Source organism: Desulfolithobacter sp., assembly GCF_054025815.1.
On record NZ_JBPMMS010000003.1, the window covers coordinates 57,672 to 115,342 of the forward strand.

Annotated in this window: 40 protein-coding genes and 1 pseudogene (2 of these 41 cut by a window edge); 30 read left to right on the forward strand and 11 right to left on the reverse strand. The window is 55.7% G+C overall.

Annotated features, from left to right (window positions below):
- The 3 genes from ACXJJY_RS00560 to greA all read left to right on the forward strand — a co-directional run.
- Positions 1–620, forward strand: partial view of a DegT/DnrJ/EryC1/StrS family aminotransferase gene (locus ACXJJY_RS00560; RefSeq protein WP_456384618.1) — the 3' portion only. 565 nt of this gene lie to the left of the window's left edge; only the last 620 of its 1,185 coding nucleotides appear in the window; the start codon falls outside the window, past its left edge; it ends in the stop codon at positions 618–620.
- A 17-nt stretch (positions 621–637) separates the two neighbouring features.
- Positions 638–1,978: a tetratricopeptide repeat protein gene (locus tag ACXJJY_RS00565; protein ID WP_456384620.1), complete on the forward strand. Its 1,341-nt coding sequence runs from the start codon at positions 638–640 to the stop codon at positions 1,976–1,978.
- An 80-nt stretch (positions 1,979–2,058) separates the two neighbouring features.
- The gene (gene greA / locus ACXJJY_RS00570; protein WP_456384622.1) at positions 2,059–2,544 is read left to right on the forward strand and encodes a transcription elongation factor GreA; all 486 of its coding nucleotides are present in this window, start codon (positions 2,059–2,061) and stop codon (positions 2,542–2,544) included.
- Between the two features lie 6 nt (positions 2,545–2,550).
- Here the strand turns inward: greA and ACXJJY_RS00575 are convergent, their stop codons facing one another.
- Positions 2,551–3,162, reverse strand: a complete 612-nt coding sequence (locus tag ACXJJY_RS00575) for a TetR/AcrR family transcriptional regulator (RefSeq protein ID WP_456384624.1) — start codon at positions 3,160–3,162, stop codon at positions 2,551–2,553.
- A gap of 449 nt (positions 3,163–3,611) precedes the next feature.
- Here ACXJJY_RS00575 and purD point away from each other — a divergent pair, with 449 nt between their 5' ends.
- From purD to ACXJJY_RS00590, 3 genes are all read left to right on the forward strand, one after another.
- On the forward strand, positions 3,612–5,384 hold the full coding sequence (gene purD, locus ACXJJY_RS00580; RefSeq protein ID WP_456384626.1) for a phosphoribosylamine--glycine ligase: 1,773 nt from the start codon (positions 3,612–3,614) through the stop codon (positions 5,382–5,384).
- Positions 5,374–6,042, forward strand: a complete 669-nt coding sequence (locus ACXJJY_RS00585; protein WP_456384628.1) for an L-threonylcarbamoyladenylate synthase — start codon at positions 5,374–5,376, stop codon at positions 6,040–6,042. The genes purD and ACXJJY_RS00585 overlap by 11 nt, the downstream gene beginning before the upstream one ends.
- 148 nt (positions 6,043–6,190) lie before the next feature.
- Positions 6,191–6,514 (forward strand): Hpt domain-containing protein, encoded by a 324-nt coding sequence (locus ACXJJY_RS00590; protein ID WP_456384630.1) that lies wholly within the window; start codon positions 6,191–6,193, stop codon positions 6,512–6,514.
- A gap of 87 nt (positions 6,515–6,601) precedes the next feature.
- Here the strand turns inward: ACXJJY_RS00590 and ACXJJY_RS00595 are convergent, their stop codons facing one another.
- Both ACXJJY_RS00595 and ACXJJY_RS00600 read right to left on the reverse strand, forming a co-directional pair.
- Positions 6,602–7,342: a rhodanese-like domain-containing protein gene (locus tag ACXJJY_RS00595; RefSeq protein WP_456384632.1), complete on the reverse strand. Its 741-nt coding sequence runs from the start codon at positions 7,340–7,342 to the stop codon at positions 6,602–6,604.
- A 3-nt stretch (positions 7,343–7,345) separates the two neighbouring features.
- The gene (locus tag ACXJJY_RS00600) at positions 7,346–7,915 is read right to left on the reverse strand and encodes a rhodanese-like domain-containing protein (protein ID WP_456384634.1); all 570 of its coding nucleotides are present in this window, start codon (positions 7,913–7,915) and stop codon (positions 7,346–7,348) included.
- A 358-nt stretch (positions 7,916–8,273) separates the two neighbouring features.
- Here ACXJJY_RS00600 and ACXJJY_RS00605 point away from each other — a divergent pair, with 358 nt between their 5' ends.
- Entirely contained in the window at positions 8,274–8,534 is a 261-nt protein-coding gene (locus tag ACXJJY_RS00605; protein ID WP_456384636.1) for an AF1514 family protein, read from the forward strand.
- 20 nt (positions 8,535–8,554) lie between these two features.
- Here the strand turns inward: ACXJJY_RS00605 and hrpA are convergent, their stop codons facing one another.
- Positions 8,555–12,385 (reverse strand): ATP-dependent RNA helicase HrpA, encoded by a 3,831-nt coding sequence (hrpA, locus tag ACXJJY_RS00610; RefSeq protein WP_456384638.1) that lies wholly within the window; start codon positions 12,383–12,385, stop codon positions 8,555–8,557.
- Between the two features lie 210 nt (positions 12,386–12,595).
- Between hrpA and galU the strand changes: the two are divergent.
- From galU to ACXJJY_RS00625, 3 genes and pseudogenes are all read left to right on the forward strand, one after another.
- Positions 12,596–13,474 (forward strand): annotated as a pseudogene (galU, locus tag ACXJJY_RS00615) (UTP--glucose-1-phosphate uridylyltransferase GalU).
- A gap of 48 nt (positions 13,475–13,522) precedes the next feature.
- Positions 13,523–16,036 carry a replication restart helicase PriA gene (gene priA / locus ACXJJY_RS00620; protein WP_456384640.1) on the forward strand — a complete coding sequence of 838 codons (2,514 nt, stop codon included), beginning with the start codon at positions 13,523–13,525 and terminating at the stop codon, positions 16,034–16,036.
- 535 nt (positions 16,037–16,571) lie between these two features.
- The gene (locus ACXJJY_RS00625; protein WP_456384642.1) at positions 16,572–18,365 is read left to right on the forward strand and encodes a two-component system sensor histidine kinase NtrB; all 1,794 of its coding nucleotides are present in this window, start codon (positions 16,572–16,574) and stop codon (positions 18,363–18,365) included.
- A 5-nt stretch (positions 18,366–18,370) separates the two neighbouring features.
- Here the strand turns inward: ACXJJY_RS00625 and ACXJJY_RS00630 are convergent, their stop codons facing one another.
- Positions 18,371–18,568 carry a hypothetical protein gene (locus tag ACXJJY_RS00630; RefSeq protein ID WP_456384644.1) on the reverse strand — a complete coding sequence of 66 codons (198 nt, stop codon included), beginning with the start codon at positions 18,566–18,568 and terminating at the stop codon, positions 18,371–18,373.
- Positions 18,569–18,862: 294 nt separating this feature from the next.
- Here ACXJJY_RS00630 and ACXJJY_RS00635 point away from each other — a divergent pair, with 294 nt between their 5' ends.
- The 3 genes from ACXJJY_RS00635 to ACXJJY_RS00645 all read left to right on the forward strand — a co-directional run bounded on the left by ACXJJY_RS00635 (position 18,863) and on the right by ACXJJY_RS00645 (position 20,502).
- Positions 18,863–19,414 (forward strand): YqgE/AlgH family protein, encoded by a 552-nt coding sequence (locus ACXJJY_RS00635; RefSeq protein ID WP_456384646.1) that lies wholly within the window; start codon positions 18,863–18,865, stop codon positions 19,412–19,414.
- Between the two features lie 189 nt (positions 19,415–19,603).
- Positions 19,604–20,032 (forward strand): YkgJ family cysteine cluster protein, encoded by a 429-nt coding sequence (locus ACXJJY_RS00640; protein WP_456384648.1) that lies wholly within the window; start codon positions 19,604–19,606, stop codon positions 20,030–20,032.
- A 2-nt stretch (positions 20,033–20,034) separates the two neighbouring features.
- Positions 20,035–20,502 carry a 23S rRNA (pseudouridine(1915)-N(3))-methyltransferase RlmH gene (locus ACXJJY_RS00645; RefSeq protein WP_456384711.1) on the forward strand — a complete coding sequence of 156 codons (468 nt, stop codon included), beginning with the start codon at positions 20,035–20,037 and terminating at the stop codon, positions 20,500–20,502.
- 69 nt (positions 20,503–20,571) lie between these two features.
- Here the strand turns inward: ACXJJY_RS00645 and ACXJJY_RS00650 are convergent, their stop codons facing one another.
- Positions 20,572–20,940 (reverse strand): cell wall hydrolase, encoded by a 369-nt coding sequence (locus tag ACXJJY_RS00650; RefSeq protein ID WP_456384650.1) that lies wholly within the window; start codon positions 20,938–20,940, stop codon positions 20,572–20,574.
- Positions 20,941–21,236: 296 nt separating this feature from the next.
- Here ACXJJY_RS00650 and ACXJJY_RS00655 point away from each other — a divergent pair, with 296 nt between their 5' ends.
- The 11 genes from ACXJJY_RS00655 (at position 21,237) to ACXJJY_RS00705 (ending at position 44,294) form a co-directional block, all read left to right on the forward strand.
- Positions 21,237–23,228, forward strand: a complete 1,992-nt coding sequence (locus tag ACXJJY_RS00655) for a choice-of-anchor D domain-containing protein (protein ID WP_456384652.1) — start codon at positions 21,237–21,239, stop codon at positions 23,226–23,228.
- 4 nt (positions 23,229–23,232) lie between these two features.
- Positions 23,233–25,695, forward strand: a complete 2,463-nt coding sequence (recD2, locus tag ACXJJY_RS00660) for an SF1B family DNA helicase RecD2 (RefSeq protein ID WP_456384654.1) — start codon at positions 23,233–23,235, stop codon at positions 25,693–25,695.
- 359 nt (positions 25,696–26,054) lie between these two features.
- Positions 26,055–26,942, forward strand: coding sequence for a bifunctional methylenetetrahydrofolate dehydrogenase/methenyltetrahydrofolate cyclohydrolase FolD (folD, locus tag ACXJJY_RS00665; RefSeq protein ID WP_456384656.1), 888 nt, complete (start codon positions 26,055–26,057; stop codon positions 26,940–26,942).
- Between the two features lie 125 nt (positions 26,943–27,067).
- A complete protein-coding gene (gene cooS / locus ACXJJY_RS00670) occupies positions 27,068–29,056 on the forward strand; it encodes an anaerobic carbon-monoxide dehydrogenase catalytic subunit (protein ID WP_456384658.1) in 1,989 nt (662 codons plus the stop codon).
- A 118-nt stretch (positions 29,057–29,174) separates the two neighbouring features.
- Positions 29,175–31,868 carry an acetyl-CoA decarbonylase/synthase complex subunit delta gene (locus ACXJJY_RS00675; RefSeq protein WP_456384660.1) on the forward strand — a complete coding sequence of 898 codons (2,694 nt, stop codon included), beginning with the start codon at positions 29,175–29,177 and terminating at the stop codon, positions 31,866–31,868.
- A gap of 119 nt (positions 31,869–31,987) precedes the next feature.
- The gene (gene acsB / locus ACXJJY_RS00680) at positions 31,988–34,195 is read left to right on the forward strand and encodes an acetyl-CoA decarbonylase/synthase complex subunit alpha/beta (RefSeq protein ID WP_456384662.1); all 2,208 of its coding nucleotides are present in this window, start codon (positions 31,988–31,990) and stop codon (positions 34,193–34,195) included.
- 162 nt (positions 34,196–34,357) lie between these two features.
- Positions 34,358–35,713 carry an acetyl-CoA decarbonylase/synthase complex subunit gamma gene (acsC, locus tag ACXJJY_RS00685; protein ID WP_456384664.1) on the forward strand — a complete coding sequence of 452 codons (1,356 nt, stop codon included), beginning with the start codon at positions 34,358–34,360 and terminating at the stop codon, positions 35,711–35,713.
- Positions 35,714–35,859: 146 nt separating this feature from the next.
- Positions 35,860–40,104 (forward strand): formate dehydrogenase subunit alpha, encoded by a 4,245-nt coding sequence (gene fdhF, locus ACXJJY_RS00690; RefSeq protein ID WP_456384666.1) that lies wholly within the window; start codon positions 35,860–35,862, stop codon positions 40,102–40,104.
- A 108-nt stretch (positions 40,105–40,212) separates the two neighbouring features.
- On the forward strand, positions 40,213–43,284 hold the full coding sequence (locus ACXJJY_RS00695) for an FAD-dependent oxidoreductase (RefSeq protein WP_456384668.1): 3,072 nt from the start codon (positions 40,213–40,215) through the stop codon (positions 43,282–43,284).
- Positions 43,284–43,883: a hydrogenase iron-sulfur subunit gene (locus tag ACXJJY_RS00700; protein ID WP_456384670.1), complete on the forward strand. Its 600-nt coding sequence runs from the start codon at positions 43,284–43,286 to the stop codon at positions 43,881–43,883. Before ACXJJY_RS00695 ends, ACXJJY_RS00700 begins: the two co-directional genes overlap by 1 nt.
- 210 nt (positions 43,884–44,093) lie before the next feature.
- Complete coding sequence (locus ACXJJY_RS00705) at positions 44,094–44,294, forward strand: hypothetical protein (protein ID WP_456384672.1); 201 nt, start codon at positions 44,094–44,096, stop codon at positions 44,292–44,294.
- A 62-nt stretch (positions 44,295–44,356) separates the two neighbouring features.
- Here the strand turns inward: ACXJJY_RS00705 and ACXJJY_RS00710 are convergent, their stop codons facing one another.
- Positions 44,357–45,457, reverse strand: a complete 1,101-nt coding sequence (locus ACXJJY_RS00710; protein WP_456384674.1) for an inositol-3-phosphate synthase — start codon at positions 45,455–45,457, stop codon at positions 44,357–44,359.
- A 360-nt stretch (positions 45,458–45,817) separates the two neighbouring features.
- Between ACXJJY_RS00710 and ACXJJY_RS00715 the strand changes: the two genes are divergently transcribed.
- Positions 45,818–46,441, forward strand: coding sequence for a CDP-alcohol phosphatidyltransferase family protein (locus tag ACXJJY_RS00715; protein WP_456384676.1), 624 nt, complete (start codon positions 45,818–45,820; stop codon positions 46,439–46,441).
- Positions 46,442–46,467: 26 nt separating this feature from the next.
- Here the strand turns inward: ACXJJY_RS00715 and ACXJJY_RS00720 are convergent, their stop codons facing one another.
- Positions 46,468–48,087, reverse strand: coding sequence for a fumarate hydratase (locus ACXJJY_RS00720; protein WP_456384678.1), 1,620 nt, complete (start codon positions 48,085–48,087; stop codon positions 46,468–46,470).
- Between the two features lie 501 nt (positions 48,088–48,588).
- Here ACXJJY_RS00720 and ACXJJY_RS00725 point away from each other — a divergent pair.
- The 3 genes from ACXJJY_RS00725 to ACXJJY_RS00735 all read left to right on the forward strand — a co-directional run bounded on the left by ACXJJY_RS00725 (position 48,589) and on the right by ACXJJY_RS00735 (position 52,808).
- On the forward strand, positions 48,589–49,965 hold the full coding sequence (locus ACXJJY_RS00725) for an ATP-grasp domain-containing protein (RefSeq protein ID WP_456384680.1): 1,377 nt from the start codon (positions 48,589–48,591) through the stop codon (positions 49,963–49,965).
- Between the two features lie 123 nt (positions 49,966–50,088).
- Complete coding sequence (locus ACXJJY_RS00730) at positions 50,089–51,645, forward strand: KamA family radical SAM protein (protein ID WP_456384682.1); 1,557 nt, start codon at positions 50,089–50,091, stop codon at positions 51,643–51,645.
- The gene (locus ACXJJY_RS00735; protein ID WP_456384684.1) at positions 51,642–52,808 is read left to right on the forward strand and encodes a M20 family metallopeptidase; all 1,167 of its coding nucleotides are present in this window, start codon (positions 51,642–51,644) and stop codon (positions 52,806–52,808) included. The genes ACXJJY_RS00730 and ACXJJY_RS00735 overlap by 4 nt, the downstream gene beginning before the upstream one ends.
- A 17-nt stretch (positions 52,809–52,825) precedes the next feature.
- Here the strand turns inward: ACXJJY_RS00735 and ACXJJY_RS00740 are convergent, their stop codons facing one another.
- From ACXJJY_RS00740 to ACXJJY_RS00750, 3 genes are all read right to left on the reverse strand, one after another.
- The gene (locus ACXJJY_RS00740; RefSeq protein WP_456384686.1) at positions 52,826–53,335 is read right to left on the reverse strand and encodes a universal stress protein; all 510 of its coding nucleotides are present in this window, start codon (positions 53,333–53,335) and stop codon (positions 52,826–52,828) included.
- A 123-nt stretch (positions 53,336–53,458) separates the two neighbouring features.
- Complete coding sequence (locus ACXJJY_RS00745) at positions 53,459–55,543, reverse strand: TRAP transporter permease (RefSeq protein ID WP_456384688.1); 2,085 nt, start codon at positions 55,541–55,543, stop codon at positions 53,459–53,461.
- A 280-nt stretch (positions 55,544–55,823) separates the two neighbouring features.
- Complete coding sequence (locus tag ACXJJY_RS00750) at positions 55,824–56,795, reverse strand: TAXI family TRAP transporter solute-binding subunit (RefSeq protein WP_456384690.1); 972 nt, start codon at positions 56,793–56,795, stop codon at positions 55,824–55,826.
- Positions 56,796–57,047: 252 nt separating this feature from the next.
- Between ACXJJY_RS00750 and ACXJJY_RS00755 the strand changes: the two genes are divergently transcribed.
- Both ACXJJY_RS00755 and ACXJJY_RS00760 read left to right on the forward strand, forming a co-directional pair.
- Entirely contained in the window at positions 57,048–57,341 is a 294-nt protein-coding gene (locus ACXJJY_RS00755) for a 4Fe-4S dicluster domain-containing protein (protein ID WP_456384692.1), read from the forward strand.
- Positions 57,334–57,671 carry the 5' end (the start) of a 2-oxoacid:acceptor oxidoreductase subunit alpha gene (locus tag ACXJJY_RS00760; protein ID WP_456384694.1) on the forward strand. It continues 799 nt past the right edge of the window, so the window shows 338 of its 1,137 coding nt (coding positions 1–338); the start codon lies at positions 57,334–57,336; its stop codon lies off the right edge, out of view. Before ACXJJY_RS00755 ends, ACXJJY_RS00760 begins: the two co-directional genes overlap by 8 nt.

Sequence of the window (57,671 nt, forward strand, 5' to 3'; positions counted from 1 at the left end):
GTGACACCGGTTGTTTCTCGTTTTTCCCCAGTAAAAACCTGGGCGGCATCGGCGATGGCGGCATGGTCACCACCAACGATCCTGTCCTGGCCGACCGGCTGCACTCCCTGCGCAACCACGGGGCAGAGTCTAAATATTTCCATGCCAGTGTTGGCGGTAATTTCCGCCTTGATCCCGTCCAGGCAACGGTGCTGCGCATCAAGCTTGCACACCTGGAGTCCTGGCACCGGGGACGACGCCGCAACAGTGAAAAATACCGGCAGTACTTTTCCGATGCCGGCCTGAATGGAAATCCGGTCCAGCTGCCAGAGGCAGTGTACCGTGATTATCCTGGCGCTGCTGAACATAATTTTCACATCTACAATCAGTTCGTCATCCGGGTGCCGCGGCGTGATGAGTTGCGGACCTATCTCCAGGAGCACGAAATAGGGTGTGAGGTGTATTATCCCCTGTGTCTGCACCAGCAGGAATGCCTCAAGTCTCTCTCTACGGAAAGCGGGCGGTTTCCGGTGGCAGAGCAGGCGGCTAAAGAAAGCCTGGCCCTGCCCATCTATCCTGAGCTTTCCGATGCGCAGATCCAATATGTAGTTGAAACGGTACACTCCTTTTATCATCGCTAAGATGTGACCACATCGTGATGAAACCTCATCTGTATAAATATTTCAGCAGTACGGTCCTGCTGTTCTTTCTCCTTGGCCCGGTTCAGGCCGACGACGGAAAGTCCGGAGCCGTTCTCCCGTCAGAGGGTGCTCTTGGAGTTCCGGAGAGGGACATCGCTTATCCTGACCTGCTGGCTCCTGCCTGGAAACAGACCTGGGACCTGGCCCGACAGCTGGTTCGCGACCGCAAGCTGGACGAAGCGCGGATCCAGTACCAGCTCCTGCTTGGGAAGAAACCCGGGGTCGACGAGGCCCGGTGGGAATACACGACAATCCTGATTGAACAAAAACACTGGGACGAGGCTGGCCGCCAGCTCGAACAGTTGCTTGAGCATGACCCTGAAAACGGGAAGTATGTCCTGGCCTTGGCCAGGGTTTCGCTGATGACCGGTAATTATGACCGTGCACTTTCCCTGTACGGACAGTTCTATGAACGCAATCCGGACAGCCCCAGGGCGGTCAATGCCCTGCATGGACTGGTCACGGTACTGGAACGGCAAAAGCGTCCCGAGATGGTGCTGCCCCTGGTGGAACAGCTCATGTTACGCGAACCCCAAAACAGAGCCTTGCAACTCAAGGCGGCCCGGTTGGCCCTGGAGCTTGACAAGGTGGAGCGGGCCCGGAACCTCCTGCAGACTCTTCGTGTCAAAGAGCCGTACAACCCCGAGGTTATCGGCCTGCTGGCCAAGGCCGCGGACCGACTTGGCCTGGTCGGGGAAGCGGCTCTCTGGTACCAGGTCCTGGTCGGACTGGAGCCGGAAAACCAGGAGGCAAACAGGTGGCTGCTCAAGTATTACCATGCCCTGAACCAGCCGGCCATGGAACTGCGCCACGTGGAGGCCCTGCTCAAAGGTAACCCTGAGGACGTATCACTTCTTGAGAGGGCCGGCATGTTGAATATGGAGCTGGGCCAGACCGGGCGGGCCCTTGACTATTTCTATTTCAGCCAGATACTTGATCCGGATAATGAACTGCTTGCCGGGGAAAAGAAAAAAGCCGAGGAAAAACTGGCCCGGGAACTGGTAGCACTGGTGGAAAACCGCGGGGCCGACATGTTGTGGGACGATCTTGACCGGATCACTTCTGACCGGATCGGGGTCTACCGGGCCATGGCCAGGCTGCTTCAGGCCCAGGGCAAGCAGGAGGAACAGATCGCTGTTTTGCGGATACTTTTTCTTGAAAACGGTCTCACTGCGGATGAATGCTGCCTTCTGGCACGTCTGCTCCAGGATCGCGGTCAGGGGACGCCACCGGATTGCTGCCAGCCTGCAGCAAACAGCCCCGGGAAAGACCTGGAGAGAAAGGACAACACTCCTTGATCTCGGACGAAATCCTTGTTTTTGGATAGACACTAACTTGTAACTTATACTTGTTGTACGGTATTGGAGGAGGACTGACAATGGTAGAGCGAATTCCGATGTCAAAAACCGGGCATCAGCGTCTTCGTGAAGAGCTTGACCGGCTTGAGCGCGTGGACCGGCATGAGGTGGTCAAGGCCATCGAGATTGCCCGGGCCCATGGTGATCTCAGTGAAAACGCCGAGTATCATGCGGCCAAGGAACGACAGGGGATGATCGAGGGGCGGATCATGGAGCTCAAGGATAAGCTTGGCCGAGCCGAGGTTATCGACTGTTCGCAGGTCCGTTGCGACAAGGCGGTCTTCGGTACGGTGGTGACCCTGGTGGATATGGACACGGACGAGGAGGTTACCTACCAGCTTCTGGGTCCGGAAGAGGCTGATGTAAAAAAAGGTTCGATTTCGGTGCTTTCTCCCCTGGGGCGCTCCATCCTGGGCAAGGAGGTCGGTGACGAGGTGGTGACCAAGACGCCGGGCGGAGTGCGAGAATTCGAGGTGGTCGATATCAGGCCCGCACCGGTGGAATAAGACAGGTCAGGCTCGATCCTCAGGTTTTTTCTCTCCCGGGGTCAGGATACCGAGTTGAAAAATGTCGGTTACCTGCCTGGCTGTTTCCTCGACCGTATATTCTGTTTCCAGGTTGAGGTTCCATATCCTGGCTATTTCGTCCAGGGCCCCGAAAATCGCCCTTTTGGCGATACCGGGCAGGATGTCCTGGCGAAAGACGTTTTCTTCCTGCCCTTTTTTTATGATTGACGAGACTATATTGACGTATTCGCTGAACTTGTTGTTGCGGTAATCGCGGATCAGCTTGTTGGTCTGCCTGAGCTCGATCTGGATTACCTCGGCCAGGTTGCGATTTTTTTTCATCTCCGTCAGATGTTTGGTGATGAAGATCTCCAGCATCCGCCGCGGATCGTCTTCCTTGGCCAGCAGACCGGTCATCTGATCGACAAGGCGCCCTATTTCCTGTTCGAATACCGAAATCAGGATGTCAAATTTATTGTTGAAATAAAGATAGATCGTACCGTCTGCTACCTTGGCTTCCTTTGCAATATCGGAAATCCTGGCATTGAAAAAACCTTTTTTGGCGAAAACTTTAGTGGCGGCACGAATGATTTTTCCGTGTTTGTCTACTGATTTCATTATGTTATGCAGAGGAAATGTGAAGACGATAATGAATGAGTGTTCATTCTTTAAGGTAACAGAGTGTTTTGTCAGGTGTCAAGTAAAAGAGAAATTGGTGAAATCGCGAAGTGAATTTATCTCTTTTCAGGGCGATCCTGGATGTTCCGATGTTGAGTGTGTTCCCGGTTTCTGCTACATTGACCCGAAACAAAGATCAGAAAGAGGGTAGAAGGAATCAGGGAGGGCTTCTGGAAGCCTGCAGCGACAAGCGGTGTGTCGAAGGGACGACTGTGTAGAGCACGGTAAATATAGCAGGCTCCTGCGGGTTTGTTCCCAACCCTGAGTTAAGCCGTTTTTCCAGGCTGTCCGAGGGCGGGTTCCTCCTGATGTTCTTTTTTCTTCTGGTCCAAGCGCCCGCAAATTGAGATGGATGAGGCGGGTACCACAATGCATGGAGGGAATTTTTTATGAAAGTTCTGGTAATCGGCTCCGGAGGCCGGGAACACGCACTGGTGTGGAAACTGCGCCAGTCGGAAAAGGTTAAACAGATCTACTGCGCCCCGGGTAATGCCGGGATTCGGCGACAGGCGGAATGCGTCGATATCGCTGCCAATGATCTTCAGGGGCTGCTTGCGTTTGCCCTTAAGGAAAAGATAGATCTCACTGTGGTCGGCCCTGAGGATCCCCTGACCCTGGGTATCGTCGATTTGTTTGAGGAGAACGGCTTGCGCATATTTGGCCCCAGTAAACAGGCGGCCGAACTGGAAGGGTCCAAGGTGTTCACCAAGAACTTTCTGAAAAAATACGACATTCCCAGCGCTGCCTACAAGGTGTTCACCAAACCAGGGGCCGCCAAAAAATATATCGAAAAGATCGGCGCACCCTGCGTGGTGAAGGCCGACGGTCTGGCCGCCGGCAAGGGGGTTGTCGTGGCTTATACCAAGGCCGAGGCCAAGAAGGCCGTGGATCTGATTATGAAGGAGAAGGCTTTTGGTGAGGCTGGCAGCCAGGTGATCGTGGAGGAGTTTCTTGTCGGCGAAGAAGCCTCGTTCATCGCCTTCACCGATGGCAGGACGGTTCTTCCCCTGCCGTCCTCCCAGGACCACAAAGCCATTTTTGAGGGCGACCGGGGGCCGAACACCGGTGGCATGGGCGCTTATTCGCCTGCTCCTGTGGTTACCAGGGAACTCGAGATGCGAATCATGAACGAGGTGATGTTGCCGGTCATTCGCGGGATGGAGACCGAGGGACGTCCTTACAAGGGTATGCTGTACGCCGGGATGATGATCAATGGCGACCGTATGGATGTGCTGGAATTCAACTGCCGTTTTGGCGACCCTGAATGCCAGCCGCTGATGATGCGGCTCAAATCAGACCTGGTGGACATATTCGAGGCAGCCATTGATGAAAAGCTGGAAGAGATCGAGCTTGAGATCGATCCCCGCCCGGCAGTCTGTGTGGTCATGGCCTCCCAGGGTTATCCGGGAAAGTATGTTACGGGCAAACCCATCACCGGTTTTGTCAAGGCCTCGCACATGAAGAATGTCATGGTTTTCCATGCCGGGACCGCCATCAAGAACCGTCGCACCGTTACGGCCGGTGGTCGGGTCCTTGGCGTGACCGCCATTGGTCAGGACATCTCCGACGCGATCAAAACTGCCTACGAAGCCGTAGGAGTGATCCATTGGGACGGCTGTTACTACCGCCGCGATATCGGTCACAGGGCTCTGCAGAGACTGTGGAAAAAAGATGCACCGGCGGTGGCCATTGTCATGGGCAGTGATTCGGATCTGCCGGTCATGGAGGCGGCGGCAGATTTTCTTGACTCAGTGGGAATCAAACACAAGGTCATGATTTCTTCGGCTCACCGCACCCCGGAAGCGGCGGCAAGTTTTGCGAAAAACGCCAGGGACGAAGGAATCAAAGTGATCATCGCCGGTGCCGGCATGGCAGCTCACCTTGCCGGCGTGCTCGCTTCACACACCACGCTGCCGGTTATCGGCGTACCCATTGACGCCTCTCCCTTAAACGGACTGGACGCCCTGCTCTCAACGGTCCAGATGCCGCCGGGCATTCCAGTGGCAACCATGGGGATCGGCAAGGCAGGGGCCAAGAATGCCGCGGTTCTGGCGGCCCGCATCCTTGGGCTTGAAGACCAGAAAATCACTTCGGCCCTGGAGCAGTTCAGCCGCGAGATGGCCGAACAGGTGAGTCGGAAAAACGAAGCCCTTGGCAGGTGAAGAAAAGGCAATTGCCAAACAGGTTGAGCAGGCGGTTTCGATCCTGAGGCAGGGAGGGGTTGTTGCCTTTCCCACCGAGACCTACTATGGCCTGGCTGTGGATCCATTCAATGACCAGGCCCTGAAGAGTCTTTTTACCCTCAAGAAACGGGCCAGCGACAAGCCGGTGCTGGTTCTTGTCCGGGAGCCGGAGGAAATCAGATCTCTGGTGGCCTCGGTCCCTCCTGTTTATGAACAGCTGATCTCGATGTTCTGGCCCGGCCCCCTGACCCTGGTCTTTCCCGCCCGTCCGTCGCTGTCGCGCCGGCTGACGGGAGGGACAGGTACCATTGGTATCAGGCAGTCGCCACATCCGGTGGCCATGGCCCTGACCACAGCATTTGGTGGCCCGATCACTGCCACCAGTGCAAATATATCCGGTCAGCCGCCAGCCTGCTCGGCTGACATGGTTCGATCCGGGTGTCACATCAAGCCTGACTTTATCCTCAACGGCGGACGCACCACAGGCAGCTGCGGCTCCACACTGGTCTCCCTGGACAGGGAGGGACAATTGTGGTGCCTTCGCGAAGGAATGCTTCCTCTGGAATTGATCAACCGGCGGATTTACCCCCTTCGGGTCCGCCGTATGCTTCAGCAGGATGGTTCAGGTATAAGATGATGGCCGGTAAAAATTTGAGCCCAGGTAACGTGGCAGAGGGGTGTTGAACGTGCAATACGCTGCCAAAGCACTGTCCTGAAACAGTCACGAACTTTGACTTTCCGAAACCTGATGGTTTCCTGAATCAACGCGAGAAGGCAGGAGAGGGATGGCTGATCTACAATGGAACAGGGACTTTGCCCTGGAACAGACCGGAGGGGATGAGGAGCTGCTCAAAGAGCTTGTAGGGCTGTTCATGTCTTCATCGGCTGAAGATCTCGAAAAAATTAAAAACGGAGTGGCAACCGGGAACCCGGAAGAAGTGAGCAAAGCTGCCCACAGTATCAAAGGCGCATCGGCCAGCCTCGGGATCGACGCGATCCGGGAACTGGCCCTGGCCATGGAGGAGGATGCCCGGCAGGGTTCGATTTCCGTAGCCAGTAACCGCCTGGCCGAGCTTGAAGAATTGCTTTTGCAGGTGCAGGATATATAATCGTACCGATAAAAAACGGGCCAGCCTGTTTTGCATCAGGGAAACAGGCCGACCCGTTGTCGGGAGAATGTATTTGAAAGTACCTATTTACTCTTCGATGCCACAATCCGTCCCTTCGCATTCAACCTCGGCAACCAGGAAGCTGGCCTTGTAACCATGCTTTTTCAGCTCCTGGGCAGCCATGTCTGCCCGGGCGCCGGTGGTGCAGTGAACAAAAATCTCCTTGTCTTTGGGGAGTTCATCAAGTCTGCTTCCCAACTCGTCGAGCGGGATGTGGATGGCTTTTGCAAATTTCCCCTCGGCCGCCTCTTCGTGAGTCCTGACATCGAGGATCGTCACGTTTTCAAGCTCTCCTTCGAGCGCTTTTTCAAATCGTGCCAGAGTCACTTCTCCCTTGCCCGGCTTGCGCTTCCACTTTATCTCGGTAACCACCGGGCCCTGTTCAAGCGTGCCGCCTGATTTGAGCCACCCCTCAATGCCACCCGGTACCAGGGATACTTTCTTGAATCCTTCCTGGCGCAGAAGTTCCCAGGCCCTGACAGCTTCCTTCTCCCGGTCACTGTAGAGGATAACGGGTGCTTTGAGCGGGATTTCATCGATTGCATCGTCGAGTTCGGACGCCGGGATGGATACGGAACGTGGGATACGTCCGGCCTGATCCTTATCAGTATCACGCAGGTCGATGAGAACAATGTTTCCTTTACCGACAAACTCATAACTGGCATAGGTGGGATATCCCGCTTTTATCCACCCAGGCTCGCCAGCAAGCAGGACACGTACGTTGGTATAGCCCAGTTTTTTCGCCAGACCGGCGGATTTGGTGGACATACCTCAGGTAGGCCCTCCGCAGTAAAAGATGAGCAGGCGATCCTTGTCTGTCGGTAACAGGGAAGCCAGTTCCTTGAACTTGTCCACCGGGATTGAAACAGCCCCGGGAAGGTGTGATGCGTGATACCGTTTGGCCGGCCTTGAATCGATCAGAGCAAGGTTTTGCCTGTCATCAAGGAGGGCCTTGAGTTCGGCCGGTTTGATTTCAGTGACCCCGGCAGGCAGCTTGGCCAGCTTGGGCTTGATGGACAGAGCGTAGAGATCCTTACCGCGTTTTTCGCACTTGATGATGGCGGCGTGGCCTTTGACAGCGAAATCGAGGCCCTTTGTCCGGTCATCGAACTTGACCATGACCGTCTTGCTCTTGTCCCCTTTGCCCACCTTGATGGAAATGGTTCTGGCCTTGTTCGACCTGCCGACCACCTTGCCCTTCAGGACCTTGTCGCTTACTTTAGCCTTGGTTGCCGGGGCCAGGGTGGTGGTGTTCTGGCCGGGACCGGGTTGCACGCAGCCATAGGTGAACAACGAAATCATAATGCACAGGGGCGCCAGTCGGCGCAGTGACTTTTTCATCGGGAACCTCCGTTTTGATGATTCTGTGTTGGCGAATGGATCAATTGGATTATCATCATGGATTAGCAAAGAGGATGCCAGTTGTCTCTCAAGGTATGCACAGAGATAAATCCTAATCTTTTCATCATGTTGGTGTTTATTTTTCTTTTTCTGTCCGTGGATCTGCCGGTTGCTGTGTTAATGTTTTCGTTGTGTTGTGTTAATAGTAACAGTTAACAGTTAACTGATGTCTTGTCGGGCCGTCCGGCGGTATGTTTCCAGGGAGACCTGGGCTGGTGCGGCACAGTATGTCCCGGTCCTGTGGCAAGGTTTTGAGCGGTTTCAGGGTCAGGATGAAGAGACGAGCAAAGGAGGAAACATGGAACGGGTAGATGTAACCATAAATGGATATTCCGTGGATTTTGATACCGCCCGGCAGGTAGCCGCTTTGCTGGCCTCCCGGGACAACGAGTACACCACACTGGTAGCCTGGAGTGACCGGAAACGGAACACCCATTCACCCCAGTGCCTGAAGTGCGAGATCAAGGGTGAACCGGGCTGGGAGGTCTATGGACGCAACCATGCAGGGAGACTGCGGATCAGCTTCAACGACGATCTCTTTGTCTTTATCTACAGCTAAACTGCCAGGGGAGAAGAATTTTATTCCACCCGATGGCAGGTCTCTTCGAGTTTCTGCCACTTGCGAGCCAGCCTTTTCTCGGATACAGGCATGGCTGTGCCCAGCTCCGGCGCAAAGACCGCCACCTTGAACTCTTCAACCATTTGCCTGTATTCCCTGATGAGCTGCTCGCAGGCCCCGCTCCGGTGCCCGGCCGGAGGGAGATGGTCAAGCCTGTGCAGGGCCCTGGCCAGGTGCCGGGCTTTCTGCTCATCCTTGGCCGGGTCCTGTTCCGCCCTCTGGATCCGCAGCGACAGGGCGCGAAGATACCTGTTGGTATGGATTATATCGTTATAGACCAAGGTGTGGAGAAAATCCGGGGGCAACAGCCTGTCCACTTCCTGGAACCAGGCATCAAACCGCTCCTGGACAAAATGTCGCTGTCTTCGGGCACGCTCGCCCCAGGAATGTATTTCCGCCTGGACCTCCCTTCGTACCCGTATCAGCAAAAGCACCTCGTCCAGGAGCGGCTTCAGGCTGCGAAATAATCCTTTTTCCCTCACCCGGGTGACAGTACGCTCGAACTGCTCCCTGTCCGGCAGGTCCGAGGTGGTCACCCCAAAGACGCCATCCAGGAGAAATCCCTCCAGGGCCTCCCGGTTTTTCCTTTCCGTACCCTTGATACCCAATGCGATCCAGGAGCCGCTGTGGGTGGTGAAGGCTACCTTGCACTCCCGGCGCACAAGTTTCATTTCCCCTGGAAACTGCAGGCTGTAGAGGAAACGCAGGCCTGATCGGTTCTGCTCCCGGCTTTTTTCCCGGTCCTTTATGCAGCGGAGAGTAAGGCACTGCCTGGCTTCGTCGATGAACAGGGTCGGGAAATAGAGCTCAGCAAGTTTGCCCTGGCTGTCGTGGATGGGGATCTGTGCCGGAATACCATCAAAATCCCACGTCCGGATATTTTCGCGTTCGGGCAGGGATACCTTGCTCCCGGGTGTGGTCTTTGCGCTGTGTTGAGGCTGGCCATTCGCCGCGGCCAGGATTTCCTGGAAAGACCGGCTGGTGGTCATGGTTTTCCCCCGGCTGTCCAGGAGCCGGTATCGCATGCGCAGGTGGATCGGCAGGGAAGAGGTCTGCCAGTCGGTCCTTTTTACGGTAACGTGATACTGCTTGAGTAAAGCCTTTTCGATGGCCGGGTAGAGGGAGCCCCGGTAGAGCGTTACCCCGTCCAGTATGCGGTCCACTGCCTGGGGCAGCGGGACCAGCAGCCGGCGCAATCGTTTGGGTAATCCCTTGAGCAGATGAAGAATCTTATCAGGCAGCAGTCCGGGAACAAGCCATTCAAAAATTTCGGGCCTGAGCTGGGCCACGCATTGCACCGGGATGTCCACGGTCACGCCGTCCGCCTCATGGCCCGGTTCGAACCGGTAATGAAGGGTAAGGGGACCCTGCCCGGTCTGCATGGTTTCCGGAAAGAGATAGAGCTCCTGTTCTTCCGGTACTCCATGACAGATATCCTTTTCACACATACGGAGAAAACGATCATCTCTGTTTCGGTTCTGCCTGAGGAACCGGTTGAGCGTGAATCGGTCATGGACCCAGGCCGGCAGCCGCTGGTCGTAAAAGTCGTAGAGTACCTGCTCATCAACCATGATTCCGCGGCGGCGTACCCGCTCCTCCACTGCTGTTATCTGCTGGCAGAGGGCCAGGTTATGCTTTAGAAAAGAATAGTTGCCGCCAAGTCTGCCGCTGACCAGGGCCTCCTGGATAAATATCTGCCGGGCCTCCTCGCGTTTTTTTCTGCTGATTCGACCATAGGCTACCTTTCGTGCGGCGGTCAGAACCAGGCCAAAAAGGGTGACCTTTTCAAAGGCGATGACCTGGCCAGGTTTCTTTTCCCAATGTGGATCGGACCAGGAGCGGCGACAGAGTTCCCCGCCCAGGCGCTCCAGCCAGTCCACATTGATGTTGGCGGCGGTCCGGGCAAAGAGGCGGGAGGTAGCGACAAAATCAGCGGCCACGATCCATTCTCCACCCCGGTTGTACAGGGTTGAGCCTGGAAAAAGCATGACCTCCCGCCCTCCGGCAGCCTGATAGATATTTTTTGTTTTTGTTTTTGTTTTTGTTTTTACACGTGTTTTTGTCTCTGGTTTGTTGTTGTCGGAAGCATCCTCCCCATTATTTTTTTTTCTGGCAATATTTCTCAGAAATCCGGCCACCAGAGCCTGGTGAACGGCCTCGTAGGACGCGTCCTCCCTGTTTTCCCGGAAACCCTGCTGTTCCTTCAGGATACGACGGATCTGGGCGTGGACGTCCATCCATTCCCTCATCCGCTGCCAGGACAGGAAGTTTGCCTTGCAGAACTTGCGCAGTCGCGACATGGAGCCTGTCTTTTCACCGGTATGATGGAAACGGTCCCAGATGTTGAGCAGGGTGAGGAAGTCGGATTTCGGATGAAGAAACCGGAGGTGCGCAGCCTTGGCTTTGTCCAGTTGCTCCGCCGGCCTGATTCTGGGATCCATAATGGATAGCGCGGCGGCTATGACCTCGATCTCCCGAAGAGCACCCAGGGATTCTCCCTCGATAATTATACGGGAGATGCAGGGGTCAAGGGGCAGTTTGGCCATGAGTTTTCCGCGACTGGTCAGTTGATTTTTTGCGTCGAGTGCCCCGAGTTCACGGAGAATGGTATATCCCTCGTTGACAGCCCGGGGCGAGGGTGGATCGATAAAGGGGAATTTGCGGGGATCTCCGAGCCTTAAGCTTATCATCTGGAGAATGACTTCGGCCAGGTTGGAACGCTGTATCTCCGGCAGGGTGTACTCGCTGCGGGAAAGGTAATCTTCCTTGCTGTACAGCCGGACACAGATCCCTGGTCCGGTCCGTCCGCAGCGACCGGCGCGCTGGTCACAGCTGGCCCGGGATATTCGGGTGACATGCAGGCTGGTTGTTCGGGCCCGGACATTGTACCTGGCCAGCCGGGCCAGTCCGGTGTCCACCACGTAGCGGACGCCTGGTACGGTGATGGATGTTTCTGCCACATTGGTGGCGACAATGATCTTTCGCCTCGGGCTGGGCTTGAAAATTTTGCGCTGGTCCCGTCCCTGCAGTCGGCCAAAGAGAGGCATGATCTCGTGATTGTCCAGTTGGTGGTGCAGTCCATCCATGGTGTCATGGATGTCACGTTCCGTTGGCATGAAGACCAGGATATCTCCCGGCTCGGGCCGCCGGGCAAGGCGGATGGTTTCCCGCACAGCCAGGTCTACGCAGGACTGGGCGGTTTCATCCAGGACTTCATCCACGTACTCGATGGTCACCGGATGATTGCGGCCTGAAACCTTGATAACCGGTGCCTTGAAATGATCGCTGAATTTATCAGTGTCGATGGTGGCCGAGGAAATGATCAGCTTGAGTTCCGGCCGGCGGGAAAGAAGCTGTTTAAGGTATCCCAGGAGAAAGTCGATGTTGAGGCTGCGTTCGTGGGCCTCGTCGATGATCAGCACGTCATAGGCAGACAGCAGTCGGTCACCACGGCTTTCGGCCAGCAGGATACCGTCGGTCATGAACTTGATCCGGGTCGCGGGAGAGGTATGATCCTGAAAACGAATCTTATAGCCGGCAATCCCGGCTTCACCCAGTTCTTCTGCTACCCGTTCGGCCACAGCCACGGCGGCGATCCGCCGGGGCTGGGTGCAGCCGATGATACCCTTCTTGGCACCCAGACCGGCCTCAAGACACATTTTGGGCAGCTGGGTGGTCTTGCCTGAACCGGTGTCGCCGGCGATGACCAGAGCCTGGTGGTTGCGGATGGCCTGGACAATTTGTTCCCGTTTTGCGGAGATAGGGAGTTCGGGCGGATAGTGAAGACGCATGAAACTTTGTCGACAGGTTGTTCGAGGGGGTTTTTGGGTTTGGGCATTGATTGTCCCATTCAAAAAATATACACTGAATGGCAAAGAACAGACAGTCTTTTCATGCCCATACCCGAAACGCACCCCGGGTATGGAAAAACAGCGGCATCCTGATCGGGACCCGACAATGCTCGGTCCCGGGTTGAGCTGCCGCAGGGAGGGGAGAACATAATGAAAAAAATCCGTAAGGCCGTCATTCCGGTGGCCGGGCTTGGAACTCGCTTTCTGCCTGCCACAAAGGCCATTCCCAAGTAGATGCTGACCATCGTCGACCGGCCGACGATCCAGTATATCGTTGAAGAGGTGGTGGCCTCGGGGATTGATGAGGTGATTCTGATCACAAGTGCCGGTAAATCAGCGATTGAAAACCATTTTGATTACGATTTTCAGCTCGATACCGTTCTCAGGGAAAAGAACAAGACCAGCCTGCGCCGCGAACTGCAGGATATCTCCAATTTAATCGATATAGTTTCAGTTCGTCAGAAAGAACCCCTGGGCCTGGGCCATGCCATCTGGATGGCCAGGAACGTGGTCGGCGACGAACCGTTCCTGGTCTTGCTTGGTGACGACCTGGTCCGCAGTCAGGTTCCCTGTTGCAAACAGATGATTGACCTTTACTCTCAGGTTCAGGAATCCATTGTCGCCATTCAACGGGTTCCCATGGACCAGACATATCAGTATGGTATCGTCGAGGGCGAGGAGACCGACCTGGAACGGACCTTCAAGGTGCGCCGGATGGTGGAAAAACCCGCTCCCGGGACCTCGGACTCGAACATGGCCATTATCGGCCGTTATTTGCTCATGCCGGAAATATTTGAATTTCTAGAAAAAACAACACCGGGCCATGGGGGAGAGATCCAGCTTACCGATGCCCTGCTTGCCCTTTCCAACAGACGTGGTATGTATGCCTATGAATTCGAAGGCCGCCGATACGATGCCGGAGACAAACTGGGCTACCTGAAGGCCATAGTTGATTTTGCCCTCGAGCATCCAAGCCTCGGGGAACCGTTTAGAGATCATCTGCAAAAATGCTGTGAATCTGGCAGCTAATCGGCACCACCAGCAAACAAACCTGTTCATGACCTTACGGCCCTGTCCTTGTCCTCAAACATTCATTACGAGGTGGCGGTTACCGCCCCTGTCCGTCATACCCTGACATACGCCGGTCCACTCCGGTTGCCGGATCCAGTTCCTGTCGGCATGCGGGTCCTGGTTCCCATGGGACGACGGCTGGTGACCGGCTATGTCCTCGATCATCTCAGCCCGGATCCTGATGTTCCATACGAGATCAAACCCATAGCCCGGTTGCTGGACCCGGAGCCCCTGGTGCCCGAAAACCTGATTCCCTTCTGCCGCTGGGTGGCCGAATATTATCATCATCCCATAGGTGACGTCCTGCGAACCGCCCTTCCTGCAGGCTTGACCACCAGGAACACCCTGGAAATTATCCTGACCGACAGGGGCAGGGAAGTGCTGGGAGTCCCGGATGACAGTGAGAGTGAACTTCCCTGGCTCAGAGAGTTGCTGACCCGGGGACGGCTGTCTGATACATCCATCCGGAGCCATGCCATAAACAAGGATACCGGTTGCAAACGGATTCTCCGGCAGTGGGAAGAAAAAGGCCTTGTCATAAGGCGCCCTGGTATCCGTCAGGATGGGGTCCGGGGTCGACGGGAAACCGTGGTGATCGGCATGGGAATGGTGGATGGAAAACCAGAGGAAAAAGCGCTCTCCCGTTGGAGAAGCGCACTTGTCAAAGACCACACGGACCTGAAAAAATCAGAGCTTCGCACCCTGGATCTCTATCTTGCCTGCTGCCTGCGGCTTGGCAGCCTTGAGGTACCGAGGCCTGAGATGACCAGGGTCTATTCCGGTGCTGGAAAGGGGGTGCACTCACTGGTGGCGAGGGGAATTTTCGCCCTTGAAGAGCGGCGGGTCTACCGCGATCCCTTTGGCCGCGTTCCGGATTACCTGCCCAAGCCCGAGCATCTCACCCCGGAGCAGGAACAGGTTTTGGCCCGGCTCGAGCCTGTACTGACAGATAAAATTTTCCAGACCTTCCTTCTCCATGGCGTCACCGGCTGCGGCAAGACAGAAGTTTATCTGCAGTCTGCTACCAGGGTGCTTGATGCAGGGGCAGATGTTCTCGTCCTGGTCCCGGAGATCGCCCTGGCCTCCCAAATGGAGGCCCAGTTCCATGCCCGTTTCAAGGGGTTGCTGGCCGTACTCCACAGCGGGCTCTCAGCTGGAGAACGTTTTGACCAGTGGCAGCGGATCCGGCAGGGTACTGCCCGGGTGGTACTGGGAGCCCGTTCTGCAGTTTTTGCGCCTTTGCGAAATCCCGGTCTCATTATTGTTGATGAGGAACATGAGCCGGCCTACAAGCAGGAAGATAATCTGCGATACCATGGCCGGGATCTGGCTGTCATGCGTGGTAAGATGGCCGACTGCCCGGTACTTCTGGGCTCGGCGACCCCTTCGGTAACCAGTTACCACCATGCCAGGAAGGGTAAGTATATCCTGCTCACCATGAAAAATCGGGTCCAGGACCAGGAACTGCCCCGGGTAGAGGTGATCGATCTTGCCTCGGTGCAAAGGTCACGGCCGGATCTTTTTTTTTCCGATCGCCTGATTCAGGCGTTGCGGGAAAATCTGGAAAAACGCCAGCAGAGCCTGCTTTTTGTCAACAGGCGTGGCTTTTCGTCCTTCATGCTCTGCCAGGACTGCGGGCAGATACTCCAGTGCCGCCACTGTCGTGTTTCGTTGACAATGCATCGTGCACCACAAAAACTGGTGTGCCATTACTGCGGTTATACTCTGCGTCCTGATGTGATCTGTCCTTCCTGCGGAGCCGGAAAACTGATCGGTCTGGGGCTGGGATCCGAACGGATTGAACAGGAGGTTCTCCAGCTGCTGCCCCATGCCCGGGTGGCGCGGCTGGACAGCGACACGGCCGGTAGCGGTGGAAGAAAAAAGTATCTTTCCATACTGCAGGCTGTGCGTAATCGGGAAATCGATATACTGGTGGGAACCCAGATGATTGCCAAGGGGCTTCATTTTCCGGGCATGACCCTGGTGGGAGTGGTCTGGGCCGACAGCGGACTGGGAATGCCCGATTTCCGGGCCCCGGAGCGGACCTTTCAGCTTCTGGCCCAGGTCACCGGCCGCGCCGGACGGGGAGAGTACCCTGGACATGTGATCATCCAGACCCATCAGCCCGCCCATTATGCTATCGAATGCGCCCGGACCCACGACTATGACGGCTTTTTCAATCAGGAGCTGCTGCTTCGCCGTGAACTTGGATATCCTCCGTTCGCCCGCCTGGTCAATATCCGTCTCAGTGGCCGAAGTGATGGCCGGGTACAGCAGGCAGCCAGGACAATAGCCACCTTTCTTCGTCAGTGTCTGGCCGGGGACGATGTGGAGCTCCTCGGGCCGGCTCCGGCGCCACTGGCCAAACTGCGTGACCGCTATCGTTGGCAGATGCTGCTCAGAAGCCACCATCCAGCTCTCCTGCACAAGCTCTGTTGTCAGCTGCTTAAGGAACAGTCAAGCCTCTGTCCCGCCACAATACGGCTTGGCCTTGATGTTGACCCTGAAAATATGATGTGAAAACTGATAACCAGCTTTGGTTAACCGGTCGCGATCCGGAGAAACAAGACAAAATCTATGGCCGGCCGTCCATGAAGCGGAAAGCTGGTGCTGCCTCGTGTTGCCTGTTGCAATAATGGATGTGTGGTTGCGAGGGTTGAAAAGAGGCGACCCGGCAGGAAAAGGAGGGGAAACCTGCCGGGTCATTAAGGAGGAGACTATATGATAAAAAGCGGTATCGCTTGAATGGTCCCTGTCGCTATGGCGTTTGTCGTTTTTCTTTGTTGCTCTGGTTATAGCCAAAATCGTGCCAAAAAAAAGATTTATCGGTAACATATTGCTATTGCAGAACTTTTTTTATTGCGACAGCTATGGAGAAAAAAGAACTGAATCGGTGGAGGGAGTGGATGGGTAAAAAATATACATCCAGCCGGTCCGGCTGGGTAAAATTTACCCGTCCCGGGATGTTTATCCGGTACCTGGGTCGCACATGGACCGGTGAGCAATGGTCTTTTTCGTCGCCCTTTCATGTCACGACAACTGGAGACTATCTTGCATGAACGGACGACAGGAAAAACTGATGAAATTCTTTACCCGTCCACGTCTGCTCTATGTGTCTCCATGGCTGCTTGCCGCGGCTACTGGTCTGCTCGTTCTCATTGTTGTGACCTTTGCGCTCAGTAATATCCGGCGCGAAAAAGAGCTCATGACCACCTCCATGCTCCAGAAGGCCGCCACCCTCATGCGCGTGCTTCATTCCGGATCCCGGGCTGCCTATCTGTCCGATCTGCGCCGGGGCGGCTGGCTCTCGGACTCGTGGGAAGTGTACGTGCAACGGGTTATTGATCACGTTGCCGAGTCTCCGGATATCAAATTCCTGGGCGTGGTTGACGAACAGGGACGGGTCATCGCCTGGAGTGACAAGAAACTGACCGGCTCAACCATCTCCTTTGTTCGCCCCCCGTCCCCGACCAGGCAGTCGGAGAATCAGTCCTCCCTGGTGTTTGAAATTATCGGCACGGGAGAGGAAAGGGTCTTCGAGGCTGTCCGGCCTTTCACTCCCTACCGGCCTGTCATTCCACCCTCACCGTTTAAACAGCACCCGAACCAGGATTTCAGTCCTGATTCCAATCGGTATTACGTGGTAGTCGGGCTGGATATGCGCGACTATGATCAGACCTTAAGCAGGCTTCGCTTCCAGATTTTGATGATGTCACTGGCCATGCTCATGGTCGGTACCGGCGGATGGCTTTCCCTGGCTGCGGTCCAGGGATACCGGGTATCACAGCGTACCTTGCAGGAGATTCAAGCCTTTACCAGCCTGTTGATCGCCAGACTGCCGGTCGGCATCATCGCCACGGACAGCAAGGGCAGGATCTCTACCTGGAACCAGGCCGCTGCTGCCGTCATCGGACGGGAGGAGCGGGAAACCAAGGATAAGCGCCCCGATGAAGTCCTGCCAGTGGAGCTGGCCTCCTTTTTTTGCCGCGAGGTGCGCGACGGCCACTGTGCTTCCCAGGTTCGCCAGGACGGGGAGATCAGGCTGCGTATCAATGATAAGGATGTGGTCCTTTTTTGTAGCCGCATCATGATTTTTGATAATGAAAACAGATACACCGGCCAGGTGCTGCTGCTGACTGACCTGACCATGCTCAAGATGCTCGAACAGGAGATGCGGGAAAATGAACGCTTGGCTGCGGTGGGAAGGATGGCGGCCGGAGTGGCGCATGAGGTGCGCAATCCGTTGAGTTCGGTCAAGGGCCTGGCCTTGCTGCTCAAAGGGAAATTTGGGGAAGGAAGCCGGGAAAAGGAGACTGCTGACCTGCTGATCAAGGAGGTGGAGCGGATGAACAGGACCATCTCCGAGCTCCTCAGCTTCGCCCGGCCCATGCCACTGCAGACCAAGCCGGTGGACCTGCAGGAGCTGGTTGCCAAGGTCATGCGTCTCATGGAGCATGACATCAGGTCAAGCGGCATTGAGGCAACTTTTGAAGCACCGGACGGCCTGCAAGCCGTAGCCGGAGATCCGGACCGGCTGCAGCAGGTCTTTATCAATATTTTTCTCAATGCAGTTCAGGCCATGCCCGATGGTGGCAATCTCAGTGTCAGGGCCAGCACCGACGATGGAGCCACCGTCCTTGTAACAGTGCAGGATACGGGCTGCGGCATGGACAGCGCCACTCTGCAGCAGGTTTTCTATCCCTACTTTACCACCAAGGACCAGGGAAACGGTATCGGCCTGGCCATTTCCCAGAAAATCATCGCTGACCACGGCGGCACGATTCAGATACGCTCGGTCCCGGGTCAGGGGACAGAAGTGATCGTGGAGCTGCCTGCCTTTTCAGGTTGACCCGCTCAGTTGTTTCCAGGTTCCCGGCTGAAATTCTGATCGAGAAACTCGCATTCGACCGGAGTCAGGTCAAAACGGAGTTCCGCCTCGCGGATAAGTTGAGCCCTGTTTTTTTTGCAGTCGGACTGCACCATTTCACTGACCCAGCGAAGGGCTTTTTTCAGGTTGGCCGAAGGCGGCTGTGTACACTGTGCGTTACCCATGTTTCCTCCCGGCAGGCCGGTGAAGCCTTGCCTTGCCATGTACCATGGTTATAGTCTACCTGGAAGTCTCCGACAGGACACAATGCGTTCCTTCCCGGAGAGAACAATTTTCATGTTTTGCTGTGGCTGGCGAACCAGGCCCAGCCATACTGGTTCGTGGAAAAACCAAGTATACCCGCCTGACATGGGATTGCCCAATACTTTTCCCTCTGATCAGGAGGGCATCGGCTTGACTGGCACCAAACGCCAGTGCTACAATTGAGTTGGACCACAAGGCAACAGGGGATGGACACCATGGAAAGCCTGACAGGATATTTTCTCATCTCGACACCGCAGATGCCCGACCCGCGTTTTCAGGAGCAGGTTATCTATATCTGCGCCCATAACGAGGAAGGCGCCATGGGGCTGGTCATCAACAATCCGCACCCCGAGATCACGCTGCTTGATGTGCTGCATGGGGCCAATATGCCCATTCCTGAAGGAGTGCCGCCGCCGGTGTACTTGGGTGGACCAGTGGAAATGGAGGCCGGGTTCATACTCTACAGTGGATACGGAAAATCCCGCCTCTCTCTGGAGATAACCACAGACATCCACCTTTCCCGGGACGCCGCTCTGTTGCAGGATATTGCCCTTGGAAAAGGCCCCGATCATTTTCTCTTTTTGCTGGGATATGCCGGTTGGGCTCCAGGACAACTGGAAGCAGAGCTCATGGATAACGGCTGGCTGACCGTGCCTGGAGACTTTGACGTCTTGTTCAATACTCCTGATGAAGAAAAATGGAAGCTGGCCGCCGGCATCCATGGTATTGATATCGCCGTATTTGGTGATCTCACAGGTAATGCCTGACCAGTGACGGCACTTTGAGCGGTGAAAGAGAGTCCCGGCGTGAGCACGAGCAAGTGCAACCCGGCTGCGTGCAGGAGATGGGGACTCTATTCCGGTAAAACTACGAAACAGACAAGGAGCTGTGGGCCCGCCCGTGAGGGAGGAGATACGCTCTCTCATCAAGCCAAACCCCGGCGTCCGCAGATTGTCATGCAAAAAAATGATCCATCACCTCCCCGATTAACCGATATTTTCCGCTGTACCAGGTGCGGCTACTGCTGTCAGGGAGAAACCACGGTCTCCCTGGACAAGGAAGACCAGAAGCGCATGGTCGATAAACTGGGACTTCCCCGGGAAGAGGTCCGGGAGAAGTACTGGCGGGTCACCGGTAACGTGGTGCAGATGAAGACGGTGGACGGGCATTGTACCTTCTATGATGAGGAAGAAGGTTGTACCGTGCACGAGGGAAGGCCGTGGCGTTGTGGCCAGTGGCCCCTGCACCCGAGCATGCTTTCAGATCGCAATAATTATGAAACCATCAAGGCATCCTGCCCCGGCATTACCAGGGATCTCGACTACGAAGAATTCTGCCGCATTCTCAAGGCCCTGCTTGAGCGGCAGGGAACCATTATCTGTTGAACGTGAAATTCATCTTTCCCTTCCTGGGCAAGACCCGGGAAAAGTATCTTGACCAGGGAATCCGCGACTATGCCGGCCGGCTCGGACGATTTGTCACTGTGGATGTACAGGTCATCCGCGAACATCATGATAAGAACGGTCCGATAAAAACAGTACGGAAAAAGGAGGCCGAGCTCCTTCTTTCCCGATGTCCTGCAAGAGGTCTGGTGGTGGCTCTGGACCCGGGAGGCACGCAGCCGGTTTCGGAAAAGCTGGCCCGTATGATCCGCACCTGGCAGGATGGCGGGGTGCGCAATGTCTGTTTTCTTATCGGCGGTCATCTCGGGCTGGATAACTCTGTCCTGTCCCGGGCTGACGAGGTTATCTCCCTTTCCCGTCTTACTTTTACTCACGAAATGACGCGGCTCATCCTCATGGAACAGCTCTACCGGGCCTGTACCATAAATAGTGGACAAAAATACCATAAATAGTGTCTGTCCCAAAGTGGCGCCGCAAAAAGTCCGATCTACCTCTTTTTGGCGACAACATGAAAGACAGGGTCAGCGCTTGTAAAACTTATGGTCCCCCCACTGGGCGACATAGGTCAGGCTGTCCGCCCAGTCTGGATGAATATCCTTACGGTGATAAAAAGTGGCCCCATCGGTGAAATCCGAACTGATCATCGCCTTGAGGGCTGTACGGAAACATTCCTTGAGCGCCTCAGGTTCTCTGGGCAGATAGGAATTTTTGGTGAAGGTCCAGCTGAACTGGTAGGGCGCGGTAACCACCTCCTCGACACTCTGGTTCTTCTCCCGGGCCCGGTTCAGGGTCACATGGGCCACGGCCAGTTTGCCGATTTGCGGCTCACTGCGCGCTTCGTGGTAGATGTTGAGGGTAAGCCAGAGTACCCCTTCAATAAAACTCATCATGGAACATGCTGTCTCTTTTTCGTCGAGCTGAGAAACAACCTGGAAGCCGGGACCAGGGGAAAGGAGGGGGTCTGTTGATCATTGTGTTTCGTGCAGACTGCCTGTTTCTCGAGTTCGCCCCTGTTTGTGAAAAATTTTGTCAAAAAACCAGGTATCCATATAATATAGACATTCCGGGTGAAAATACAAGACAGGACAGGAGAGTCGTTTCTCAGGCTGTTTGGCCGGGAGGTGTTTTCTTTTCTGTATCATTTAAGTGAGGCGTTGGATGCGCGTCACGGATGAGGTGTGAAATCATGAATTTGAATCTTCGTGTACCCCTGGTTATGCTCTGCGGGGTCTTTGTCTTTCTGCTCTGTCCTCCCTGTACCGTTTCTGGCCTCGCCGGCCAACCCCAGCCACCAAGCCTGCTCAGGGAACTCAAATCACCGCAAAAGGCCGCCCGCAACGCTACCAGCGAAGCGCAAAAGAAACGGATGGGAGTCAACCTGAAGGTTCTCAGGCAGTTGCTCATTGGCAAGACCGATACCATACTCTTCCATGTGGCTGGAGAGGATGTCACCCTGAAGCGCAAGAGAATATCGCGGCGCAAAGACAGTTCAACCTGGGTCGGCACGGATGACACCGGCCGGATCCGGGTTCTGCTGACCATTGGCCGGGACCATTTTTTCGGCAGGGCTCTGGTGGATGGCCGGGAGTTTTATTATCAACCGGATCCGGCTACCGGCGAGTGCGTGATCAAGGAGCGTGACCCGGCGCGGAAAGTCCCGTATGGAGATGATGTCGTGACGCCGCCCACAGCGCCGGCGCCTCTGGTCGCACCTGGCGATCTTTCGTCCTCCCTTTCGCTACCGGCCACGGACGCCGCCGTGGCCGATGACGGTAGCGTGATCGATGTCATGGTTCTCTATACCAGTGGCCTGGCAACAGATTATGTGACCACCGATCTCATCGAGGGCCGTATCCAGTATCTCATTGATGTTGCCAACGACAGTTACATAAACAGTCATATCAACACTCGTTTACGTCTTGTATACAGCCAGGAGGTGAGCTATGGGGATGATGTCCCGACGAACGTTGCTCTGGATGACCTGACCGTCAACAAAGGGGTATTTGCGGATGTGGAGGCGCTCCGGACCCGGTACGGGGCTGACCAGGTGACCCTGCTCCGTTCTTTTGTCGGCGAACACTGCGGGCTTGCCTGGCTGATGACCGGAAATGATCCAGGCTACGCCTATGCTGTGGTCGCCGATGGCTCGTATCAGGGAAGCTACTGCGACGACCTGACCTATGTTCATGAGGTGGGACATAATCTTGGCTGTGCCCATGATCGGAACCATGCCGCCATCAGCGGTATCTATCCCTGGTCCTACGGCTACCAGTTCGAGGCCGGAGGAGTGGGCTACAGAACAATCATGGCCTATGACTGTACTGGTGGCTGTATACAGGTCAACTATTTTTCCAGTCCCGACATATTGTATGAGGGAGTACCCACCGGTGTTCCGGCCGGGGCTCCCGATGCGGCTGACAATGCAGCAACCATCGAACAGACCAGGCTGGTGGTGGCGGGCTACCGAAATTCAGTGCTCCCGGCCTTGGTCCCTTCGTCCAGGAGCTATGATTTTGGTTCCCTGGAAGTGGGAACCAGTGGCAGTTTTGCCCTCTACCTGAGCAATAACGGCACCGGCACCCTGGAAATCGGCCAGATCAGCAGTCCGGCCGCGCCTTTTTCTCTCCTTCAGGACAACTGCAGCAGCCAGAGTGTCGCCGCTGGTGATCACTGCATCGTATGGATCGAGTTTGTCCCGATTGCGCCCGGATTTTCTTCCGGTTCCTTCACCGTACCCTCCAACGATCCCGTGGAACCGGAGTTCACCATGGTGGTGAGCGGAACCGGTCAGTCCAGTGGTCCGTGGATCACGGTGAATCCTGCCTATCTTTCTTTTCCAACACTTCTGCCCGGTCAGACCAGGGATCAGAGTATCGCCATCGGAAATCTGGGTCTTACGGACCTGCGGATAGGAACCATAGGAACCGGTGATTCCCTGTCCCCTCCTTTTTCCATCCAGAAAGATACCTGCTCAGGCCAGATACTGGCAACCGGTGCCATCTGCAGTCTGACTGTCCGCTATGCCCCTCTTGCAGTGACCGATTCCAGACAGGACAGCTTTATTATCCCATCCACAGACCCTGATGACAGCCAGGTCACCGTTCGGCTCCAGGCCAGTAGTTTCCCATGGATACTTTTTCTGCCCGCCATGCTCAAAGGAGGATCAGGGGGGCCCTGACCACGTGGAAAAATACCGAATCGACGAGAGAGTGCGTGGCGTGGTCGAACGGGTCACCTTTCACAACCCGCAAAACGGCTGGTCCGTGCTCCGGGTACGTACCTTTGACAGACCCGGAGACCTGGTCACGGTCACGGTCCATCAGACCCGGGTCTTTGCCGGGGCCACCATGGAATTCAAAGGGGCCTGGACCGAGCATCCCAGGTTCGGCCGCCAGTTCAAGGCCGAACAGGCCACGGAACTTAAACCTTCCTCGGCCGCTGCCCTGGAAAAATACCTGGGTTCCGGCCTGATTAAGGGGGTTGGTCCCAAGACGGCCCGTCGCATTGTCCGCCATTTCGGCCGTGAGACCCTGGATGTTTTTGAACATCAGATTGAGCGACTGACCGAGGTGCAGGGCATTGCCGAGAAGAAGCTGCGCTCCATAACCCGGGCCTGGCAGGAGCACCGTGCCATCCGTGACGTGATGATATTTCTTCAGTCCCATGGAATATCCACCCTGTTCGCGGTCCGTATCTACAAGGAGTATGGCGACCGGGCCATTGCCATTGTTTCGGAAAATCCCTACCGGCTGGCCCGGGATTTTTATGGCATCGGTTTCTTTTCCGCAGACCGGGTGGCCCTGTCGCTTGGGTTTGACCAGGACAGCCCCCTGCGTATCCAGGCCGCCATTCGCCATGTCCTTTCGGCCAGCAGAGAACTGGGGCACTGTTACCTGACCCTGGATCAGATCACCTCCCAGGTGGGTGAGCTGCTGGGGCAGGACAAGAACCTTCAGATCGCCTCGCACCTGCAGGCCATGGAACAGGAAAAAAGACTCTGTGTCCGCTACCTGCCTGACAGCTTCGGACAAGTACGTCCCTGTTATTACTCCCGGACCCTTTATCATGAGGAGGAGTATGTCGCCACTCGGTTACGCCGGATGACAGGTGAAATTCCTGTGGAAAGACACAGGATCCGCGAATGGCTTGCAGCAAGGAGCCGGAAAACCGGAATCAAACTCAGCCCGGACCAGACCAGGGCCGTGGAGTCCATGGCCGGTTGTCGCTTAGCCATCCTGACCGGCGGGCCCGGGTGCGGCAAGACCACCACCACCAGGACCCTGGTAGAGCTCTGCCGGTTCCTGGGCCGCCGGGTCATGCTGGCTGCGCCTACTGGCCGGGCAGCCCAGCGCATGGGTGAGGTGATCGGTATGGAAGCGAAAACCATACATCGACTGCTGGAATACCATGGCACCGGGTTCAAGCGAAACGAGGACAATCCCCTGGACACCGATGTGTTGATTGTCGACGAGTGTTCCATGCTCGATATCAGCCTCATGGCCACGCTCCTGAAGGCGGTAGGCAAAGAGGCAAGTCTCTTGCTCGTCGGAGATGCGGACCAGCTGCCCTCGGTGGGGGCGGGAAATGTCTTGCGGGACCTGATTGGCTCGGACCGGATTCCCTGTTTCAGACTGACCACGATTTTCCGTCAGGCCAGGGAATCCCGGATTATCGAGTTTGCCCACGATATCAATAACGGCCGGTTACCACGGATTGATTCACCTTTTAAGAATCCGAATATCTGGCAGGAATCTGACTGTTTTTTCATAGATTCCGAGGAGGCGACCCAGCAGCAACTGCGCTTCATCTCAAGGATCCGTCAGCAATACCGGACCATCCGGGAACGCGAGGGTCTCAGTGACCAGGACATGTATGGTTTTGACATAACAGAGCCCCCCACAGGTCGCGAGTATGGGCTGCAGATACCGGAACAGTTCAGTCACGTCAGCCTGGAGCGACTGGTAACTGCCGACTCAGCGGCTGACCAGCTCCGGGCTGTGCTGAAAAAGGTTCATCCATGGTCTTCTCTCTACTACGGTCTGACCGCTGTTGACGTGGTACGTCGACTCTATGCCCAGTGGGTCCCCAAGTATCATCCAGGTTGCGAAGTACAAGTTCTCTGCCCGATGATCCGTGGCAGTCTGGGCGCAGCCAGCCTGAACAGGACCATCCAGCAAACGGTAAACCCGCCGGCCCCTGACAGGCCGGAGCTCCAGGTGGGGGAAAGGATGTTTCGTGTCGGAGACCGTGTGATTCACCGGCGCAATAATTATGAGCTTGGGGTGTTCAACGGTGATATCGGTGTCATCACAGGTATAGACAATGAAAACCTCTCCTGCACGGTCTGCTTTTTTCCGGATCAGCGGGAGGTGACCTACCAGCGGGAACAGATAGGCGAACTGGACCTGGCCTATGCCATAACCGTGCACAAGGCCCAGGGTTCCGAGTTTGATGTGGTCATTCTGCCGGTGGTCACCCAGCATTTCCGCATGCTCTTTCGCAACCTGCTCTATACAGGCCTCACCAGGGCGAAAAAACTGGCCATCTTTGTCGGTTCCCGCCGGGCCCTGGCCATGGCGGTGTCCAACAGGGAATCAAGCAGGCGGCAAACCGCGCTTGCTGAGTTGCTCACAGGAACAGTTTGAGACCGGAAACACACTGCCTGGACGGTTCCCTGGACTGGTTTTTTGCCTCTGAAAAACGAGTCAAATTTCAGGTCATTCCGGCCTGGTTCCTTCCCCCGGTTATCCAGCCCGACACCCACATGGTATGATCCTCCTTGAACGGTGATTCAGCCTCTTGTACAGGCATGTTCGTACTTTCTGCTTGATAAATATGTATTTTTCTGTTACCTTGAGAATCCTTACCATCCATTCCCGATCCAAAAAAACAGTTTAATATATTGGTTGCCGCCAGGATAACTATATCCTGACGGCGCTCTTTGTGCGCAGGCGGCACACCGCTATACCTGCAGAACAAACACAGGTAAACCGAAGGAGTTTATATGAGCGCGAAGATTATCAGTGGTACAGAAACAGCAAAAGAAATCCGGGAAGAGCTCAAGGCCGAAGTGGCTGAGCTCAGGGAAAAACATAATGTGGTTCCAGGTCTTGTAACCATACTGGTCGGCGAAGACCCAGCATCCCAATCCTATGTGGCTGCCAAGAACAAGACCGCCCATGCGCTCGGTATCCACTCCGAACAGATAACCCTGCCCGCCGAAACCAGTGAGGAAGAGTTGCTCTCCCTTGTGGATAAGTACAATAACGACGAAAAGATCCATGGGATCCTCGTTCAACTTCCGCTGCCCAAGCATATCGACGAGTCCAAGGTCCTCTATGCCATTAACCCGGATAAGGATGTGGATGGTTTTCATCCGGTGAACGTTGGCAAGATGGTGCTGGGCGAGCAGTGTTTCCTGCCCTGCACCCCCCACGGAGTGCTTGAACTGCTGACCCGTGCCGGTGTAGAGACCTCGGGCGCTGAGGTCGTGGTGGTTGGTCGGTCCAATATCGTCGGCAAACCGGTGGCAAACCTGATGCTCCAGAAGCGTGAGGGAGGTAACGCCACCGTGACCCTGTGTCATACCCGGACCAGAGATATGACCTTCCATACCAAAAGAGCCGATATTCTCATCGTGGCCGCCGGTGTAGCCAATATGATCAAGGGCGATCAGGTCAAGGAGGGTGTGGTGGTTATTGATGTTGGCGTGAACCGGGTCGGCATGTCCGAGTCAGGCAAGGCCATCCTCGCTGGTGATGTGGAGTTCGAGTCTGTCAAGGAAAAGGCCGCCGCCATCACCCCGGTCCCTGGAGGCGTTGGTCCCATGACCATCACCATGCTGATGAAGAATACTGTCCAGGCGGCCAAGCAGTTCGCCGGGCTTGCCTGATTTTCTGGCAGGATGACATGGGGCCGGCTCTGCCGGCCTCTTGTGTATATTTCTCCGGAGAATACCCGACAATTTCTTTTTTCTTCTCCGGCTCGCTGACTTACTTCTGACAAGGAGACCATATAATGGCCAAGTCAAACGGATGCGACAAGTGTAACGATATAACAGGAGCTTCGACCCTTGATCTGCTGAGTCAGGATCTTGCCAAGCAGGTCCGCACCGCCTATGACCGGATTGAAGACCGGGGCATGTCCGCCTGCCTGTTCGGTTCCGGCGGCACCTGCTGTCGGAACTGCAATATGGGCCCCTGTCAGATTATTGACGGGGTCGAGTCCATGATCGGTATCTGCGGTGCCACCGCTGACACGGTTGCGGCCCGGAATTTCGCCAGGACAATTGCCGCAGGTACGGCCTCTCACACCGATCATGCCCGGGAAATGGTGCGCGGCTTTATTGCCACGGCCAGGGGCGAGACTCCGCATGAAATCAAGGACGTCGATAAGCTTCATAAAATGGCCGAAATTTTTGGTATCGAGACCGAGGGGCGAGACAAGAACGAGATCGCCCTGGAACTGGGAGAAAAGGCCCTGGCTGAATTTGGCCAGCAGGAAGGCGAGTTGACCATGGTCAAACGCGCTCCGGTCAAACAGCAGGAAAACTGGCGCCGACTCGGGGTTACCCCCAGGGGCATTGATCGTGAAGTAACAGAGATGATGCACCGGACGCACATGGGTGTGGACCAGGAGTATCACAATATCATGCTTCAGGGATCGCGATGTGCGCTGGCGGACGGATGGGGGGCCTCGATGCTGTCCACCGAGCTGACAGACATCATGTTCGGCACACCGACTCCCAAGCGGGCTATCATTGATCTTGGAGTTCTTAAGGAAGATCACGTCAACATTACCGTGCATGGGCATGAACCGTTGCTGGCCGAATCTCTGTGTCTGGCCGCCGAAGACGACGAAATGCTCGCCCTGGCCAAAAAAGTGGGCGCAAAAGGGATAAACCTGGCAGGAGTGTGCTGTACAGGTAATGAGATACTTATGCGACGGGGTATCCCGGTTGCAGGTTCTTTCATCCAGCAGGAAATGGTTCTTGCTACAGGTGCAGTGGAGGCCATGGTTGTTGATGTCCAGTGTGTCATGCAGTCTGTGGCTCAGGTCGTCAAAGAAAAACACACAGACATAATCACGACCAACTATCGCGCCAAAATGCCGGATGCAATACATATCCAGTTTGAGGAACATGATGCCTACAATTCCGCCAAGGCCATCCTCCGTCATGCAATCAACAACTTCAAAAAGCGCCGTGAGTTCTATATTCCAAGGGACAAGAAGCTTGATATGGTCGTAGGATTCAGCCACGAAACCATAAACTACATCCTTGGAGGACGGTTCCGTTCCTCTTATCGGCCACTGAATGACAACATAATCAACGGCAGGATACGTGGTGTCGGTGCCATGGTGGGGTGTGAGCATTACAAGTATGCCGATGATGTGCACTTCAAGATCGCGGTTGAGCTGATCAAAAACAATGTTCTGGTTCTGGCCACCGGATGTGCCGCCCAGGCACTTGGACGCAGGGGGTTGATGCGTCCCGAGGCCGCGACCGAGTATGCCGGCGAAGGCCTCCGCGAAGTATGCGAGGCCGTGGGCATGCCGCCGGTACTCCATGTGGGCTCCTGCGTGGATAACTCCCGATTGCTCATTGCTCTGACCGAAATGGTCAACGAGGGCGGCCTGGGCGATGATATCTCTGAGTTGCCAGCGTGCGGCACAGCACCTCTGTACATGTCCGAAAAGGCGATTGCCATTGGTCAGTACTTTGTCGCATCAGGGGCTCATGTCATCTTTCAGAACCTTCCCATCACCGGTGCCAAAAAGTTTACCGAATACGTGCTTGACGGCATGAAAGATGTCTATGGCGCCTGTTGGGGTACCGAGGAAGATCCTGTCAAGCTGGCCCATAAGATGATCAAGGCTATCGACGGAAAACGCGAGGCTCTTGGGATCAACAAGAAGCAGGATCGTGTACTGTTTGACATGGCAATGCGTCGCGATCTTGAAGGCAGGACACTGCCTGATACCGGTTGCGGGTCAGGAGCTCACTGATAGCTCTTTAGTTTTATGATGATTCTGGCCCCAGGGCTGGAAATACAATTTGCTAAACATGTCTTGTGTCAGTGAACAGCAAGCCTGTTCGTGCTGCATATAGAGGGAAGGAGGATCGATGAAATCGGGGAGCAATCTGGAGCAGGTGCTCAGGAGCGGTACATTTGCCGTTACCGGCGAGCTGGGACCGCCCAAAAACAGTGATCCTGAAGTCGTCAGGAAGAAAGCGCGCATCCTCAAGGGAAACGTCGATGCGGTTAATATCACTGATTGTCAGACCGCCATTGTCAGGATGTCGAGCATAGGTGCCGGGCTGATCGCCCAGGCTGAGGGCCTCGAGCCGGTTATTCAGATGACCTGCCGTGACCGGAACCGGATCGGCATGCAGAGTGACCTGCTGGCTGCTTCGGCCATGGGACTCAAGAACCTGCTCTGTCTGACCGGCGATCACCAGAAATTTGGTAATCACCCGGGGTCCAAGGGTGTCTTCGACATGGATTCCATCCAGCTCCTCGGCATGGTCCGGGGCATGCGTGATGCGAAAAAATTCCAGTGTGGAGAAGAGATCAAGGGATCGGCCCCGAAATTTTTCCTCGGCTGCGCCGCCAATCCCTTTGCCCATCCCTTTGAATTCAGGGCGGTGCGTCTGGGAAAGAAGATCGCAAACGGGGCTGACTTTGTCCAAACCCAGATTATCTATAATGTGGAAAAATTCGCCAGGTTCATGGAGATGGTCCGTGACCTGGGACTGCATGAGAAGGCTTATATACTTGCAGGTGTTACTCCTCCAAAGTCTCTGGGTATGGCCCGGTATATGAAAAAATTTGTCCCTGGTATGGACGTGACCGACGAGGTCATACAGCGGATGAAGGATGCCAGGGATAAACAGGAGGAGGGAATCCAGATCTGCGTTGACATCATCAACCAGGTCAAGGAAATCGAAGGTGTTGCCGGCGTGCATGTCATGGCCATTGAATGGGAAGAGGCTGTGGCGGAAATCTGTGAGCGGGCAGGGCTGCTTCCCAGGCCTTCTTTTGATACGGCCGAGGAACAACCTGTCTCAACAGTCGCCGAAACCGAGACTGTTATTGTGCGTGAAGAGATTGCCGCACCGAGTGCAGCGGCTCCGGATACCGAAGAGATTCTTGCCCGTGCCCGTGCCGAGGCAGAGGAGATCCTTAAGCAGGCCAGGCTGGAGGCCGAACGGATCAAGTCCAGTGCAACCGGTTCTGAAGTTGCAGCTGAAGGTGTTGCCATAGTTACTGACGATGCAGGAGAACATGAAATGAACGAAAAAGAACGGTTAATGGCGCTTGAGTCTGTCAAACAGGGTCTGGCCGCCTTGAAAAAAGCATACGGACTCAGTGACGATCAGTTCGAGGCCCTGATGCAGTTTGCCGGTGCTGAATCCATTCTCAGGAAGGAACCAGAGGTCGTCAAGGGTGGTAAAACCGCTCCGGCAGCACCATCAACACCGGAACCTGCACCTGAGGTGGAATCCACCGTTGCTCCTGTACAGGAGGAAAGTGCAAAAGCCAAAGAGGAAGCACTGGCAAAGGCTGAAGCAGAGGCCAGGGCCAAGGTCGAGGAAGAGGCTAAAGCAAAAGCCAAAGAGGAAGCCAGAGCCAAGGCCGAGGAAGAGGCAAAAAAGGCTGCGCAAGCCAAGGCAAAGGCCGAGGAAGAGGCCCGTGCCAAGGCCGAGGCCGAAGCCAGGGCAAAGGCTGAAGCAGAGGCCAAAGCCAGAGCCGAGGAAGAGGCAAAGGCTGAAAAGGAAGCCAAGGCCGCAGAAGCGAAAGCAAAACCGGCCCCGGCCGGCCTTGATGTCCCGTCTCTGGCCAAAGAGGAAACTCCTTTTAACGAGCGGGCCACCAAGGTGCCTCCCACGTCCTACAGGCAGGATTATTCCGGAACCATTCGAGAATGCGTACTTGGCAATGGTGACAAAGCCGTCACTGTCGGTGGGGCAGCTGCTCTGCCGTTTCATCTCTTTGAAGGCGATATGCCGTATAAACCGCTGGTTGCCATGGAGATCATGGACACCACGCCCGACAACTGGCCCGAGACTCTGGGCCAGTATTTCAACGACGTCTGGGATAACCCCGTAGCCTGGGCCAGAAAGTGTATCGAGGTTTATGGTGCCGACGCCATCAATATCTGGCTCAACTCCACCGATCCCAATGGCCAGAACCGGTCTTCCGCTGATGCAGCCAGGGATGCGGCCGCGGTTATCGACGAGATTGATGTACCGATCATTGTCTGGGGCTGTGGTAACGCTGAAAAGGACACGGAAACCCTGCGAGAGGTCACCTCGCTGATTGGCGACAAGAAGGTCTGTCTTGCTCCGCTGGAAGATGCCAACTATCGGGCAATCGGTGCCACGGCCATGGCCTTTGGCCATCCCATGGTGGCTGCCTCGCCCATCGATGTCAATCTTGCCAAGCAGCTCAACATTCTCCTGGAGAACCTTGGGGTGACTCTGGACCATGTGCTCATGGATCCCTCCATCGGTGCCCTTGGATATGGAATCGAATACACCTATTCGGTTATGGAGCGTATCCGGATCGCAGCACTGACCCAAAAGGACGACAAACTTCAGGTCCCGATCATCTGCAACCTGGGTCGGGAGGTCTGGAAGACCAAGGAAGTTGGCCTGCCGAGCGACGACTTGCTCGGCGACCAGGAAAATCGCGGAATCATGATGGAAGCCATGACCGCTAACTGCATGCTGATGGCCGGTGGCGAGGTGCTGATCATGCGGCACCCGAAAGCGATTAACATGACCAAAGCACTGATCGATGGTCTGATGGGCTGAGTACGGAAGACAAGGCCTGTGATCCAGGGCCCCTGAGTCAGGATAATGGAAACCGGCCTGGACCATCGCACTCCATATTGATTTTCAAATAAAAACAGTTACCAAAGGGAGTTACCAAAGTGTCGAAGATCATCTGTTCCGCAGCAATACGTGGCGCCAAGAAAATCATTGACATGGCAGAAGAATCCTATGAGGAGGCCCTCAAGAAATATGGACCGGAACAGGAGGTTTCCTTCCCGAATACGGCCTACTATCTGCCCATCATCTATTCAATTCTCGGTGCAAAGGTTGAAAAACTCGGCGACATGAAAGATATCTTTCAGGAATGTCGCAAGCTTCTGCCGCCGGTGGTCACTGGAGACATCTGGCTGCCCTATCTCGGGCCGGCCCTGGATGCCGGCATGGCGACCTTTTTTGCCGAAGAAATGTTCGAAGCCATCCGCTATCTGAACGAGCCCAACTTCTATACCAAATCCGAGGATCCAACCGAGGATAATCTCTGGCTCGGTGCGGCCGATGACGTTATTTTCCGGAAACGTGGAGTCGAGTTCGTTGACGGAACGGCTCCCGGTTTTGCCGCTATCATGGGGACGCCGGAAGATAAGGAGGTGGCCTCCCGGATAGCCCTGGAGCTGCAGGAAAAGAATCTCTACATCTTCATGCACGACCACTCCAATGGCAAGAACATGGCCGAGCTTCTGGTGGAGAACGGGGTCCAGGTGGGATGGAATACCCGACTTGTCCCCTTTGGTAAATCCTATACCTCAGCCGTCTTCGCCATCGGTTTTGCCTGCCGTGTAGCCCTGGCCTTTGGCGGTATTAAACCCGGGGACTACAAAGGGAACCTTATCTACAACAAGGATCGGACTTTTGCCTTTATAATGGCTTTTGGTCCAGTATCCGATGAATGGTATGCCAATGCTGCCGGAGCCATCAACTGGGGCTTCCCGACCATCTCCGACTGGGATATCCCGGAGGTGCTGCCCACCGGCATCTGTACCTACGAGCATGTGGTCTCCAATGTTCCTCACGACGAAATTGTCCAGAAGGCGATTGAGGTCCGCGGACTCAAGGTCAATGTCACCAAAATCGATATCCCCATGGCCTTTGGTCCGGCCTTCGAGGGCGAACGGATCCGTAAGGACGATCTGTTCATGGAATGCGGCGGCGGGCGAACCACCGGTGTCGAAGTCCTGGTTTCACGGGAGATGGACGAAGTCGAGGATGGCAAGGTAATCCTCGAGGGGCCGGACATATCTGACATCGAAGAAGGCCAGAACCTGCCCATCGGTATTCTGGTCGAGGTTGCGGGCCGGGAGATGCAGTCGGATTTTGAACCAATTCTTGAGCGTCAGTTCCACCACCTGATCAACTACATTCAGGGTATCATGCACATTGGCCAGCGTGATATAATGTGGGTTCGTATAGGGAAGGGTGCTGTCGAGAAAGGTTTCTCTTTCAAGCACATAGGAGTAGTCCTTCACGGAAAGCTTCATCAGGAATTCGGTGCTATTCTCGACAAGGTTCAGGTCAAGATCTACACGGTTCAGGACAAGGTGGACGAGGTTATGAGACTGGCAAAAAGCGTCTACGAAGAACGTGATCTGCGCCTTGGCTCCATGACCGATGAGACCGAGGAGGTTTTTTACTCCTGCACCCTGTGTCAGTCTTTTGCCCCCAGCCATGTATGCGTCATCACGCCGGAACGTATCGGTATGTGCGGGGCCTACAACTGGCTGGACGGCAAGGCTTCCTATCAGATCAACCCCACCGGTCCCAACCAGCCCATTGAGAAGGGTGAATGTCTCGACGAAGTGAACGGCTACTACTCCGGTATCAATGAATTTGTAGCCCAGGCCTCCCGTGGGGCCGTAAATCAGGTCAGCTGCTATTCGCTTATGAATAATCCCATGACCGCCTGTGGCTGTTTCGAAGCCATAGCCGCCATGCTGCCCCAGTGTAACGGAATCATGGTCGTTAACCGGGATTATCGCGGCATGACCCCGTCGGGAATGAAATTCACCACCCTGGCCGGCATGGCAGGTGGCGGTATGCAGACGCCTGGCTTCATGGGCGTGTCCAAACATTACCTGACCAGCAAAAAACTGTTCATGGCCGAGGGCGGACTCAAGCGTGTGGTCTGGCTGCCCAAGATGCTCAAGGATGAACTGGCTGAAAAACTCAAGAAAAGGTGCGAGGAAATAGGCATGCCCGAGCTTTTCGACATGATAGCCACCGAAGAGCAGGGAACTACTGAAGAAGAGATCATGAGCTTTCTCAAGGAAAAGGGCCACCCTGCGCTGGATATGGAGACAGCCATCGGCTGATACCTCGTCGTCCACCACTGTCCGGCCTGCTCCTGGAGTGGGCCGGACTCAAAGATATGCTGATGCAGGGCTGCTGTCCTGCATCGAGAGTGATAGATTTTGAGCTGCGGTCCCTGAAATATTGCGGACCGCCCTTGTGATACTCGAAGGAGGATAGAGACAATGGCGTTAACCGGTATACAAATTCTCAAAATGCTGCCCAAGAAGAATTGTGGTGAATGCAGTATTCCCACCTGCCTGGCATTTGCCATGAAAGTGGCAGCCGGACAGGCGGAAATTGATACCTGTCCGTATGTCAGTGACGAGGCCAAGGCGACCATTGGTGAAGCATCCGCGCCACCGATTCGAACCGTCAAGATTGGAGCAGGGGACGCCGAGTTTACCGCTGGTGGCGAGACCTGTCTGTTCCGGCATGAAAAACGGTTCGAGCATCCTACCGGTATTGCCATACTCGTGTCCACCGACGAGGATGATGCCGAGGTTGAAGGCAAGCTTAAACGTTTCCATGACATGGAGTTTGAACGGGTTGGTGTCCTGATGCGGGCCAACCTTGTGGCGATCAAAGACACCAGTGGTGATCCTGCAAAGATGACCTCCCTGGTGGGCAAGGTGCTGGAGATGACTCCCAAAGCGGCGATCATCCTGATGAGCGATAACACCGATGTCCTTAAGGCCGGCGCAGAGGCCTGCGGCGACAACAAACCACTGCTCTATGGCGCCACCTCCGAAAACTGGGAATCTTTCGCCGACCTGGCCAGGGAGACCGGCTGTGTTCTTGGCGTCAAGGGGACCAATCTCGACGACCTGGTTGAGGTTTCCGGCAAGCTTGTCGAAGCCGGACTCAAGGATATGGTCATCGATACCGGGGCCCGGACGTTACGGGCAGCTTTTGAAGACAATGTTGTTGCCCGGCGCTCCGCCATCAAGGAGCGTTTTAAACCCCTTGGTTTTCCGACAATCACCTTCCCGTGCGAGATGACCGACGACCTGATGATGGAGGCCATGATCGCCTCGGTCCTGATGGCCAAATACGCCGGGATCATCGTACTGTCCGATATCCAGGGAGACATACTCTTTCCACTGTTACTGGAGCAGCTCAACATCTTCACAGATCCCCAGCGGCCCATGGTGGTCCAGGAGGACATCTATCCCATCACCGGGCCGGACGAGAACTCACCGGTGCTTATTACCTGCAACTTCTCGTTGACCTACTTCATCGTCTCCGGCGAGATCGAAGGTTCCAAAGTGCCTTCGTGGCTGCTGATCAAGGACACCGAAGGTCTGTCCGTCCTCACGGCCTGGGCGGCTGGAAAATTTGGAGCCGACCTGATCGCCCAGTTCGTAAACAAGAGCGGTATCGGAGACAAGGTCAAACATCACGAACTGATCATCCCCGGCTACCTGGCCACGATCAAGGGAGAGCTTGAAGAAGAGTTGCCCGACTGGACCATTACCATCGGACCTCGTGAGGCCGGCCACCTGCCCGCCTTCCTGAAGGAGTGGCAGCCTGCGGCCTGATAACGGCCGACTTCCAAATGAGGCCGTAAGCCTGGACCAGATTCCGGCACCATTCAACTTCTTTACCTTTAAGCGGTGGACAGGTGTCGCCACCGGGGAACCTTTCTCCTGATGGCGATCCTGCACCCCACTCATATCTTATATTTATGGCAAATATAACGCTTAGCATCAACGGTAATGAAATCGTCGCGGAAAAGGGCCTGACTATCCTCGATGTTGCGAAACGTTCTCAAATAACTGTCCCTACACTGTGCTGGGTCAAGGGAACTGTTCCCCGGACTGCCTGTGAAATCTGCGTGGTCGAGATAGCCAACAGTGAAGAATTCGGCCTGAAGAGCCAGGTGGGTGATGGAGAGAGCAACCTTTTTTGTGCCTGCACCACCCTGGCCCAGGATGGCATGGAGATCGCTACGGATTCTGAAGTGGTTATCGCCCATCGTCAACAGCGCCTTGCCAGCATATCCCAAACCCATTTCGGCGACTGCAAGGCCCCCTGCAACCTGACCTGTCCAGGTCAGATCAATGTACAGGGCTACATTGCCCATGTAGCCAAGGGCGAATATATCGAAGCGCTCAGGCTGATCATGGAGCGCAACCCGGTGCCCTTTTCGGTCGGCCGGGTATGTCCCCGGTTCTGCGAGACCAGGTGTCGCCGAATACTCGTCGACGAACCGGTGTCCATCAACCATCTCAAACGGTTTGTCGCTGACTGGTGCATGGCCCACCATATTGACCTGAAAATTCCTCGGGAAAGACCCACTGGAAAGCGAATCGCTGTGATCGGTGGAGGTCCGGCCGGGTTGAGCTGCGCCTATTTTCTCACCCGCAAGGGCCATCAGGTTACCATCTTCGAGGCCAACCCAAAGCTGGGTGGCGCCCTGAGGTACGGATTTCCAGAGTATAAAATACCCAAAGAGGTCCTGGACTACGAAATCAACACAATCCTCAAGATGGGTATCTCGATCATGCTGTCCCAGAAATGGGGCCGCGACTTCTCTCTCCAGGATCTTCGTGATCAGGGATTTGACGCCATTTTTATCGGTACCGGAGCCGGGGTTGATCAACCAATGGACATCCCCTGTGCTTCCAGGGAACACGTCTATACCGCCACCAGATTCCTGCGTTTGATAAACGAGGGCCGGGATCTGGATCTGGGCCGCAAGGCCGCGGTCATCGGCGGGAACAACATCGCCATGGAGGTGGCACGCTCGTTGATCCGCAAGGGGGTGGACGAAGTGACCATCATCTATCCTCGGGCCAAACTGGAAATGCCGGCCAACCAGCGTAATATCAAAGAGGCCGAGCACGAGGGGGTCCAGTTTCTGCTTATGGCCTCTCCGGTTGAAATATGTGGCCACCCGAAAGAAAACCACCGCCTTCGCCTCGAACTGATCCGGATGAAGCTTGGCGAACCGGACAAGAGGGGCCGCAGGGAACCGGTTCCGGTTCCGGGCTCCTTTACGGCCCTTGACGTGGACACCGTCGTCTCGTCGCTGGGACAGATGGCGGTCGATGGTAGATTCACCGGCGGTACTCTGGAAAAACAACTCGATATCTCTCCCAGGGGAACTATTGTCGCCAATCCCCGCTCCTCCCTGACCAGTGTCGAAGGAATCTTTGCCGGTGGCGATGCTGCCACAGGCGTGAAGTCGGTCATCCAGGCCGTTGTTTCAGCCAGGAGGGCGGCGGAAAATATCCACGCCTTTGTCACTGGCAAGCCCAAGGCCCCGGCCGAAAGCCGCTTCAACTTCACCCGGGGCAAGACCTTTGACGATGTCTCGCTGAAAAATTTTGAAGGCATTGATGTCAAGCTGCGCGAGAAGATGCCGGAGAGGCCTCCCGAGACTGCAGTCCAGGATTTCGACGAGGTCAAGCTGGGCTTTACAGAAAAAATGGCTCGCCGGGAGGCCGACCGTTGCCTCTCATGCGGCTGCACCGCTTTTGAAAGGTGCGATCTCAAGCGGCTCGATATTGAATACAACGTCAATATAAATAAAACCGGCATGGGCAAGGTGCCTCTTTACCTGAAAGACGAGTCGCACCCCTCCATCGCCGTGGACCGAAACAAGTGTATCTTTTGTCTGCGCTGCGAACGGTCCTGCGCCTACGATGCCTTGGAAGTAAAGGCAAGCTCCCTTGATGAACAGGGGCGGCCCGTGGGCCTTGAGATTGCCTTCAAGGACCACTGTGTCTCCTGCGGCAAGTGCGTCGACAACTGCTCTACCGGAGCCCTGAATAAAAAACACCGCCTCGTACCGATCCAGTCCGAGGAAGTGCGTGAAGTTAAGACCACCTGCCCATACTGCGGTACCGGCTGTCAGTTAATCCTCAAGGTCAAGGGGTTGACCATCATGGAGGTAACTGCGGATCCGGAGACAGGCCCCAACTATGGCGATCTCTGTGTCAAGGGACGGTTTGGCTTCCACTTTATCCAGCACCCGGACCGGCTGACAACTCCGCTTATCAGGCGCCATAAGGGCGGGCCTCTGGAAGTGGCCACCTGGGACGAGGCCCTGGATTTTGTTGCCACTTCCATGGCCAATATCAGGGCTGAAATGGGACCGGATGCCCTGGCCGGGCTGTCCTCGGCCAGATGTACCACCGAGGAAAACTACGCCTTTCAGAAATTTTTCCGGACCGTTATAGGGACCAATAATGTTGACCACTGTGCCCGATACTGACACAGCCCGACGGTGACCGGTCTGGTCACAGTACTTGGTTCCGGAGCCATGACCAATACGATCAACGGTATTCTGGATGGCGAAGTGCTCTTTGTCATTGGCTCCAACACCACTGAAACCCATCCGGTGATAGCCCTGAGGATGCGCGAGGCCGTGAAGCAAGGTGCGTCACTGATTGTCGCAGACCCCAGGAAAATCAACCTGGTCGATGAGGCACGGTTATGGTTGCGTCAGCGTCCTGGTACCGACGGGGCACTCATCAACGCCATGTGCCACGTCATTCTGCGTGAGAACCTGGCCGATGAAGCCTATATTGCCGAGCGGACCGAGAATTTCGATAGCCTGAAAGAGGCGGTGGCCGACTGTACCCCGCAGTGGGCAGAAAAGATCACGGGCATTCCGGCCAAGGACATTGAAATTGCGGCCAGAATCTTTGCCGAGGCAGAGCGGGCCGGAATCTACTACACTATGGGAATCACCCAGCACACCTCTGGAACCGACAATGTTCTGGCACTGGCCAATCTGGCCCTGCTCACCGGCAACATCGGCAAGCACGGGGCCGGTCTCAATCCCCTCAGGGGCCAGAACAATGTGCAGGGTTCCAGTGATATGGGATGCCTACCCGTCTTCTTTCCCGGCTACCACCGGGTCGATGACGACGAGGCCAGAAAAAAATTCGAGAAAATATGGCAGGCAGAACTGTCACCTAAACCCGGGCTGATGGCCACGGAGATGACCGGAGCCATGCTTGAGGGCCGACTCAAGGGACTGTGGATCATGGGAGAGAACCCCATCCTCAGTGATCCCAACAGTGACCATGTCCGCAAGGCCTTTGAGCAACTCGACCTGCTGGTGGTCCAGGATATCTTTCTCACCGAGACCGCACAGCATGCCGATGTAGTGCTGCCGGCAGCCTCCTTTGCCGAGAAAGACGGAACCTTTGTCAACACCGAGCGCCGGGTCCAGCGGATACGCAGAGTGGTTCCGCCTCCGGGTGAGGCTCGGGACGACCTCTCGATCATCAACATGCTCACCGCCCGGATGATCGGACCATCCCAGGGTGGACCTGTTTCAGCCGGCGGGATGATGTCCCATGAAGAGGAACGGATGTTCAAGACCTTTCCGCCACTGGCAGCAGCCGTCTTTGACGAAATTACCCACTGCTGGCCGGCCATGGCCGGGATGAGCTATGACCGCCTGGAAGAGCAGGGGCTTCAGTGGCCATGCCCGGCTCCGGACCATCCTGGAACGCCGGTGTTGCATGAAAACGGTTTTCCCAGGGGCCGGGCCCTGTTCTCTGCCATTGAATGGAAGGGGCCAGAAGAGCTGCCCGACGACGAATATCCGCTCCTGCTGACCACAGGACGGGTACTCTACCAGTACCACACCGGGACCATGACAAGGCGCTCGCCAGTGCTTGAAAGCTCAGCCCCGTCGCCCTATGTGGAAATGAACCCGGAAGATGCTGCCCGTCTCGGCCTTGACGACGGAGACAGGGTACGGGCCACCAGCCGCCGTGGTTCGATTATCTTGCCGGTGCGGGTGACCTCCCGGGTCAACAGTGGTATTGTGTTCATGCCGTTCCATTACCAGGAGGCGGCAGCCAACCTGCTGACCAACGACGCCCTGGATCCTGTATGCAAGATACCGGAGGCAAAGGTCTGCGCCGTGAGGATTGAAAAATACGAGGAAACCGTTGAAAGCCTGTAGAATGACATGACCTGAAGGTTATCCCGAGATGTGGAGTTCGGGACCGTTGAGCTGTTTATAACCTGATACGCAACATTTATTACTTACTACTCATTCGTGGAGATTGTGATGGGAAAAGGAATGGAACATAGGGCCGGATCAGTGATGGTTGTCGGTGGCGGTATCGCCGGAGTGCAGGCCGCTCTTGACCTGACTGAACTGGGGTACTATGTCTATCTGGTGGAAAAGGCCGCCGTAATCGGCGGAGTCATGGCACAGCTTGACAAAACCTTTCCCACCAACGACTGCTCGCTCTGAATACTCGCGCCCAAGCTGGTAGAGGCCGGTCGGTCTCCAAACATCGAGATGCTCACCAACGCCGACTTTCTGGCTCTGTCCGGAAAGCCTGGTGATTTCACAGCTAAAGTCAGACTGCGTCCGCGCTACATCGATGCCGATGCCTGTACGGCCTGCGGTCTGTGTACCCAGTACTGTCCGCGCCATCATGTGGATCCCTACAATGAAGGGCTGGCGCTTACCCGGCCGATTCACATCGATTACGCCCAGGCGGTTCCGGCCACCTATTACATCGATCCGTCATCGTGTCTCCATCTCCAGTATGACACCTGCCAGATCTGTGTGCCGGTGTGTCAGAGCCATGCCATCAACTTCAAACAGCAGCCGGAAGAACGGGAAATCAAAGTGGGTGCAGTCATCCTCTCTCCCGGTTTCGGCAAGATAAGCGAAGAGACCCTGGAGAAGTACTCCTACAATAAGCATCCAGACGTTATCACCTCAATCGAGTTCGAACGGATGACCAATGCCTCGGGACCGTTCCAGGGAGAGGTGAAATGCTTTTCCGATGGCCGTCATCCCAAGCGGATAGCCTTCATCCAGTGCGTTGGTTCCCGGGACCTGGGATGCGATAACGGCTACTGCTCTTCGGTCTGCTGCATGTATGCGATCAAGGAAGCTCTGGTCGCCAAGGAGCATGATCCGGAAGTGGATATCACCATCTACTACATGGATATGCGGACCCAGGGCAAAGATTTCGACAGGGCCCGGCAGAGGGCCGAGGCCATGGGCATCAAGTTTGTCCGGGCAAAAGTGGCGGATGTGACCCCCTGGGGAAACCGTCTGCAGCTGACGTATGCCACCCTGGATGGAACCCACGAGTTCGAACCCTTTGATATGGTTGTTCTGTCCGTGGGCCTTGAATCGCCCAGGGATGCAGAGGGTATTGCCGACATAACCGGTATCGAGCTCAACCAGTATCAGTTTGCGGCCACCGATACTTTCACCCCTCTCAACACCTCTGCCGACGGTGTGGTCGTGGCCGGTGCCTTCCAGGGTCCCAAGGATATTCCCGAATCGGTAACCCAGGCCTCGGGCGCTGCCGGAATCGCCGCCGGCATGCTGGAGAAACAGCGGGGCCAGGGTATTGTCCACAAGACTTATCCCAAGGAAAAAACATTGGGCGACGAAGTTCGCATCGGTGTCTTTGTCTGCCACTGCGGCATCAATATCGGTTCTGTGGTCGATGTCCCCACTGTGGAGCAGTCGGTGGAGGGCATGGAGGGAGTTGTCTATCACACCGATTCCATGTACTCCTGTTCCCAGGATGCTGTGGAAACCCTGAAAGAAAAGATCATCGAGCATGACTTGAACCGGGTGGTTATCGCAGCCTGTTCACCGCGGACCCATGAGCCGCTGTTCCAGGAAACCCTCAGGGATGCCGGTCTTAATCCGTGCCTGGTGGAGATGGTCAACATCCGTGACCAGTGTTCCTGGGTACATGCCGGAGAACCGGACGCTGCCACTGATAAGTCCAGGGACCTGGTACGGATGGCTATTGCCAAGGCCCAGCGCCTCAAGCCTCTGCCGGAACAGACTGTACCGGTAACGCCGCGGGCCCTGGTCATCGGCGGTGGAGTGGCCGGAATGACCGCGGCCCTTACCCTGGCCGATCAGGGATTTGAAGCCGTACTAGTGGAAAGGGAGAAGCAGCTCGGCGGAAATCTCGGTCAGCTCAGCCACACTCTGACATCAAGCGAAACCTCCGGCTATCTCAAAAACCTGGTTTCCCGGGTTAAGAAAAACAAGAAAATCGATGTGCTGACCAGTGCCACCCTGACCCAGATTTCCGGGTTCATCGGCAACTTTTCCTCGGTCGTCACCAGTGGCAGCGGCAAGGACAGCCAGGAGCACACGGTGGACCACGGAGTAATTATCCTGGCCACCGGTGGCCGGGAGCACAGGCCCGGGGGATACCTGCTGGAGGAGTCGAGCAAGGTCCTGACCCAGCTGGAACTGGAAAAACGACTGGCGGGCAAGGCCAAGAAAAGGGCACCGGACTCGGTTATCATGATCCAGTGCGCCGGATCACGGGGTGACGACCTGAACTACTGTTCCAAGATCTGCTGTAACCATGCGGTAAAAAACGCACTGAAAATAAAAGAAATCAATCCAGATTCCCAGGTTATTGTCCTCTATCGTGACATGCGGACTTATGGTTTTGCCGAGGATGCCTACCGGGAAGCCCGGCTCAAGGGGGTTCTCTTTATTCCCTATTCCATGGACAACAAGCCTGAGGTCTATGAGAAGGGTCGTCGTCTGCACGTGAAGTTTTTTGACTCGCTGCTGCAGGAAGAGATGGATATGACCCCGGATCTGGTCGCCCTGTCTGTGGGCATTGTTCCGGAGTCCACCGAGGACCTGAGCAAGATGCTCAAGGCCCCGCTGACCGACGACAAATTCTTCCTTGAGGCCCATGTCAAATTGCGTCCCGTGGAACTGCCCGTGGACGGGGTCTATGTCTGCGGCCTGGCCCACGCCCCCAAACCGGTGGATGAAACCATTGCCCAGGCCCAGGCTGCTGCGGCCAAGGCAGCGTCTCCGCTGGTCAAGGGATATGTTTCAGTGGCACCCATTGTCTCCCAGGTTGAAGAGGAGAAGTGTATCGGCTGCAGCATATGCGCAAGTCTCTGTCCCTACCAGGCCATCGAGATGGTCAAGGTGGACAAGAAACGCAAGGCCCGTACCGTCGCTGCTTCCTGTAAAGGTTGCGGTATATGCGCCTCGCACTGTCCCACTTTCGCCATCTCCATGGGGGGCTTCACCAATGAACAGATTACGGCCCAGATCGAAGCATTTGGGACGGATACGGAAAAAAACAGTCCTGAAACCGTTGAGGTATCCTAATGAGTAACCAATTTAATCCCAGGATCCTGGGTTTTCTCTGCAACTGGTGCTGTTACGCCGCCGCTGATGCGGCCGGTGTCTCCCGCTACCAATATCCGCCAAACCTGCGAACCATCCGAATCATGTGTACCGGACGGGTAGACCCGACCTTTGTTTTCAAGGGATTGCTTGAAGGTGCGGACGGTATCTTTACCGGCGGCTGACAGCTGGGTGAATGTCATTACCAGGTAGGTAATTACGACGCCATGGGAATGGATGCGCTGGTGAAGCGCATCCTGAAGGATATCGGTATCCGGGAAGAAAGATTCAGCCTGGAGTGGGCTTCGGCAGCCGAAGCTCCACGATTTGTGCGGTTGATAACGGACTTCACCGAGCGGATCAAGCAGTTGGGCCCGCTGGGCGAAGCCGAAGGCCTGAACGAGGATGAGGTCAGGGAGCGTCTCCAAAAAGCCCTTGATATTGTCTCTTCCCAGAAGGTCAGGGTCAGTTTTGGTAACGCTGCCAAGGCGGTTCGCAAAGACGGCATCTGGACTCCGGAACATATTTCAGAAATCATCAACACCAAGATGGCCAAGACCCTGGAAAAGGCCTTAGGTTGATTTTTAACGTCACTGTTCAACCAGGCCCTGGTTTTCCTTTGTGAAGGCCAGGGCTTTTTTTATGTCAAATATCCGTACCACGACTCCTGTTTTTTATTTCCCTGAATCCGTGAGCGTTCGAGAGCGGGTCGAATGCGCGAAGGAAACGATGTTGACAATTTTAATGAGATTATATTGAAGAATCTGGTCGTGTCTGTGAAGGAGGGTGATATGGAGGAGCATAAAGAGGGAAGCGAAAAAAGAGAGGGAACAAGGAGCATCTGCCCGGCCTGCGGGGGCACCGGGCAGGTCAGTTTCTTCCAGGGAGAGTCGCGTTTTCTGCTGACCACCGAGGAATGCTCCCTGTGTCTTGGCCTGGGTTACATACTCATGGAAAAGCAGGAACAGGCAGGCGGGATGCAAAATATCTGATATATGTGTAACGAGGCAGGGTGGCAGCAAAAAAGCTGATACCCTGCGCTAACTTTGAAGCTTTACTCGCTGTATTTGCTGATAAAATCTTTTGTCATCTGGTATGCACGATCGTCGTTGAACTGGCGGATGGGGTGCTTGCAGAAATACGAGGAAGGTCCTTCGAGTACGCCACCTATTCCCTTGTCCAGGGCCAGTTTGACGCAACGGACTGCATCGATGGCCACTCCGGCCGAGTTGGGAGAGTCCTCCACCGACAACCGCAGTTCAAGGTTCATCGGTACATCGCCAAACAGCTTTCCTTCCATGCGAATGAAACAGACCTTGTTGTCATCTTGCCAGGCTACATAGTCACTGGGGCCCACGTGGATGTTGACATCGTCCAGTCGGGTATCGGCCACCGCCTGGACGGCCTCGGTCTTCGAGACCTTCTTGGACAAAAGCCGGTCGCGATTGAGCATGTTGAGAAAATCGGTGTTGCCGCCGGTGTTCAACTGGTAGGTCCGCTCCAGCTTTACTCCCCGTTTACGGAACAGATCCGTCAAAGTACGGTGGGTGATGGTGGCACCCAGCTGGGCCTTGATGTCATCCCCGATGATGGGCAGATTTTTTTCCGCAAACCTGGCCTCCCAGGCCGGGTTGGAGGCAATGAATACCGGGATGTTGTTGATAAAGCCGATGTTGGCTTCCAGGGCGCATTCGGCATAGAACTTTGTCGCCTCCTCCGACCCCACCGGCAGGTAATTGAGCAGCATTTCGGCCCCGCTTTCCCTGAGGACCCGGACCACTTCCTCCTTGCCGGGTTCCTGGACTGCAGCCGGGACGAAGGTCCTGGACTCGTCATAGTTCTGCATGTGCTCGGAAAAACCGTCCAGGATACGGCCCATCCGGACCTTGACGCCAGAAGCGGGAAGGTCACCGCAGAATACCTTGGTACAGTTGGGCTTGGCAAAGATTGCCTGGTTGACATCCTGATCAACTTTGCGTTTGTCGATGTCAAAGGCGGCCACCACCTCGATATCACTGGGGAGGTACGGACCAATCTGCCAGTGCATGAGACCTATGGCATCTTCCGGGCTCCTGCTTTCATAGTAATAGATACCCTGAATCAGTGAGCTGGCGCAGTTACCAAGGCCGGCAATAGCAATTTTGATCTTCTTCATCACATTCCTCCCCATGTTAAAAATGTCTGATTACCACCAAAATCCAGCAATGGCGCGGAAGAGAATCACATCTCTTTGTCCTGGATGAACGATGGTAATGAGATAAAAATTCTAACCAGATAAACTTTAAGTTCACGTCGAAAAAATAAAAAATCAAACCCTCTACAGACCACAACTCCCCCGGAAACAGGAGGGGATATTTTGCCGGACCATCTTTTTCAGTACAGAGATGAAAAAAAGGCCCTGACAGGGAGGACGAAAAAGCCATCCATCGTCCCGGCCTGTTCGTTGACAACCAGATATACTATGATTACTTAACATAATGTCAAGTCTTCCAGCCAATACAGTAAGGGTTCTTCCATGAAAAGAGACACTCCCCTGGTCCAGTTCTTCTATAACTGCCTCAACCGATACATCCTGCCTCTGCTCGACCGGTACCATGTAACTCCGGACCAGTTGACGGTGACCGGGCTTCTCCTCAGTGGGGTAGCGGGGCTGATCTTTATCTGGCATCCGGGCCTGGGGGCCGCCATGCTCCTGGCCGGTGGGCTCTTCGACAGCCTGGATGGCCTGGTGGCCCGGGCCCGCGGCAGCGCCAGCAAGGCCGGTGCTTTTCTTGATTCCGTTCTCGACCGCTATGGTGAGCTCCTGGTACTGGCTGGAATCTGGGGATATATGTACCGTACAGACCAGCCGGTGGTCCTGGCGACCCTGGCCATCCTCTTTACGCTGGCCGGTTCGCTCCTGGTGAGCTACACTCGGGCCCGAGGCGAAGGATTGGGTGTTTCCTGCACCAGCGGACTCTTTCAGCGGCCCGAACGGATTCTTCTCCTCGCTCTGGCCGGATTCATGGAAACCCTGCTGCCGGGCAGGGCCCTGCTGGGCATGACCCTGCTCCTGGCCATACTGACCAACTCCACTGCCGTGGGACGGTTGCTGGCAATCCTCCATCAGTTGCGACAGGCCGCAACCGAACAGGGTTGAGCCATGGCCGGGCCGAACCTGATCGTCTACTGCGGATCGGCGAAAAAATCATTTCCCTTGTCATCGATGAGGATAAAGGCCGGGAAGTCTTCAACTTCTATCAGCCACACTGCCTCCATGCCCAACTCCGGGTAATCCAGACATTCCACATGCTTGATGTTTTCCTCGGCAATCAGGGCCGCCGGACCGCCGATGGAACCCAGGTAGAATCCACCATGGCGCTGACAGGCCTCGGTTACCTGGCGGGAACGATTGCCCTTGGCGATCATAACCATGGAGCCGCCATGCTGCTGAAGCAGGTCCACGTAGGAATCCATCCGACCGGCCGTGGTCGGCCCGAACGACCCCGATGGCTTGCCCGGCGGTGTTTTGGCCGGACCGGCATAGTAAACCGGATGTTTCTTCAGATAGTCTGGTAATGGTTTGCCGGCATCGAGCAGTTCCTTCCACCGCGCATGGGCCATGTCCCGGCCGACGATAATAGTGCCGGTGAGTCGAATCCTGGTGGCTACGGGATATCTGCTCAGAGTGCCGAGTATCGATTCCATGGGCTGGTTGAGATCAATGCGCACCGCATCCATATCCTCACTATTGCGAAACCGTTCTGGAATAAGACGGCCGGGATGCCGGTCGAGTTTTTCGAGCCACAATCCCTGGTGGTCGATCCTGGCCAGAATATTGCGATCAGCCGAGCAGGAGACCCCCATGCCTATGGGACAGGATGCGCCATGGCGGGGAAGCCGGATTACCCTGACATCGTGGGCAAAGTACTTGCCGCCGAACTGGGCCCCGAAACCCAGTTTCCACGCCTCGTGCAGGAGTTCATCCTCCAGTTCAAGATCACGGAAAGCCCGGCCGTACCTGTCGCCGCTGGTCGGCAGACCGTCGAGATATCTGGTGGTCGCCAGCTTGACTGTCTTCAGGTTGGCCTCGGCGCTGGTACCGCCGATGACAAAGGCCAGGTGATAGGGCGGGCAGGCGGCCGTGCCCAGGGTTTTCATCTTGTCGACAAGAAATTCTTTCAGTACCCCGGGCTGGAGCAGGGCCTTGGTCTCCTGGTAGAGATACATCTTGTTGGCACTGCCACCGCCCTTGGCGATGAAGAGAAAATCATAGGCTTTGCCGGTGGTGGCATAAATGTCGATCTGGGCCGGGAGATTGGTGCCGGTGTTGACTTCCTCGTACATGGTCAGAGGGGCCACCTGGGAATAACGGAGGTTTTCGGTCGCATAGCAGGTAAAAATACCCTCGGACAGCCAACGGGCATCATTACAGCCGGTCCAGACATTCTGGCCCTTTTTGGCCATCACGATGGCCGTGCCGGTGTCCTGGCAGAGGGGCAGAACGAAGTTCCTGGAAATTTCGGCATTACGCAACATGGAAAGGGCCACGGCCCGGTCATTGTCAGAGGCCTCCGGATCGTCCAGGATGGCAGCCACCATTTTGTTATGGCTTGGCCTCAGGAGAAAGGAAACCTCCCGCATGGCAGCCAGGGCAAGAGCCTTGAGACCTGCGGGTGCTATACACACCACTTCTTCCCCCAGGAACGTATTGGTGCTGACATACTGCTGCGAGCCCTCCAGCAGCCGATAGCTGGTGGTATCGGGAGCCAGGGGGAAGGGATCGTGGTAGACGAACTCAGTCATCACATGCTCCTTGTTGATATTTGTCCACTCCGGGAACCGGTATTGATCGCGGGCGTCAGCCGGTATTTATAGTCCGAACCGACGATGTCGGCCAGGTACTTTTCAACATTTTTTCATCCCCACCGAAACTCAGCCACAGTACGAAAAAGGAAACCATCTCTTTGCCCTGGAAGCTATTTGCCAGAAAGCGCCTGCGAGAGGGTTTTTTTGCATTGTTTCCTCGAAAATGGCGATGGCAAATCCGGGCTTAGACATTTTTTTGGATTTTGTTGGTAACCACACCATTTTTTGTTTTTTCCCGGCAATGATTTTTTTCTTCCTGTCGAGGGATTGAATGTTGTTTTTCCGAAAATCGACTCCGGGCAGAAGTCAGAGGAGAGGGACGCGTCCAAAGGTTATTTTCAGTCGAGAACAAATATCTGTTGCAGCCTTCAGGGGCCAGCGGTATGAAGCCAGCATAGCGTCAGGGTACTGAGAACCTCAACAAAAGGCACCCGAACCATGGATAACGATATCTATTTCAGCAACTATACTCTTGATCCCGGGACATACTATTTTCTCTACATCGGGGAACTCAAGTGTTATGGACTCAACCTGTTCCTGCGCGACATGTTTGCCCGCACCATGAACAGGCCGGTGGCCTTTATCTCCGTTGTTCCAGATATACTGCACCAGTACAATTACAGTAACATCATTGCGATATCGCCGATGCTCAATCAACTGCGAGCCATAAGCGGCAACCGCATCTGTTACCGGACCGAACCAGGTCGGTTCATGGAAGCGGTCTCCACCCACCCCGCCGTTCACCAGCTCATCGACCGGATTCTCGAACACCAGGATCATCTCTATATAAACATGTATGAAAGTGATCCCAACATGACCCTGGATCAGCGCGACAAAGTCTCCATTCTCGGCCCGGACAAGGAACTGGCACGGAAGTTCAACAACAAGATGATCCAGTACGAGATGCTCCGCGACAAGATCCCGGTGATCGAATTTGAGATCTGCCAGTGCATGAGCGATCTGCTGTTTCGTTCCGAGCAGAAACGCCAGCAGTGGAGCGACGGTATCTTTGTCTCCAAGGTCTACTCTGCTGCCGGCGCGGCCAGCGGCATCACCCACAGTCAGGCCGATATTGTCCACTTTTTTGGCGCCGAGGACTGTATTTATCTCATGTCCCGCTATATCCCGCATGAATTCGATCCCACAGTGCTCGCGGTGGTGGCCAATGAAGAGGATGTCTATATCGCCGGGGTGGCGGATCAGAACATCGAGGACGGCAACCGCTTTGTCGGTTCGAGCTGGCCCTCGGTACTGCCGCTGGATATCGTCCATGAACTCAAGGAGTATACCCGGGTGGTAGGCCGGGAGCTGGGCCGCCGCGGCTACCGGGGGATCTTTGGCTGCGACTACCTGGTTGACCGGAAGAACAATGTTTACTTCCTGGAAATCAATGCCCGCAAGCAGGGGACGACGCTCGAATTCTGTTACACTCTGGAACAGGCCCTGCCCCCGGGCAGTCCGTCCCTGCCCGAGCTGGAGTACCATGCCGTTGTTTCCGGCTCTTTCCCTGAAAATACCCGAGAACGTGCCGATGACGCTATTCCACTGCACTGGGGAACCTATAATTATAAACTCAAGCAGGCCCGTTCAACTCGCGGCTACATCCCGCAAAATCCCTACGAACGGGAGACGTTTTGCAAGGTGGCCAAGGGCGAGCTGCTCAAGGATTTTGTCATCCTCGAACATATCGGTTCCGGGTTGACCGTTCTGCCCGGCACCTTCCTGGCCCGGATAGTTTCCGTGGCCCGCAACCGTCGCGATGTGGAGGAGGGACTGCGCCAGGGCAAGGAGATCATCGAACTGACCATCGAGTAAACCGGGACTTCCTGAAAACACAGTCCCGGCAAGAGGTGTGCAGGAGCTTTTGATATACCCTTTTTGACCGGTAACAGAACACGACCCAGGGCCGTGTTGCATCCGTCACAGCAGGAGAGGATCATGAGTAACGAAATGGATAGCTACACCACGGAACTAATTGACAGGCTCTATTCCGGAGAAGACAGCGCCAGCCCGGACGACGCCCTGCGCGCGGAAATACACGCCATGATAACCAGGGCCGAAGAGGAGGACCTGACCGGCCCCATCGTCGAACTTTTTGCCCGCCTCAAGGCCCTCCGGGAAGAGGAGAATATTCGTGCGGACAGCCTGGGGCTCAAACGGGAGAGGCTGGAGTCCCTGGCGCGCAAGCACCAGGAAGTCGACGAGCACATGGTTTCCGTCGGCGGACGGGTCGACCGGGCCAGGCCGATTGTCCAGGCCGCCAACGCCAGGGTGGACGCCTACCTGGAGCTCAAGGATCAGGAGGCGCCAAGCGGGATTGAACTGTGGGAGCGTATATTGGAAAACCAGGCTCGGATCCGCCAGGCCCTTGGCATGGATGAGGAGGCCTGGAACACCTTTTCCGGCCAGATTCGCCATGCAATTTCTTCGGTGGAGGAGCTGGCCCGGCTCATCGAGCTGCCCCCGGATGCGGTGGCAGATATTGCCCGGGTGACCAGAAATTACCGAATGAGACTGACGCCCTATTACACCAGCCTGATCATGCCGCGCCTCAACGATCCCATAATGCTGCAGTCCATTCCCACCGGAGAAATGGTCGATAATGCCGGGGTCGAGATTCCGCCTGTGGCCGCCGATCATTCTCCGGCCCGGCTGGTGGACCAGTTTTATCCCCGGGTGGTGACCATCAAGTCGACCAACATGTGTGCCATGTACTGCACCCACTGTCTACGGATCGCCCACATCGGCAAGAAGGACAAAATGTTCTCCAGACAGGCTTATGGAGAGGCACTGGACTACATCCGGGCAAATAAGCGGATTCGCGATGTTCTGGTCACCGGCGGGGACGCCTTTGTTCTGCCCAACTCCCTGCTCAAATGGCTGCTCGACGAGCTCGACTCCATTGACCATGTGCGGCTGAAACGGCTGGGGACCAGGGTCCCGGTGACCGTGCCCATGCGTATCGACGAGGAACTCCTCGATATCCTGGAGAGATCCAATGACCGGAAACCTCTTCGGGTGGTTACCCAGATCAATACGGCCCAGGAAATCACCCCGGTATCCCGAACCGCCTTTAAAAATATCTCCAAAAGGGTCAGTGCAGTGCTCAACCAGGCTGTCCTGCTGCGGGGTATCAACGACTCCCGGGTCAAGATGTGGAAGCTGTGCGAAACCATCCACGAGTCCTATGTGCGTCCCTACTACATCTTCAACTGTTCCTACCGTAACCCCCAGTTCGTCCATTTTCGGGTCCCGGTGGAAAAAGGCCGCGATATTGTTGAATCCATGTACGGCAATATCTCCGGTGATGCCATTCCACGCTACATTGCCACTGCCGGCGGCAAGATTCCCATGCATCGCTCCAACGTGATGGGCCGGCAAGGAAACGAGCTGATCCTGAAAAAACCGTGGTCCGGCGAAGAGGTCCGCTATCCCGATGCCGACCCGGAAGTGTACGGGAACGACAACTTTTCCTTTGCCCGGTACGGAAAATGAGTGTCGATAAGGCCCTGGCCTTTCTGGAGCAGCGTGAACAGTACCTCTTCTCCCTTCTGCGGGACCTGGTCCTCATTTCCAGTCACACCGGCGACAAACCAGGGGTGGACAGGGTCGGGTCGGTCATCCGGAAACAGCTTGAGGGACTTGGGCTGGAACTGCAAACTGTGCCGGTTCGGGAGTTCGGTGACCACCTGGTGTTCCGGACCCGGGCCAGCCACAATCAGCCTTATATCCTGGTAACCGGACACATGGATACGGTGTTTCCGGAAGAGAGCGGTTTTAACTGGTACCGGGAAGACGGACCACGGATACAGGGTCCGGGAGTCATTGACATGAAAGGTGGCCTGGTGACCACCATCGGTGCGATCCAGGCCCTGGCCCGGGCTGGAGTCCTGGAGCAGTTGCCGCTGGTTCTTCTGTTCAACTCCGACGAAGAGATGGGCTCGCCATCTTCCCTCGAACTCATCCAGGATCTGGCCAGAGGGGCGTGCTGCGGGCTGGTCACCGAGTGTGGTGGTCTATCGGGAGAGGTTGTCACCGGGCGGCGGGGCAAAACCGGCTACCGCCTGGAGATCAGTGGCCAGGCCGGACATGCCGCCTTTGCTGACCAAGACAAGGCCAGTGCGGTCCTGGAGCTGGCCCGCAAGATCCTTGCCCTGGAAGAGCTCAACAATCCCGAACAGGGGGTGGTGGTCAATGTGGGGGTCATCAAGGGAGGTACAGGGTCCAACACGGTCCCGGAACAGGCCGAGGCCCTGGTCGACACCCGCTACACCTCCAGGGCGGCAGGCCTGAAACTGAAAGAGAGGATCGGGCGGATCGCTGGAACATGCAAGACTCCAGGGACCACAGCCCGGCTGGAAATCACCGGCCAGCGTCCGGTCCTGGAAGAGAGCACAGCCAACAAGGACCTGTTCACCCTGGCTGTCAAACAGGCAGAAAGGCTTGGCATCAGCATATGTCGTGAAGTTCGCCAGGGGGTCTCGGACGCAAACACCATGGGTGAATACATCCCGGTTCTCGACGGTCTGGGCCCCATCGGGGAGCACGACCACAGCGACAGGGAATACATGCTCAAAGACAGCCTGCCGGTCAGGACTCGCCTTCTGGCAGCTCTGCTGCCGGCCCTGGCGGAAAAATTCGCGACTTCTGCGGCCTGATAATTATCGTTTCCCTGTTACTCGTCCCTGTTGATATCCTTCAGGATACGTTTCCGAAGCCGTCCTGCATTGTGCTCGTCCCGGTAGGAGACAATGGTCACCGGCGAGCGCCGGAAGAGCTTCTCGGCCACCGAGCCGGTGAAGGCGTGGACCAGTTCTGATTTGGCCTTTATCCCCATGACGATCATGTCGACATCTTCCTGGACCGCAAACTTCAGCAGGATTGAAGCCGGCCGGCCCACCTTGAAGACAAAGCGGACGCGTTCCTCGGGGAAATCCACCTTTGTCATCATCTCCTCGAGCATGCCGATACGCTGCTGCTGCAGCTGCTGCAGGTAATGCTCCTCGTCGACCTCGTACCCAAACGAAGTGATCACCTGTACGGTTTCGAGATCCCTTTCATTGATCACATTAATGATGATCAGCTCGGCATCCAGGGGCTTTGCCAGCTTGGCGGCAAACTGGAGAATATCCTGGGAGAACGCCGAGAAGGCCAGGGGAACCATGATTTTCTTGAAGTCTGACATGACTTGTGTCTCTCCGGCAGATAGTAGCTGTGTGTTGTTGTACTGTTCTTTCTTCTTCCCGGGCAAGGGGCATGGGACGGAAGAAACCCGCCGGCACATGCGGAGCAGGCGGGTTCCAGGGCTTCAGACTCGGGACATGACCACCTGACCGCCGGCATCCTCCCTGGTTCGCGGCCGTTGCATGAGATACAATATACCGTACAGGGCCAGGCCGATCAGATAGGTCCAGTAGCGCTGGTCATGGGGCATGCCGAGCCAGGATGCAATCTGATCCGGTCGCATCAGGATAAAAGTGACGCAGAGAAAGAGCGGAATCTCCCATGGTTTGTTTTTGGTAATGAACCACCCCTGGGTGGCCGAAGCAAAGGCAAAGTTCCCTATGCAGGCCATGACAAAAATCAGTATCCCCTGGGTCCAGGAATAAACATTGTGGAGGATAAGGTCTGTGTTGAAAATGAACATGAAGGGCAGGATAGCGGTTCGAATATCATACATGAACCCCTGGATGCCAGTGGCGATAGGCGGGGACTTGGCAATGGCAGCGGCGGCATAGGCAGCCAGGCCCACCGGCGGGGTGTCATCGGCCAGGATACCGAAGTAGAAGCAGAACAGGTGCGCCGCCATGAGCGGAACGATAAAGCCCTGCATGGCGCCGATATTGACAATGGCCGGTGCGGTCAACGAGGCCATGACGATATAGGTCGCGGTGGTGGGCAAGCCCATGCCGATGATCAGGCTGGCAAGAGCGGTGATGACAAGCATCAAAAAGACATTGCCCATGGACAACACGTCGATGATCTCGGAGATCAGGTTGCCAAGACCAAGGGCAACCACGCCGACGATGATACCGGCCGCGGCTGTGGCCAGGGCCACGGCCACCATGTTGCGGGCTCCGGAGGCAAGGGCCCCAAATATCTGAACAATGGCCTTTTGAAAAGCCGGGCCCAGTGGTTTTTTGTTCTTCCAGGCAAGAAAAGGCTCCTGAAAGAGCATGATGATACCCATGACCCAGATGGCATTGAAAGCGGCCAGTTCCGGTGAATGACGGACTACGATCAATTCGTAGAGGAGCATGAACAGGGGCACCAGGTAATGGACACCGGAGAGCAGGGTCTTGAAAAAGGGCGGCAGTTCGCTTTTGGGCAGGCCGCGGATACCGAGCTTGGAGGCTTCGATATGGGAGATGAAGAACAGGGCCGCATAGGAGGCAAAGGCAGGAATGGCGGCAGCCTTGACTACCTCGATATAGGGCACGTTGACGTATTCGGCAATGATAAAAGCGGCTGCGCCCATGATCGGCGGTGCCAGTTGCCCGTCGGTGGAGGCAGCCACTTCGGTGGCCGCGGCCTTGGTGGCAGGATAACCAACCTTTTTCATCATCGGGATTGTGAAGGTGCCGGTGGTGACGATGTTGGCGATCGAGGAACCGGAGACCAGGCCGGTCAGGCCGGAGCCCATGATGGCGGCTTTGGCCGGACCACCCTTGAACCGTCCCAGCAGGCTGAGCGCCAGCTGAATGAAGTAATGGCCGGCGCCGGCCTTGTCCAGCATGGCGCCAAAGAGGACAAAAAGAAAGACAATGGTCGCGGACACGTCCAGGGGTATACCGTATATACCTTCGGTGGACATGGTCATCTGTCCGACAAAACGATTCAACGAAGTTCCCTTGAAAGCGATCAGGTCGGGCATGTAGGGCCCGAGAAAGGCGTAGGCGATAAAACAGGAGCCTATAAAGGGCAGGGCAGGGCCGATGGTCCTCCGGGCTGCCTCCAGCAACAGAAGGACCAGGCCGATTCCGGCCACCAGGTCCATGGTGTTCGGAGCCCCGTACCTGGTGGTGATTCCCTCGTAATCAATCACAATATAGAGGGCCGCCAGGGCTGCAACCAGGGCCAGGAGCATGTCGAGCAGGGGAATTTTTTTATGCTCGGCAAAATATTTAAGGTTGAAATAGGGTTTTTTGAACAGGGGGTAATTCAGAAAGACGATGGTCAGGGCAAAAGCGAGATGGATTGCCCGGATATAGGTCGAATCCAGCAGAATCCACTTGGGCAGGGCCAGCTGAAAAAGAGACCAGCAGACCGCTATGGTTGGTATGAGATATTTCTGCCAGCCCTCCGGCTTTCGCCCGATCCCTTCCTCGGCTTCGGCCAGTTTTCTGGCAACCTCAACTCCGTCATCAACTTTTTCAACTCGAATTTTGCTCATATTCTAGCACCAATCACAATATAACCAAAAAAAAGCGCCGGATCGGCAGTTACCCAAGGCGCCTTGTCAAACAACATGACCCGGAAGAGGCGGCCCCATGCAAAACCATCCCTGACTGCGGGGACAGTGGGGGGGGGAGACGTTGGCTTTCCTGGCGAGCCGCGACTTTCTACGGTCTGGGTCGGACTCCGTTTTCCGGGCACCGGTGCAGGTGCCCGGAAAACGATTCCCGACACGGAAAACCGGCGACAGGTGAAACTGCCGCCGGCGGGAGCGCGGATTATTTCATCAAGCCAACTTCCTTAAAGTACTTCACAGCGCCAGGATGCAGCGGTGCGGACAAACCTTCAAGCATGGACTCTTTGGTCAGAGTGGAGTAGGCAGGATGCAGTTTCTTGAACTCGTCAAAGTTGTCAAACACTTCCTTGGTGATGGCATAGACAACGTCATCGGGCACCTTGGCGCTGGTCACCAGAGTAGCCTTTACACCAAAGGTGGGTACATCCTTGTCGTTCTGGGCTCCGGGGTACATGACCACCGGAATGACCGACTTGGCGTAATAGGGATACTTGGCCAGGAGCTTGTCGATACCGGTGATGGAGGCAAAACGTACCTTGCGGGCGCCGGATGTTGCTTCCTTGATGGCTCCGGAGGGATGGCCGACGGTGTAGAAAAAGGCGTCAATCCGGCCGTCCTGCAGCAGACCCGGGGCCTCGGAGGCCTTGGCGCTTTCAGCCTTCAGGTCTTTCTTGTAGTCGATACCCACGGTCTCCAGGGCGTCAATGGCGTTCTGGCGCTGACCGGATCCGGGGTTGCCGATATTGACCTTCTTGCCTTTCAGGTCACGAATATCCGCAATGCCGGCATCCACCGCGGCCACCAGGGTCACAGACTCGGGGTGAATGGAGAATACGGCCCTCAGGTCTTTCTGCGGTCCCTTCTTTTCCCACTCGGCCAGCCCGTGGACGGCCTGGTACTGGCGGTCGGACTGGGCGATACCAAACTCCAGGTCACCACTCATGACGGCATTGATGTTGAACACCGAGCCGCCGGTGGACTCGACAGTGGCCCGAATACCGTACTGCTTTTTCTTTTTGTTCACCATCTTGGCGATGGCACCGCCGGTGGGATAATAGACACCGGTGATGCCGCCGGTACCGATGGTGACAAAGGTTGTCTTTGCCTGGGCCGTGGCAAGGGTGAACAGCATGACTGCTCCCAGTGCAACTGTCGCTAAAATTCCTCGCTTCATACGTACCTCCTGATGAATTTGATGAGGGGTTTTGGGTGTTGCTTGGTTACCATTTTTCTATATTAAACAAACCACCAATTGGCAAGCGAATCATCACCCTCAAAAAAGAAAGAATCAAGCTTTAGATTCTCTTGCTTTTTTTTGGGAGAGCCTGTATTGCGGAACTATCGACAACCCACAAAAAAGGCCTGGCCCGAGGCGGTTCCACAGGGGCGGATTCCGAACCAAAAGGCCGGCCGGAGAAAAGAGACCATGGCAAACAAAACTCAAACCGATTCAGGCTCTGCCTGCAAAAAGAAAACAATCCGGAAAACAGGTAAAACAAGAGAGAAGTATGATGTTTCTTTCTATCTTGCCTGGTGCAAGGCCTGCGGCATCTGCATCGCTTTCTGTCCTCAGAAGATCATTGCAGCGGATAAGAACGGCAAACCCTGCATGACCGACTCTGATCGCTGTGTCGGCTGCCGTTTCTGCGAAATCCACTGTCCTGATTTTGCCATCACCGTGTCTGACCGGACACCCAAGAGGAGGAAGAACGATGTCTGAGACCAACAACCGCCGACTGCTGCAGGGCAATGAGGCCATTGTCCACGGGGCCCTGGCCGCCGGCTGCCGTTTTTTTGCCGGCTACCCCATCACTCCGGCTTCTGAAATAGCCGAGCAGCTCTCCGTCATGCTGCCCGGTGTGGACGGCACCTTTATCCAGATGGAGGATGAAATTGCCTCCATAGGCGCGGTTATCGGCGCCTCGCTGGCCGGGGCCAAGGCCATGACCGCCACCTCGGGGCCCGGTTTTTCCCTGATGCAGGAAAACCTGGGCTTTGCCTGCGTGGCCGAAGTGCCGTGCGTTATCGTCAATGTCATGCGCGGAGGACC

What these genes read in the sequence shown, in the direction of transcription:
- ACXJJY_RS00565 (WP_456384620.1), top strand. Translation starts at nt 638, where the DNA reads ATGAAACCTCATCTGTATAAATATTTCAGCAGTACGGTCCTGCTGTTC.
- greA (WP_456384622.1), top strand. Translation starts at nt 2,059, where the DNA reads ATGGTAGAGCGAATTCCGATGTCAAAAACCGGGCATCAGCGTCTTCGT.
- ACXJJY_RS00575 (WP_456384624.1), bottom strand. Translation starts at nt 3,162, where the DNA reads ATGAAATCAGTAGACAAACACGGAAAAATCATTCGTGCCGCCACTAAA.
- purD (WP_456384626.1), top strand. Translation starts at nt 3,612, where the DNA reads ATGAAAGTTCTGGTAATCGGCTCCGGAGGCCGGGAACACGCACTGGTG.
- ACXJJY_RS00590 (WP_456384630.1), top strand. Translation starts at nt 6,191, where the DNA reads ATGGCTGATCTACAATGGAACAGGGACTTTGCCCTGGAACAGACCGGA.
- ACXJJY_RS00595 (WP_456384632.1), bottom strand. Translation starts at nt 7,342, where the DNA reads ATGTCCACCAAATCCGCCGGTCTGGCGAAAAAACTGGGCTATACCAAC.
- ACXJJY_RS00600 (WP_456384634.1), bottom strand. Translation starts at nt 7,915, where the DNA reads ATGAAAAAGTCACTGCGCCGACTGGCGCCCCTGTGCATTATGATTTCG.
- ACXJJY_RS00605 (WP_456384636.1), top strand. Translation starts at nt 8,274, where the DNA reads ATGGAACGGGTAGATGTAACCATAAATGGATATTCCGTGGATTTTGAT.
- hrpA (WP_456384638.1), bottom strand. Translation starts at nt 12,385, where the DNA reads ATGCGTCTTCACTATCCGCCCGAACTCCCTATCTCCGCAAAACGGGAA.
- ACXJJY_RS00625 (WP_456384642.1), top strand. Translation starts at nt 16,572, where the DNA reads ATGAACGGACGACAGGAAAAACTGATGAAATTCTTTACCCGTCCACGT.
- ACXJJY_RS00630 (WP_456384644.1), bottom strand. Translation starts at nt 18,568, where the DNA reads ATGGGTAACGCACAGTGTACACAGCCGCCTTCGGCCAACCTGAAAAAA.
- ACXJJY_RS00635 (WP_456384646.1), top strand. Translation starts at nt 18,863, where the DNA reads ATGGAAAGCCTGACAGGATATTTTCTCATCTCGACACCGCAGATGCCC.
- ACXJJY_RS00640 (WP_456384648.1), top strand. Translation starts at nt 19,604, where the DNA reads ATGCAAAAAAATGATCCATCACCTCCCCGATTAACCGATATTTTCCGC.
- ACXJJY_RS00650 (WP_456384650.1), bottom strand. Translation starts at nt 20,940, where the DNA reads ATGATGAGTTTTATTGAAGGGGTACTCTGGCTTACCCTCAACATCTAC.
- ACXJJY_RS00655 (WP_456384652.1), top strand. Translation starts at nt 21,237, where the DNA reads ATGAATTTGAATCTTCGTGTACCCCTGGTTATGCTCTGCGGGGTCTTT.
- folD (WP_456384656.1), top strand. Translation starts at nt 26,055, where the DNA reads ATGAGCGCGAAGATTATCAGTGGTACAGAAACAGCAAAAGAAATCCGG.
- cooS (WP_456384658.1), top strand. Translation starts at nt 27,068, where the DNA reads ATGGCCAAGTCAAACGGATGCGACAAGTGTAACGATATAACAGGAGCT.
- ACXJJY_RS00675 (WP_456384660.1), top strand. Translation starts at nt 29,175, where the DNA reads ATGAAATCGGGGAGCAATCTGGAGCAGGTGCTCAGGAGCGGTACATTT.
- acsC (WP_456384664.1), top strand. Translation starts at nt 34,358, where the DNA reads ATGGCGTTAACCGGTATACAAATTCTCAAAATGCTGCCCAAGAAGAAT.
- ACXJJY_RS00705 (WP_456384672.1), top strand. Translation starts at nt 44,094, where the DNA reads ATGGAGGAGCATAAAGAGGGAAGCGAAAAAAGAGAGGGAACAAGGAGC.
- ACXJJY_RS00710 (WP_456384674.1), bottom strand. Translation starts at nt 45,457, where the DNA reads ATGAAGAAGATCAAAATTGCTATTGCCGGCCTTGGTAACTGCGCCAGC.
- ACXJJY_RS00715 (WP_456384676.1), top strand. Translation starts at nt 45,818, where the DNA reads ATGAAAAGAGACACTCCCCTGGTCCAGTTCTTCTATAACTGCCTCAAC.
- ACXJJY_RS00720 (WP_456384678.1), bottom strand. Translation starts at nt 48,087, where the DNA reads ATGACTGAGTTCGTCTACCACGATCCCTTCCCCCTGGCTCCCGATACC.
- ACXJJY_RS00725 (WP_456384680.1), top strand. Translation starts at nt 48,589, where the DNA reads ATGGATAACGATATCTATTTCAGCAACTATACTCTTGATCCCGGGACA.
- ACXJJY_RS00730 (WP_456384682.1), top strand. Translation starts at nt 50,089, where the DNA reads ATGAGTAACGAAATGGATAGCTACACCACGGAACTAATTGACAGGCTC.
- ACXJJY_RS00735 (WP_456384684.1), top strand. Translation starts at nt 51,642, where the DNA reads ATGAGTGTCGATAAGGCCCTGGCCTTTCTGGAGCAGCGTGAACAGTAC.
- ACXJJY_RS00740 (WP_456384686.1), bottom strand. Translation starts at nt 53,335, where the DNA reads ATGTCAGACTTCAAGAAAATCATGGTTCCCCTGGCCTTCTCGGCGTTC.
- ACXJJY_RS00745 (WP_456384688.1), bottom strand. Translation starts at nt 55,543, where the DNA reads ATGAGCAAAATTCGAGTTGAAAAAGTTGATGACGGAGTTGAGGTTGCC.
- ACXJJY_RS00750 (WP_456384690.1), bottom strand. Translation starts at nt 56,795, where the DNA reads ATGAAGCGAGGAATTTTAGCGACAGTTGCACTGGGAGCAGTCATGCTG.
- ACXJJY_RS00755 (WP_456384692.1), top strand. Translation starts at nt 57,048, where the DNA reads ATGGCAAACAAAACTCAAACCGATTCAGGCTCTGCCTGCAAAAAGAAA.